Here is a 57,671-nt window from a genome sequence, read left to right as displayed (position 1 = left end):
TGCAGTCAGCCAGGGCATCCCGCCCTTCGTTGTCGCGGCTTCGGCCGGTCAGGACTTGCAGGTGATCGACGTGGCGGTCAGCTACTCTGAGAATGACAACTGTGTCGTTTCGGCTGACCTGGAAATCGACAAGACCACCGCATCAGAGCTGGCGGGAAAGAAGGTGGCCGTGCCACTGGGGACGGCGGCGCATTACGGGTTTTTGCGGCAGATGGATCACTTTGGCATCGATCTGGCCAGCCTTGATATCGTCGACATGGCCCCGCCCGAAGGCGCCGCCGCCCTGGCGCAGGGCGCTGTGGATTTTGCCTGCGGCTATGGTGGCGGGCTGACCCGGATGAAAGAACATGGGAACGTGCTGCTTACCGGCGCAGAGAAAGAAGAACTGGGCATACTGGTCTTCGACGTGACCTCTGGCCCGGCGGAATTCCTCGCCGAAAACCCGGACCTCGTGGCGAATTTTCTTGCCGTCACCGCCGAGGCGAACAGCCGGTGGACGTCGGGGGAGGGCGGGGACGCGATGCTTGAAGTGATGGCGAAAGAGGCGGGCATGGACTTCGAGGCCGCGCGCGGTGCCATCGACACCATGTCCTTTCCCGATCTGGAAGAGCAACTCTCAGAGAAATGGCTGGGTGGTGGCATCCAGACCTTCATGAAGGGCGTGGCCGATGTCTTTGTCGAGGCCAACAGCATCGATGGCGCGCTGGACAGCTACGAAGATGCCGTCAACGCCGAACCCATGACAATCGCCCACGGCGGCTGACAAAGCGGGCGGGCCCGCCGCGGTGCCCGCCCCACCATTCCTTTCCGATACGGAAAAGTGCCGCGCCTGCCGGGATATCAACAGGGTGAATATGGCGTCCTGTCACCGAACGGCGCACCACCGTCAGGCAGTGACTGCAGGCACGAACTGTCACGCGCCGCATGTCGAGACGAATTGCAAAACTATGATCTGCAGATCATTGGCCAGCCACTGTTTCGGCGCCTGCGCCATGCCCGTTTGCAGCCTTTACCGGAATGTTCAGAACGTGCAATAATTGGGCAGTAAAGCGCTCTTGGACCGGGCGTCAAGTTTCGCGCAGGGATCGTGGTGTTGTCGAGTGCTCGGGTTAAACCATTCAAACTTGGTGCATTCGAAGTCTGCCCTGTTAGTGACCGGCTGAGCAAAGGTTCCAAAAGCCTGAAAATCGAACCCCAGATCATGAACGTTCTTATGCTGTTGGTCGACAGTCAGGGTAGTCTGGTTCAGCGCGAAGAATTCATGGCAAAGATCTGGCAGGAAACAGACGTTTCCGACGAGGTGCTGACACGGGCGATTTCTGTCCTGCGGCGGCATTTCCGGTCAGAGGACGCGGAAACCGAATATATCCAGACTGTCCCGAAACGGGGGTATGTCCTGCACCCGGATTTGGAGTGTATGGGGCATAGCGACCGGCCGCAGGATGGCTCAGGTGGTATCCACGCGCCTCGGAACAGCGAGGCGACAGCGCTTTACCTGCAAGGCCGCTCTTTGCTGAAACAGCCGTTCATTGCTGGCGCATTGGACAATGCAATCGACTACTTTCGGGAAGCCCTTTCCATCGAGGGCGCGTCGGCGGATTTATTCGCGGCCCTCGCCGAGGGCTACTATCAAAAGCTCACATTCTCTCAGGCCGGTGACAAACATGCGCTGATGGAGCTTGCGGTTCAGAATGCCGAGCGTGCACTGGTGCTGAACCCGGATATGGCGTTTCCGTTAAGCGCCTTGGCGATGAACCGGTTCTTGTCCAGCGACATTGTCGGCGCTCTTGATCTGGCGTTCCGGGCATTTGATCTTGCCCCGGCAGAGCCGGAAATTGCGATGCGGTTGGGTTACCTGCTGGCCATTATCGGGAAGACAAGACAGGCGATCCCCTATTTCGAACTGGCAATCTCGCGGGATCCCACGCGCGGCCGGTATTTTCAGTGTCTGGCGCAGGCAAAGCTGTGCAATGATGAGCTTGACGAGGCAGAGCGGCTTGCGAAAAAGGCGATCGATCTGCACCACCTGTTTGCCTACGATACCTACGCAGCCGTGGCCTATGCGAAGGGTGAGGACGATCTCGCGGCACAGCGATTTACGCAGGGATGCCTTGCGATGCACAGCATGTTCGGCGCGCAGTTCGGGCCCCCGGAAATTTGGGAGAAATACGCGGGTCAGGTCTTTAGCCGAGACCCCGACATCCGCAAACTTGTGGCTCAGTGGTTGGTCATAAGCGATGGCAATGACATTGGATATGTGTCCATTCCGGTGATGACTGTCCTCATGCGGACGGGGTCGGCACAGGCCATCTTTGATGCCTGTGGCAACGGCCCCCCGATCGGATCACACGGGGCGTTGCTGCGGATGTGGGGCAGCGTAGACACCTGCCGCATGATCTACACCCATCCGAAATTTCCTGACTTCGCCAGAAGGATCGGCATGGCCGCCGCGTGGGCAAAATACGGTGCGCCGGATCGGCCCGTTTATCCGGGCCCGTCCCAGGCCGCCGGCAACCACCACGAAATCTAAAAAAATCTTTAGAAAATGTGAATCCCTCAGGTTTCCATCAGGACTTGGGTTTTTCGGCTGCCTAAAATCGGGCGCAGCATGATTGCGGCACTCACCGAGCGGCATGCGTTTTCACAGGCGTTTGGTTTCACACAATGATCATCGCCGCCACGTCCAATGCGATGTGGTCTTGTCCCACGCGCAAGAAGCGCAAGCCGCCGCAGATCTGGGCGCTGCCTGACGACCCGGCAGAATATTTGCCGAAAAATTTGATTTGAAAGGACCCTTGGTATGGTGACCACCCCCCTCGAATGGCTGAGCGATTTTCAGGTCAATAACGGCATCACCAACACATCGTTCAATTACGAAAGCGATATCATCCAGCTGAGCAACGGCAATGTGCTGATCACATGGACATCGTTTGACGACACCGGGGCCGGGTCACCGAACAGCAGCGACATCATCGGTCAGATCTTTGACCCGCTCGGCAACGAGGTCGGGGCAGAATTCCTGGTGAACGCATTCCTGAATGTGTACAGCGAAAGGAGCGCCTCCATTGCCGCGGTCGACGGGGGCGGATTCGTAGTCACTTATGTAGACTACTATGCACCGGCCGGGGTCGAATACGATATCGTCGTAGAATACCACGACAACACCGGCGCGGCGGTCCGCGGCAGCATCGTATATGACGGGGCGAGCAGCGAGATTCATGCCGACCCGCAGGTCGCCTCGCTTTCGGCAACCAGTTCGATGATCGTCTGGCTGGACCGCACCAACTACGATGTCTTGGCGGCGGTCTACGATCCCAGCACCGGTACGAAGGGCCCGACGCTTACTCTGTTTGATGGTGGTGTTGGGGCAGGCCAGGGGATCGACGGCGTCGAAATTGCAGCCCTGCGGGTGTCAAACCGGTATGCCGTGACATTTGTCGACCACGACACTGGCAGCAACAACCAGACCTATCTGAGGATCTACAATTCGTCCGGCAATGCGGTGACCGGCGAGATTCTGATCGACGACACCAGCCCGTTGTCGCGAGACACCCATGTGACAGAGCTGAGCAATGGCAATCTGGTTGTCAGCTGGACATCTGCCGACCCGAATTTCAGCTCCGGTATCCGCGCGCAGATCTACACCTCAAGTGGCGTAGCCGTCACCGAGGCCTTCTCACCTGCGACGAGCCTTGCGGGCGCGCAGGAAAAGACCGCGATTGCTGCCACCGGCGATAACGGCTTTGTCGTGTTCTGGGCGGATGACGAGACGTTTGATGTTCACGGCCAGCGCTATTCCAACGACGGTACGCGGATCGGTGTTGAGTTTGACGTGGTGGACTGGAACCTTTCCACGCTTGACCACCTTTCTGCTGTGGCGCTGGCAGATGGCCGGGTGCAACTGACCTGGACCGGGGAATTCTCGGCTGGCGACGATGTCTTTACCGCCATCTGGGATCCCCGCGACAGTGACGAGACCAATGACCCGGCGGTTGCCCACGGCTATCAGATCGGCACGCCCGAGGCGAACACCATCGCCACCACGGCCGACACTGTCCACGTGGATGGCTCTGGCGGAAATGATCGCATCATTGTCAGCCCGGCCGATGCGGGTCGCGCCGATGTTCTGGATGGCGGTGCGGGCATCGATACGCTTGTTATCGACGCTTTGAACGGGACCTGGAATTTCCAAACCGCTGCCGTGCAGAATTTTGAAGTGCTGGAGTTCGCGAGTACTGCAGGTGCCTTGGGCACTCGGTGGGCTTTCTTCCTTGATACCCAATTCACCCAGTTCACCACCGTGAATTTTGACGCTGCACCCGGGACGAGTGAGTTCCTTGCCGTCCTTATGTCGTCGTCCACCGTGTTCAGCTTGAACGGCGTCGCGATCACCGGTCAAGAAAGCGACGACGGCGTCGTAGTTTCTGGTGATGCTTCTGATGAGTGGATTTACGGGTCTTCGGCACGCGATGCCCTATTGGGTGGGGCGGGCGATGACACGCTGATTGGCGATGACGGAGATGACACACTTTATGGAGGCACGGGCGCCGATTGGCTGATCGGATCGGACGGTAACGACCTGCTTGTTCTTAACGACGGCAGCTACACTTCTGGTGTCACAGTCGATCTGTCGATGAATGTCATCTCTGGTCCGGACAACATCCGCGATATTGAAAACGTGACCGGGACGTATTTTGTCGCGTCAGGAGACCACCTGACCGGAACAGACGGGGCAAATCTGATCGCAGGCCATTTCGGTGACGACACGCTGATTGGGTTGGCGGGCGATGACACGCTTGAAGGCGGCGCGCAAAACGATCTGCTTTATGGCGGCCACGACAATGACCTTCTAGGCGGCGAAGATGGCGATGACACGCTGTCCGGTCAGGGCGGTAACGACCGGCTGGAAGGGGGTATTGGCAGCGACGCGATCTATGGCGGCGCCGCTAGTGACACGCTGATTGGCGGGGCGGGCGATGACACGCTGTCCGGCGGCGGTGGGATTGATCTGGTCGATTATTCCGGCTCTTCGGATGCGGTTGAGGTGCGCCTGTCCCTGACATCGGCGCAGCGCGTTTCGGCCAGCCAGGGCACCGACACGATCTTCGGGATCGAGGGTGTCGTGGGGTCCGACCATGACGACAGTCTGTTCGGCAGCAATGGCGCGAACCTCATCATCACGGGTGACGGCGAAGACCGCGTCTTCGGGGGTGGCGGCGACGACACGATGGATGGCGGCGCAGGCGACAATGACTTTCTGAACTACTATTTCTCGGCGGATGCCGTGGCGTTTGATCTGTCGAACCAGGGCGCAGGCCAAGTCGTCAGCGCAAGCCAGGGCACCGATCTGGCGAGCAATTTCGAGAATGTTCTTGGGTCCGGTAAGGGCGACGATACCCTGAGAGGCGACAGCGCTGGCAATGTCATCCAAGGCTATGGCGGGGCCGATAGCATCGACGGCGCTGGCGGCGACGATTTCCTGAACGGCGGCGGCTTTGACGACACGCTGCTGGGCGGAGACGGCAACGACACCGTGCTGGGCGATTATGGCGACGATCTGCTTGGCGGCGGGAACGATGATGACAACCTTGCGGGCGGGGCTGGCGACGACTCTGTCTACGGCGGGGCGGGCAGCGACCGCATCAACGGCGGCACCGGCGCGGATTTGCTGGTCGGCGGGGCGCAGGGCGATGTGTTCACCTATACCAAGACAAATCAATCCACTACGGCATCCCGTGATATCATCCGCGACTTTGTCAGCGGCGTTGATATGGTGGACCTGTCGGGCATTGATGCGGACCGCACGACCGGCGGCAACCAGATCTTCACCTTTATCGGGAATGCGGCGTTCAGTGGCGTGGCAGGCCAGCTGAACTGGCTGACCAACGGAACGAAAACCTGGCTGCAAGCCGACACCAACGGGGATGCAGTCGCTGATTTCAGCGTTCAGCTCAACAATCTGTCTGCCCTGAGCTCGGCTGATCTGATCCTTAACAATGCGCCGATTGCGCAGGCGGTTTCCGCTGTTGCGCAAGAAGACGGCCCCGCGGTGCTGATCGCCCCGGAGGTGACTGACCCCGACAGGAACGACACCGTCAGCCTGAGCATCGACACGACCAACACACTGGGCGCTGTGACCATCACCGAAGACGGTATGTTCAGCTATGATCCCACCGGCGCGTTTGATTTTCTGGCGATTGGCGAGATCGCATCAGATACGTTCAGCTATACCGTCGACGATGGCAGAGGCGGCACCGCGACCGAAGTCGTCACGCTCACCATCACGGGCCAGAATGACGCGCCGGTTGCGCGGCGCGACATCGCGTCGGCAGTGGTCAGTGCCGCGTCGGTCGACCCGGCATCAAACGTAACAATATTTGGCGACGTTTCCGTAAACGATACGGATGCCGACGACGGGGCCGTGCTCACATATTCTCTGGACGCGCCGGTCAGCGGTTTGTCGATGAATTCGGACGGCAAGTTTCTTTTCAATAGGGCTGATCCTGCCTATGCGCGTCTCGCCAAGGATGAGGCCATATTTATCGAGGCGCGTTATAGCGTCACCGATGAGCTCGGGGCATCGTCGCAATCAGAACTCAACATTGCGATCATCGGATCAAACGACGCCCCGGAGGCATCGTTCGGCAGTTTCGCGGCGCAGGCGATTTCGTCGGATGTTGCCGCGCAGCCGGGTCCGGGAGAGGTCGGGACGGTTGCCTATTCGGATGTTGATGACCGGGCAAGCGCCACTTTTTCGCTTGACGAAAGCGTCGCCGGTCTTTCCATCGACAGCCTGACCGGCAAGCTCTTTTTCGACGGAGGCGACCCTGCCTACACGTCTCTCGGGGCGGGCGAAACCCTATCCAGGCGTGTCAGCTACACGATCACTGATCAGCATGGCGCAACAGGCACAAGCGAGATTGAGATCCTTGTATCCGGCGCAAACGAGGCCCCGATTGCCGTGGATGACACCTTTGATGTAACCGCGGGTGACGCCGGTTTTGTCGAGTTCTATCCGGGGATCGTGTTCGGCTCTGTCTCTGCCAATGACAGCGATGCGGATGCAAATGACGCACTGAAATTCACTCTGGTCAATCCGGTCGATGGGTTGAGACTTGGCAGCAACGGAAATTACGCCTTCGATGCCCGCCACCCGGCCTACGAGGGGCTACAGCAAGGCGAAATCCAGCAGATCGTCATTCCCTACACGATGACGGATAACAATGGCGGTGTTGCAACTGCGGACCTGACGCTGACGGTGACCGGCACCAACGCGGCGCCGGTTGCGAGCGCTGTCAGCGATATTGTCGTGCGCCATCCTGATGCCGCAAATCCCGGTCAGTTCGTTGTGCATGAGCGCAGCGTCGCACCCTACGTCACGGATATCGACGAGGGGGACGTTCTGACATATGCGCTGACCTCGCCGGTCACCGGCCTGACGATGGACAGCGACGGCACCTATGCGTTTGACCTGAACGATCCGGCCTTTGCAGGATACGCCGAAGGCCAGGAGATCGACATTCAGGCCAGCTATACCGTTACCGATGAATTTGGTGCACAGGATACTGCGGACCTGAGCATTCGCGCCAATGTAACCAACACCAGTCCGGTCGTGAATTTGAGCCTTGATGAACGCATTTTTCAAATCAAGGAAGGTCAGGTCTATCATGGTCAACTCGTTGCGTATGACGCCGAAACCCCCGCGTCCGAACTGAGGTTCGAATTCGATTATTACGGTGGGTACAAGGGCACGTTTGACCTGAGAGAGGATGGCTCTTTCACCTGGACACCGTACCCCTACGATCCTGGGGCCAATCCCTTTGACCCCGACGAGGCGCTGGATCCTTACGCGAACCGACAGATCTTTACCTACCGGGTTTATGACGAGCAGGGCCTGGGTCTTGACCCCGAAGACTATTACAATGGCGTGTTTGATGCAGCCGTTGCCCTGAACCGTGGTCCCAACGGCGTGCAGGATACCTCTATCACTGTCTCGCAGGGCAGTTCCGCCGAAGTGTTGAGAGTGGTCTTGACCGGCAGCCTTGTGGACAGCGACGGGTCGGAAGACCACCATGTTGATACAAGCATGACGGCGGGCAAACTTGTTCTGGTCAGCAGGACCGACATTACCGACGACGTCACGGGCGAAAACAATTTCGAGTATGTCTTCGATTGGCATATTGATGACACCGTCGACCTTACGCAGCTCAATCATATCGCTATCGTGACAACCGAAGCGGTCGGCGCGGGGGATGACCCGAACGATCCGTCAGACCGACAGAACACAACATCCCTGGCCTTTGATCCCGGCGTGGAGATCGAAACGCAGTCCAATTCGTTCCAGCATATGTTTGAGGCCGTCGATCAGAATATGTGGGGGGCGGGCGATGCCATGTCGCTTGAAATCGGGACGTTCTTTGGCCTCGATAGCGGCGCGTTCGATAAGACCTTCGGGTTTGGGAGCGGCGCCTTCAGGATGGATGTTGACGGGCAGTTCATGTTCGGGCTTGCGCCGAAACTTACCCTGACGGCCGGCGAAGTGGACGCCTCGGTTACCAAGGACATCGATACGCAGGCGCACTACAACAAGACATTCGATCAATTCACCTTCCGCGCGACGACACAGACAAAATCCAGCGCCTTTGAAACGGTCAGTGCCACTGCAAACTTCGCCCTTGGGTATGAAGCCATCGCGCGCCTGGATATGTCTGCCGAGGTCGATGTCACCGTGGACCTTCTGGTCGACGAGGTTGGTTTCAACGAAGAGTTCGACCTGGTCAATTTCGACATCAGCAGTTCGGGCAATCTGTTCACGCTGAACACGGCCGACATCCCCGCGGGAGAGTTCCCTCTGCCCGGTATCATTGGTGATTTTGCATCCATCACGCTGAATATTCCCGACATCAGCGCCAGCGTGTCCGAAGACTTTTCTGCCCGCGAAACCAAGGTGGTCAAGTCCGGCAGCCTTGAGGATGATATCGCGACGCTTGAGATCGATCTCGATGAAATGGCATACACGATGTACAGTGAATTGGGCGGGACACTACCGGTCAATCCCCTCAACCCGCTGGACGAGGAATACGGACCGTTTTCCGCCAGCTTTGACATCCTCGATATTGTCGCCTCAACGACTCTGGGCGTTACGCAGGAATTCGACCTCAGCCATTCGGGCACGTCGGGTTGGTTGGTCATGGAAGACGGGACGTTCTTTGGGGTTGACGTCTTTGAATATGGAAATCCGAATTCAGGCAGTTCTCTGACAATTGAAAACGCAAGCGCCTATGATGAAGACGGAAATGGGGAGATTGATTTCCAGTTTGTAGCTTCGGCAGATGCGAGATTGCGCAACCAGACAGATCTTGGGCTGAGCGTCGGTATCGAAGCAAGCGTTCTGGCCGGAGAGCTGGGCATATCCCTTCCCGTCATCGGCGATCTGGGTGTCGAATTTGGTCCGTTGCTCGAACTGGGGGCCGAAGCGCCGATCGCCGATCTTTACGGTTTCGACGAGACCTTTGATCTGGCCTTTGCGGACACCATTTTCAACCTCACGGTCTGAGACGAAGACAGTCCGCGGCGACGCGCTGCCTTTAAAACATGCGACGGTCGGATTGCGCTGTTCAGGTCTTGGCCCTCAACTGACCGTCGGTGCCAGGCCCAAGGGGGGCGTCTGTTGGAGTTGGTATGTGAGGGGATCGACAGGGAAGAAGGCTGGCGGGGGCTTCCTCGCAGCCCTTCGACAGGATCAAACCATGAAGCCAAAGGCTCTGACCTGCGCGCCGGATGCGATCCACGCCCGCACCTGCGGTTGAACAGGCACGTTGGCGGCAAGGATCATTCTCGCCCTTGGAGGTTCCTACAGTCGCCGCATGGGCCACTCTGGTCTCCAGCAATAACCGCAAATTCGGGCATCGGGGTTGCTCTCGTCCGTCGGTCGGACCGGGTGGTAGGTGGGGTCAATCGACGGTCAGGCGGCAGAGGACGGTGTTGCTTTGCTCAAGGTCCGGTCCCCAGATGAATTCCGCGTTGTCAGACCAATCGATATCGTTGTACCCCATTTTCGGAGCGACCTGCGCGGCTGTGTAGACTTCTGCTTGCGGCCAGTCCGAGGCGTCGAAATCTGCCGTGTCCCAGCCATCCGGTTCCTCCGAAATGTCAAAGGTGCAGGCGCCCGTGCCCGCAACAGGGTTGGCGACACCCTCGCAAGCCTTGTCGAGCGGCGCCGTATGGATCACAAGGCACTGCCAATCCGCATTGCTGACGGCGACGGTTGCCCCTGCCGCATCTTTGATCTGAAGGATGACGCCGCCGTCGCCCATCTGCTGACGCGCGGTGCCGATATATTCAAGCCCGGTGTCGTTTTCGATGAAATCGCGCGCGACAAGACCGATGGTGAAAGGGCGCTCTGCCTCGAATGTGAAGCTCTCGGCGTTGAAGGAGCGCTCGGTCGTGATTGGCACGCTGTCCTCTGCGACCTGCACGCCGTTCACGCGCAGCTCGAACCAATTATCGGCCCAGACATCGGCAGAGAAGGGCTGGGCGTGCCCAATCGAAGGAAGTGCGGCGAGCACGAGAGTGGCTAGCATGCGTGTCATCGGGTGTCCTTTCCGTGAACTTGGTGGCGGACCAGTCAATGATCCGTCTGAGGGGTGTTATCGCACGCAACGCACAAGATTGTCGGAGCGGTTGTAGTCGCAGGCGTTGATCGAACAGGTGGTGTCCTCCGTCGCTCCCTGTCCGATGACTGTCTTGATCGAGGAGCGCTGCGCCCCCGCGCCGTGCCAGTCGGTATATTCGGTCTGGTCGCCCGATTTGCTAAGCGCCTTGCCGAAGGCAATGACATTGGCATAGTTTTTCCAGTCGCCAAAGGTGGTGCTTGTCCAGAAGTCCAGCGTCTCGGCATCTTCGGTTATCGTGAAGAAGCCCTCATCTATCGCGGGAAAACCGGTGCGGTCATAGTCTACGATGCTTTGTAATTCCTTGGAATTTGGCAAGGTCCAGTCGTCGTAGCCTGCAAGCTCCAGCGCCTCGCAATAGGCCAGTGCATCGGCCCATTCCCTGCGCGTGCCGTCATCGGATTTTTGCCACATCAGCCCCGTCGCACCGTCCGTGACCGTGCCGTCGCCATTGCCGACAAAGGCGTTTGCCCCGTAGACGCCTTCCTCGCCGCTGACGCAGCGCACATAGTTGCCTGGCGTCTGTCCATCCTGCCCGGTCAATCCGCCTGACGCGGCAGCACCGGTGTAGAAATCAAGGCCGGTGCCATAGGCCTTTATGTGACCATCCGCGAAGTTGAAGCCGAACGCGGCCTGATTGCGGCCGTTCTGGACCGGGCCTTTGACATAGAGGGTAGAGCTCCAGTACTGGCCCGCGAAGGCCATACGCCCCTTTGGGTATTCGAAGTCGAAGACGGAGGTGTCGATGTAAGGGGTCGGCTCACCCTCTTCGGGTGTAAGCAATTCGCCCCGGTTGTCGGCCAGCGAATAAAGCTCCTTGATCGAGGGCACCCGCCAGTCCGTTCGCCCGGCCAGATCCAACGCGCTGCAATAGGCCAAGGCATCTGTGTATTGAAGGCGGTCATCCTGCGGCGTTTTCTGCCAGACGAGCCCGGTATTGGTGTCCAGAACGGTTCCGTCGCCATTATCGGCATAAGAGGCCGGTAGGCGAGAATACTGCGCATCCTGACCATAAAGCGCCTCACCCGCAGCAGGGCAGTCGATGGCACCGCCCATCAGATCAAAGCATGCGTCCTGCATCGTATCGACAACGGGATAAGTCAGATCCTGAGCGTTGCTCGCGGTAGCGCCCAGCACAAGAAGCAAAGCAGCGCGGGGGAGTGGCGTCATGTGATGGTCCTTTCATAGGTGAAGTGCATGGAAACAGGGGGCCTTCAGGGGCTCGGACGACGTACCGAGGCATCGCATACGCCGTTGTGGTCTCCGAGGGTGCGGCGCTTCTGCGCGGTCAGACAGCCAGGAATTGCGGTCAAACCCAGTTGGCCGACATGGAAGTGATAGCTGCCGTTTTCATCGGTGTCAGCTATCGCGCTTGCAGGAAGGATTGCCGGGTCGAGGCAGATCAGTGCGGGTTTTTCGACCATGGTTAATTTCCTTTAGCGATCATGCTTATACCGGCACGCGCAATGTCGTCGCCGCAGTGCCGGCTGCGCTTGTGATGCGGGTCACATCCGATCGGGCGCAGCCGGCACCGGCATTTGCCCGGGGCGAAAAGGCATCGCGACGAGGCGCTGGCACATCGGGTTCTTTGGACGTGTGGCGGAATGCAAAACATGGCGAGCTTGAATTGAGTCGGTTCGCATAAAAATAGTTAGTATGCTATCCGTTTTGGGCAAACAAGTGCAGACACACGGCGTCTGACGATGACCGATACGCCCTTGATCGCCGACACTTACCGCGCTTAAGCCGCGTGCTCCCTCTGACGACGTTTCTGGGCATTGCGCTCACCTGCCTGACTACAGCCATATCAAGGCGAATCTCCGGTCAGACAAACAGCGCGCTCGACGCAGATTTCCGCAGTAGGGGCGGCGAGAACTTATTTCCTTGAACTTGTGGACCATCGGAATGGGCGTTTGGCCGCTTCCAAGAACCGGACAGGTTCGGGTTAACGCTGCATGCCATGATATGATGCATTGCCGACGTCGGGTTGGCGATGTGGTGGGCTCGGTGGATCGGAGGATCGATCATGTACACACCAAATTTGCCTGCCATCCGCGCGCTTCGCCCCGCGTGGAACAAAGGACGCATCGTCGGCCAGAAACGGCCATTGAAGCCAAAACACGTGTGGGCGATCAGGGTGCGGCTTGAACTGGCCCAGAAGCATCGCGATCTCGCGCTCTTCGACCTTGCCATCGACAGCAAGCTGCGCGGTTGCGATCTGGTCAAGATGAAAGTCGTCGATGTCATGACGTCCGGCGAGATCAAGGAACGGGCCTCGGTGCTGCAAAGCAAGACCTGCAAACCAGTGCGTTTCGAAATCTCTGAAGGTGCGCGAGGATCTTTGAAGACGTGGATTCAACACCCGCTCATGGTCGGTTCTGAGTATCTTTGGCCAGGGCGTTTCCACGAACGGCTTCACATCTCGACGCGCCAATATGCACGGATCGTGCGGGGTTGGGTGACGTCGATCGGGCTGGAGGCCAGCGCTTATGGAACGCATTCAATGCGACGAACCAAGGTGACGCAGATCTACAAGAAGACCGGCAATCTGCGCGCGGTTCAGCTCCTGCTCGGACATACCAAATTGGACAGCACAGTCAGATATCTTGGCGTCGAGCTGGAGGATGCTCTTGCGATCTCAGAAGCAATAGAGATCTAGGAGCATGGGCCGTCTTTGCCGGCGGCCCGCAGCCACTCGCGACGCAGCTGCGGCTTTGCTGCTGGTTTTCAAAAACGTTTCTTTTTGTCAGGCCAAGCGGCTCTACGGGCCGATTGATCTGAGCCTTTTGCCGGGTTCATCATCCACGAGTGCAAGCCTTTTCCGTTCCTCACCACTGGCTTCTGGCGGTTCAATACGACCGGCCGCTGTCGTTGCGAATTCCCTTTCTCCGCTCCATTTGCGGTACCGGTCGTCATACCCGGCCAGCAGGTGGCGAGGCGTCGCTACGCTACACCGCTTAACGGCCGCCGAGCCGCAGATGAGGTCAGCAGGGAGCGATACCCGACGCGTTCGGCGGCGCGTAAGAAGAGTTTCACATGAAGACATGCCCGGGTCTTCAGGCTATGGCTTGTTCCATGCAAACCCAACGCACAGACCTCCTTTTCCAACCACTCGAACTGCCCTGCGGCACGATTTTGAAGAACCGCATTGCCAAGTCTGCGATGTCGGACTCGCTTGGCGATGGTCGCGGCAATCCGACGGATGCGCAGATCCGGCTGTATGAGCGCTGGGCCGAGGGCGGGCTGGCCGCCTCGATCATCGGAGAGGTGCAGGGCAACCCGAATTTCGCAGAGAAACCGGGGAACCTCGTTCTTGGACCAGCGTCCGACATCGACCGGCTTCGCGCCCTCGCCAGCAGTGGGTCCGTCAACGGGGCGCATCTTTGGCTTCAACTCGGCCACGCGGGTGCAATGGCCTACCCTCCGATCAGCAACCCGAAAGGGCCGAGTGCGCTTGACATCCCCGGCCTGACCTGCGCGGCGTTAACGCCGGAGGAAGTGAGCGCATTGCCATCCGAATTTGCACGAACCGCGCGGCAGGCGAAGGATCTTGGCTTTGGCGGCGTTCAGGTTCATGCGGCCCACGGTTTTCTGCTGAGCCAGTTCCTCTCCCCCTTGTTCAACAGGCGTGATGATGGATATGGCGGCTCCATCACGAACCGCATGCGGTTGCTGCTTGAAGTCGTGGAAGCGGTCCGCGCCGCGGTCGGGCCGCGCTTCCCGGTTGCGATCAAGCTGAATGCGACCGACCAGCTGGAGGGCGGCTTTGCAGAGGTCGATGCCCTCGCCGTGATCGCGGCTTTGGCCGGGTCCGGGATTGACCTGATCGACATCAGCGGCGGGACCTACTTTCCGGGGGCCCGGTCGGCCTCTGATAGCGCGGGCGGAGGGCCGTATTTCCTTGATTTTGCCGAGAAGGCCCGCCCTTTGACCCGCATACCCCTGATGGTTACGGGTGGCTTCAAGACGTTGACGCACGCGACCGAAGCCCTTGAACGGGGCGTCGATATGGTGGGCCTTGCCCGCGCGCTCGTCCTTGATCCGACGCTGCCGAACCGATGGCGGTCAGGCAGTGCTGGCGACCCCGTTTTTCCAAAGTTCACCGACCCGCCGGAAGGTGGGATCACGGCGTGGTACACGATGCGCCTGACGGCGATGGGCGAGGATCGCGAGGCTTCGGATGTCGGAGATTTGCACGCCGAAATGAAGGCTTATGAACAGCGCGACACCGCTCGAATTGATATATGGAACGCACAGTTCAGGGCGTGACCTGCAACTGGCGACAAGGCGAGGCTGGTTAATCTCCGGCTTCCCGGTGGCGGCGCCAAGCGACGAATTGCGGGGCAGGGCAGGCGCAGAGGTCAGATCTGAGCCCGGCACCGGTCGTTGCCTTCCAAAGCCGGAGGCCACGCTTTCACAAGCGATTTGATCTTGGTTTTATCCAAGGGTACGGATCGTCGATATATCTACAGGTTTCCGGTGGCTTGAAGGAGAATGTGAATGGACAATCTGTTGACCGGAGAGTGCCTGTGCGGCGCTGTGAAGTTTCAGATTTCAGGAGCGTTCGAGAGCTTCTTTCTGTGTCACTGCTCGCGTTGCCGAAAAGACAGTGGCTCGGCTCATTCGGCGAACCTGTTTTTGTCCGCTGCGAAGATCAGATGGCTGACGGGCGAAGAACGCGTGAAGAGATTTCAGTTGCCCGGGTCGCGACACGTGAAGTGTTTCTGCGCGCGTTGCGGTTCGGCATTGCCATTTCATCAGGCGACGGATGGCATGTTTGTCGTACCGGCTGGGTCGCTCGACAGCCCTGTCCCTATGCGACCTGTTGCGCATATCTGCGGTGCGAGCCGCGCGAATTGGGATACCGACCTCGCCTCTCTTGAATGGTTCGACGGCTTGCCCGGTTGACCGACAGCGACGTGCGCGCTTCTTACGGCGCGGTCATTCGGGAAGGGAGCTACCATCTGCATCTTCCGCACGCTCACGGTCAAATGCCAATGCGCGGTGCGATGCCCGAAGCGCCGCACCCACGACCGGCGCCGCGACGGGCCAAGCCTGCGATGGTTGTCTGGGTAGGGCCGGTTGCCCCGACGGCCGAAGCCGGGCAGTTCACAGCCGACGAAGGTCAACCAATGGCCGCCGCTTACTCTGACAAATCCAGTTCTTCGTTGATGGCGTCCAGCGTGGCGATGCGCTGGCTTACGGCGTCGGGATTCTGGCCCAGGTAGGACAGGGCCAGCAGCCGCAGCATGGAGATCATCGAAGAGCAATTGCAGCCTTCCGAGACCGACATACTGGTGGACAAGATCTTTACCCCCGGCGGCACCCATGTGGTAGAACGCCCTGCGAAACGTCCAACCGGTGTGATATGGCTGCTGCTCGAACCGAAACAGATCACTGAAACACCGCCCCTGCAAGAGCTTCAGCGCCTGCAGGGCCTCGCCTGAAATTCTCAAAAAGGAGTACACTCATGCTCAATCGCCGCACCTTTCCAGGCACTGCCGCCATGGGCCTTGCCACCGCCAAGTGACATCCTTTTCCGGCTCTGGCATGACCGGGGTGATTACCCCGGTCATGTACTTGCCACGCTTCAGGCCTCGATCGCGGGGTTCCTGATCGGCAATGTGGTGGCCGTTGCGGCGGGAGTGTTGTTTGCCCTGTCGCCGCCGATGCTGCGCCTGTTTCGCGGGATCAACATCGCGGCCTTTGCGCTGCCGCCCATCGCTATCGCACCGATCCTTGCCTTGACGATGTCGGGCATGGCGCCACGCATCACGCTGGCCGCCCTGGGTGTCTACTTCGTTACCATGACCGCCACCGTGATCGGCATTGCGCAGGCGGACAGCCGCGCCGAGGACGTGATCCGCGCCTATGGCGGCTCGCGCTGGAAGGTCTTGCGACTGGTGCAGTTTCGCGGTGCGGTGCCGTCGATTCTGGCCGGGCTGCGTGTTGCTGCGCCAAACGCCGTTCTGGGCGCGATTCTGGCAGAGTTCGGCGGCGGCGGACGGTGGGGGTTGGGCACCTACCTTCTGGGTTCGCTTGGACGTGGAGAGCCGGACCGCCTCTGGGGGATCGGGCTGGTCGCGACGCTGATCGCCGGGCTCAGCTATGCGGGCTTTGCCCTTTTGTCACGCAAGGTGCTGGGGGCGACCAAGGCGGTGACGCTCAACACCGCCGTGCCCACGGGCAAGCCCGAGAGCGGTACCATGTTCGCACGCATTGTAATGGCGCTGGCAACCGTGGCCTTGCCGTTCCTGCTTTGGTGGGCGCTTATCAAGCTCAGCGGCGCGCCGTCAATGATCGCCAAGACGCCGGGGGACGTGTTCGCCTATCTCTTTCTCGCGCCCTCGGCGGACTTAGCTCAGACCAAGTTGCTGGCGGCACTGGCGCAAACCCTGCCGATTACCTTTGCCGGTATGATCGCTGGTCTGAGTTTCGCCTTTGTGTTGGCCATCCTGTCGAAACTGTCGCCCCGCTTCACCCAGGCCCTTATGCCGGTGGCGCTGATTACACAGACCATGCCGCTGGTTGCGTTGACGCCGCTTTTGGTGCTGATCCTCGGGCGTGGCACGTCGCTGACGCTCTGGATCACGATCTCTGTCACCTTCTTTCCGGCCTTCGTCACCCTCGCGCAGGGCATCGCTTTGGTGCCGCGCAGCGCCGAGGACCTGCCGCGCGCCTATGGCGCCACCCGGTGGACTACGATGCGTATGGTGGTGATTCCGGCTTCGCTGCCTTACCTTTTCGCAGCCACTCGCCTGACGGTGCCGCGTGCATTGCTGGGGGTGATGATCGCTGAATGGCTTGCGACGGGGCGCGGCGTCGGCAACCTTTTAGCGTATCTTGCCTTGAGCAGCGCGTTGACCGTTTCGGCCGGGTCGGTTTCCGTACCCGTCCTCCATGCTGCCAGCGTACGGTTCGACCTTGGCTTCGAGGGAATACTTGGTCGTCGTCGCTTTCTTGGTGCTCCACCCTACTAAAGAGTTGGAGCTTCGGGAAAACACGGCGCGGTGCAATTCTGCCTGAACCCGGTTCACCAGATGTATGGGAAGAATGCGGGCTTTGTAATGTGCGCATTAGAGGCTCCCACAAGAAGATGTTATGTTCGGATGTTGTGATACAGTGACGTAGGAACACCCTGATCGGCTTTGTTTTACAAGACCGGCACCACAGTTTCATTTCGAAGCGGGATCCCAGTGTTGAACAGCCGGGCAATCATGAACTCGAAATCATAGCTGGCTGTCACGGTCAGGTAGACGACACCGTCGCTTGTGGCTTCGGAGTAGGTGACTGTCAGGCGATCTGGATCCGCATTGAATATCCGCGCGGCCATGTCTTGCTTAAGCGTCGCGGCAGTTGATCCGGTATCGAGAAGAATGAACCTGGCTGCCGCCGCAGTAGCGTTTGAAAGCGACGCCTGATAGAAGGATAGCCGCGCAAATTCCAGCGTACCAAGCAGGCAGAGGATAAAGGGGAGCGCCAATAGCGCGAATTCCAACGCCGACGCGCCGCGCCTGTCGCTCAGCACCGAGGCCAGTGGAGGCGGCATTTGCATTAGCGTATCCGCACGCGGCTGTCGGCACCGATGCTTATCGGCGGTAGGAGCATGCCGTCGAATGTGGCCGTACTGGTCAGGCGGTAGAATATGGCCGTCGGAGCCGAACCGGAACAGGTGGTCGAACAGGGAACGGCGCTGGCACTGTCATCGGGGCAGGCGCAATAGCGCAGGACATCGAGCGACAGGGCGCTGCGATCGTTCGAATGGGATTGGCTGTCATCCGCGATTCCGATGGCGGCTCGGACCACTCCGGCACCGGGATCGGTCATCGCGATCCGGGTTCCAACGCGCAGCAAGTTGTCGAGCGAAATGCGTTCGTTTATTGCGCGGCCCAGGTCGACCGTGCTGAGCAGTCCTGCAGCTATAATTGGTGCTATCACGCTGAACTCGATTGCCGAGGCGCCACGACGATCCCGCGCCAGACGACGCAGCAGCCAGCGCTGGGCAAGTCGGCCCTTCAATGGAGCCTCCGGAAGAGCCTATTCATCATCGACGGTCTTGCCGTGACGCCCCGCCCGTCGGTTTGCCCGTTCAGGGCTGACGCGATCATTGCAACGCGACGACCGGGCAAGCTTCCGGGTGCCTTCTGCATCATCAGATGTCCTTCGTTTTCTGCAGCGCTGAAAAGCGCGGCATCAAAGGGAACCTCAACGGATATCGTCAAGCCAAGGCTCTTGGCAAACTGCTGCGGCGGGACCTGTTGGTTACGGGGGATGCCCGTCTGGGACAGGACGACCCGAGGAGGTGGGTCGTTCGGACGGACCTTGCGCAGGAGTGCGACGATGCGGCCGCAATTGCGCAGTGATACAAGGTCCGGCGTTGCTACAAGCACGATCTGATCCGCAAGCTCCATGAAGCCTGCGACATAGTTCGTCCAGCCCGAAGGCAGGTCCAGAACGACATGGGAGGCCATTCCCCGCGACACATCTATGAGGCGTCGAATATCCGATGTTTCGTAATTGTAGATATCTGTCAGGTCTGCGGGAGAGGCGAGGAGTGCGAAACCACCATCCTTGCGCAGGACCATTCGATCAAGCGCCGCGCGATCCAGACGACCGCCTTCTTTCAGAGCGCTTTTCACAGTCGCTACGGCCTCAAGATCCAACCGCAACGCCGCGGTTCCGCCAGCGAGGTCGAAATCGATGAGCAAGGTCGGGCTGTGACAGGTTGAGGCGAGCGCCAAGGCCGTGTTCTGCGCCAGGGTCGAACTGCCGCAGCCACCGCGTGCGCCAAAGAAGGCCGTGACGTTGGCGCGCTTTTCGACCACGTCTGTCTCAAATAAAGCAGCGAGGGTTTCGATCAGATCAAGCGGCGTCACCGGGGTGACGAGATATTCGCTGATCCCGGCGCGCCGCATATCGCGATACAACCGGACGTCATTGCAAGCACCAAGCACCACGACGAGCGTTTCCGGCGGGCAGGCCTCTGCCAGGCTATCAAGCTCTGCCATAAGCGTTGCCTCGTCATCGCCGACCTCGACCAGTAACACTGTCGGGGCGAATTGCTCTGCATATTTGCGGATCGCGGCGTCTATACCGCCGCGGCTGCAGGTTACCGAAGCGCGCGACATTCGCCGATCGGCCGCAACCGCGGTTATGACATCGTGCATCGCGTCCGTCAGTGTGAAGGCACCAATGGTGATTTGCGGCACGAAGGACGCTGGGCTTGGGGCGCTGATCGCGGCCGCCGCAGTCTTGTCGATTTCTTCGAATTTGGCCATGGATGCCGGTTCCTTGTCGTAGACCGTGCTTTCTTCGTTACGTCAGTTCTTCAAAGTGATCGTCCGGGTTTCGCCCCCATCGATCAGCCGGATGGTGCTGGCGAGTTTTTCGGGGCGCTGAGGCTCATCTTCGAGGGTGACGGTGACAGGTTCTTCCAGTCGACTCGGCCCTTCAATGATGGCGTCTGCGCCAATCGCGGTCTCCCCGAAGTCCGATACCGCACGCAGGGATAGTGAAAGCGCACCGGAAGACGCTGCGGCGGTGATGATTTCGGCTTGTTCAGGGGTCAATTCGACGGTGGCGGTTTCGCCAAAGGCCGTCACGTCGCTGCCGGTTTCGACCATCTCACCGGTATCCGTGTTTTTCGCGGCACTGCGGGCAGACACCTGACCAATGGCAAGCACCCGCACGTTCGTGAGTATCGTGCGGCTCAACCCCGTTGCTTTGCCGTCGCCATCAACGTCGCGCACGACGGTGTGAAGGATATCGACCTTGTCATCTGGTAGGATAAAGCCGCCGGCGATCTTGTCGACGGTGATCCGCAGGCCGACCGCACGCATGCCCGGGCGAAGAACCAGCGACATGAGGCCTGCGCCACCATCCACAAGACTCGTCAGGCGCAGAGCGTCCCCCTTCATCAGGTCCGCCCGCGCGACACGACCCAGAAGGTCCTCTGCCGCGTCTGGCATGGCATCGCGACGGATCGCCAAGTCTGGCAGGGCTTCGAGCGGCAGTTCCTGCCAGCGCAGATCTCCCGCTGCCAAGACCGACCCGCGCGGCAAGTTCTGATCAAGCACCAACACGTCCGCCTTTGGAACCTCGACCTGGACCTCGACGACTTGCGGTTGCTGGCTGAGATAGCTCGCCGACAGCCAGGCGGCGAGGCCACCGGCACCAAGCGCAAAAAGGAGGATAACGACTCGCAACATCCCGCCAATCTCGGCCGATTGTGCTAAGAAGGTCTTAAAATTCCATTTTGAATCAAAGCCATACTTCTACGAACATATATATTCCTGCGGCCGCTATCGAAACGGCGTAAGGCACGCATAGCTCGGCAGAAAGAAGACGCTTCTGCGCGACGCCGATCCTGACAAATCCGCGTTCGGATGCGTGTTTCAGGGCCAATGTCGCGACTGCCAAGAACCCTCCCCAAATCAGTGCAAGGCACACGAACAGAATTGCCTCAACCGGAGGGAACCAGGGGATCAGCGCGCAAATCAGCTTTATGTCGCCACCGCCGATCCAACCGCGCGCGAATAGGATCGTTCCGACGAGCAGAAAACCCGCCGAAAGGACCAACGACACGGCAAGCGCCGCGATTGGCAGCCCGCCATCTGCCACCAGCAATGGCACCCCTGCAAGAAGACCCAGAACGGCGCGGTTGGGAATGTAACGCCAAAGCAGATCCGACACTGCAACAAACACACAGCCCGCGAAAAAGACGGTGGCGGCCAGCGCGAATAGCGGCGAAGACATGAGCATGGAGAAGACCTCAGGGTGGACAGGCGGCCGACATGCAAAGACGACCACCCGACTGCCTAACATCGGTATCCTAACATGCGGCTAATTCGCCACAGAATTCACCCGCATTGATTGAAATCGCTATACAGGGGTCCCGCCTTGTGCGAATTATTGAGGAAAACCCCACTCGGACTCCGGTGGCAAGAAGAGCAGGCGACACATTGACGAAGTTTGGCAACGGCAGACGAGGTCGGCCCGTCCTGACGGGGGCACTTATCACGATGATGCTGGCTGGCGTCGGGTGCAGCATGATGGACGCCGACCAGCCGCGCAGGGATCTGCCGGCCTCCGTGCCGGACGTCGCCTCGGGCGGAGAGATCGCTGCGGCGCGGACAGCCTTCGAGACCGGAAATTTCGGCTTCTCGGCGCGCTATTTCCAGCAGGCCCTTGAGACTGATCCGGGCAACATGGAAGCCTGTTTGGGGCTGGCCGCATCCTATGACTGGCTGTACCGGTTCGATCTGGCCGATCAAGCCTATGGTGCCTGCCGCAAGATCGATGACAAGAACTTCCTTTATTACAACAATGTCGGCTTTTCGCAGCTGCTGAGGGGAGAGTTGGGCAAGGCCTCTGTCAATTTCTCGCAGGCCGACGCGCTAAGCCCGGGACATCCGGTGGTCCAGACAAACCTGAAGATAGTGCGCGATGCGTCAGATGGTTAAAGCGTATCGCCGCCTTCCGCGATTGGCATTTGCCCTCATGACATTGGCGTCCGTTTGCCTCTTGGCGCAGCCCCAAGGTGCAACAGCGCAAGGGCGCGGGTCTACGTCGCTTTCGGTTGCCAATCTCTACGCAGAGAAGGTTCAGCTTCCGGTCGGCCAATCGCAGGTCTTCACGACCGATAGCGACGTGGAAAACCTTGTTGTGGGCGATCCGGAGATTGCCGACGTGGTCCTGACGTCGCCCCGCTCTTTCTACGTTCTGGGCCGGGGGTTAGGGCACACCAACCTGCAGGTCTTTGCCGGCGGCGATTACCCCACGGGCCTGATCGATCTGGAAGTGACGGTCGATACCGGCGATCTGGCTGCAACGCTGCGGACGGCTGCACCGGGTGCGGATATTCGCGTGCAATCGGTAAACGGACGGTTGCGTCTGCACGGGACGGTGCCGGACGCGGTGACACTAAGCCGCGTGATGGAGATTGCCGAGCAGTATGGCGCAGGCCAGGTCGTGAACGCGCTGCGGGTTTCCAGCCCCCAGCAGGTCTTTCTTGAGGTGCGCATCATCGAGGCATCCCGCGATGCCGGGCGCGATCTTGGCGTCAATCTCAACGTCCGGGGGTCCAGCGGCTCGACACTCAGCACCGGTCGGGGGCAGCTCGGCAATGGCTTGCCCTTTGGCAGCCTGCTGGCCTCGCTTTTGGACAGCGGAACCGATGTCGATCTGCTGATCCAGGCGCTTGAACAGAAAGGGCTTGCCCGCAATCTGGCGGAACCGACCCTTGCGGCGCTTTCCGGCGAAACGGCCAGCTTTCTTGCCGGTGGCGAAGTTCCGATCCCGGTGGCCGAAAGCGACGGCCAGGTTACGATCGAATACAAGGAATTCGGTGTCCGGCTCAGCTTTACACCGATTGTTCTGGGCAATGGCCTGATCAATCTGACGCTGGAACCGGAGGTCAGCCAGATCGACCTGACCAACACCTATAATACCGGACTGATAGAGCTGCCCTCCTTCTCGACCCGCCGCGCCAGTACGACTGTCGAGCTGGGCGACGGGCAGAGCTTTGCCATCGCAGGGCTGCTGCAACGCAATAACATCCGCCGCCAAGAGCAGGTGCCATGGCTCGGCGATGTGCCTGTTCTGGGCGCGCTGTTCCGCTCCGCCTCTTTCCAGAAGGAGGAGACAGATCTGGTGATCATCGTCACACCACGCCTGACCCGGCCGGTTGCCAACCGCAAGCAGCTGGCAACGCCGCTGGATCGCGCGATCCTGACCGACGAGCGTACTTATTTCCTGTATGGCAAGGCCGAGATGACCCGAGGCGAGTTGCAGCGCAAGCTGCGGCGCAAGGGAATTAATGGTCCGTTTGGCCATGTCATTAGTCAGGACGTCTACGTGCCGGAGCCGGGTCATGTCGGGAAATAGGCGCGCGGCTCTTCTTTCCTGCCTTCTGCTGGCAGGCTGCGTGGACCCGATGACGGCCTCTGACGGTGTCTCGCCCGTCGCGGGGATCGCGCCGCGTCACAACGTAGAGGTGCAAACCGTCAATCCCGGCGCGGGGTATCGACAAACGGCCAACCCCGGTGGCGAGGGGCAACGGATTTCCGGCGTCATCGACCGCTATCAGACAGGCGCGCCCGCCGAGCCGCAGGCGCCATTGACGCAGACCGAGGGCGAAGAGGGCTGATCCCTATTCGACTATCGCGACCTTTTCATTCACCATCACATCGCGCGTCCCTGCGGCCTGACAGTCCACGACGAGCTCTGAATTTCCGGTAAAGGTGATGGTGTTGACCACAAGCTGCGTGCAACCGCCCGCCCCACCGAAATTGCCCGAATACTCGACCGTTGCAGCCGGTGAATAAACAGCGCCATTTAAGATGGAGCTCGAATTGCCATTGATTTTATGTGACACGGACGTGTCACCGCGGCTGCTGTAAATGATGACGCCCGCGAAAGGGCCTGTCGTGGGGGCGGAGAGGTCAAGCGTGGCGCTGCCGTTGATCACCGCGCGCGCGCCATTGGTGAGGTAGAAGGTCACGTCAGTACCTTGTGCCACGGTGGTTGCGCGCAATTCAAAATCACCGCCATCAACGATATAAAGCCCCGGATCAAGGTCGACGTCACCAAGCAGCTTCAACCCTCCGCAAAACCGCATGGATTTCAGCCCGCTGGGATGGTTCTCAACCGGGGTCAGCTGCGTTGACTTGTTGTTCTTGCCGACGGTGGTGGATGGCTGACAGGTGCCGGTGACCGTCGGTTCGGCCATGCCTGCATATGGGTCGCGGACGACTGGCGCCTGCTGATGCGGCGTTGCGCAGTCTGTCAGGGTAAGGTTGCCGGTGGCGCTGACCCCGCCGACCGTATGAACGCAGCCGGTTGTGACCACGGCTGCACCTCCCGACATCAGGAAGGCATCGCTTGCATTGGAATTCGACGCAATGTCGCAACCGGTGAACCGGACCTCGGCAGAGCCGGTCACCGTGACCGCGCCTGCGCTGGTGGGCGACAGGGCGAGCAAACAGGCCCGCGATCCGGCGGTTATTGCGGCGACGGCGCGCCCTGCCATGCGCAGCGGTGTGGTGGTGATCGCCTTGGAGAAGTAACGCTCTTGCAGGCGGGGGAGGATAACCTCGACGGCTGTGGGGTCGCCTGTATAGGCGCCCGCCAGGGGGGGCGAATTCAGCACGAGCGCGCCCAATGCCGCGTCATGGCCGGACGCCGCAGCGACGTCACGGGCGCTGGCGATCTGTGTGGCCACGCTTGCGCCAGATCGCAGCGCGACACCCCCCGCATGCGCAGCAATATCGGCGGCATTCTGAAGCTTGCGCTGTTCGGAATACCAATACCCCGCCTCCGCCCCCAAGGCGAAACCGCCAACAAGAAGGGGGAGCGTCAATGCGCCGATGATGGCGATGTTGCCCTTTTCGTCACGCAACAACCTGCCAACCGGCAGATGACACCCAAGCGAGGACCATGAAAACGCTCGCCGCCACATGTCAGAAGATCTCCATGATGGCGGGCGAGATGATCACGGCGAACAGCACGGGCAGGAAAAACAAGATCATCGGCACTGTCAGCTTTGGCGGTAACGACGCTGCTTTCTTTTCGGCTGCGGCCATCCGCTGGTCGCGGCTTTCCTGTGCCAGGACGCGCAGCGCCCGGCCAAGCGGTGTGCCGTGTTTCTCGGCCTGGATCAAGCTGGTCACAACGCCACGGACCGATTCCAGATCTGTGCGCCGCGCGAGCCCTTCATAGGCGTTTCTTCGATCCTGAAGATAGGTGAGCTCGGCAGTCGTGACGCTCAGCTCTTCCGCCAAAACGGGGCTGGAAGCGCCGATTTCTTCCGCGACCTTGCGAAACGCCCCTTCGATCGGCATCCCGGATTCCACGCAGATCAGCATCAGATCAAGCGAGTCTGGCCAGTTTCGCCTGATCTCTGACTGCCGCTTCGAAATGGTGTTGGTGACGTAAAGAGCGGGGCCGCCATAGCCAATCGCCGCCGCAGCGACGCCGATCAGAAGGTGAACTGGCAGAGGGTAAGGCAGCTTAAGAACGACGGTGCTGTAGAACAGGGCAATAACGGCGAAGGCAACCATCATGATGATCCGAAGGGCCAGGAACTGGATGACGGCACGGCGCCCCCGGAACCCTGCGCGTTGCAGCCGCGCCGCGATGCCTGCGTCTTCGAGTTTTGCCGACAGGTTGAGCGCGTCGACGATCACCTGGTAGGTCCGTTTGGGCGCGTTGCGGCGCAGCTTCTGTGTTTCGGATTGGCCCCGTTGTTCATTGCGCGCACGTTGGGCCAATTGCCCGCGTTCTTCGGCGACGGAGGCAAGCCGTCGGCCGAAATTATCGCGGCGCAGGTAGGGCAAGGCCGTTGCCAGAACTCCGGCGATGCCCGACAGGGCCGCTATGACGGGGATCATCCGTTCGGGGTTTTCGATCATGTCAGCGAATAAATGGAGCATGTCAGAAATCGAAGGCGATCATCTTGCGCATGACCAGAATGCCGGTCCCCATCCAGAGGCCCGAGGCGGCAAGGATCATGTTGCCGGTGGTTTCAGTGTAGAGAACCGAGATGTAGTCGGGGCTGGTGACCGTCATGATCCCCGCGACAAGGATCGGCAACGCGCCGATAATCGCGCCAGAGGCTTTGGCCTCGGAACTCATCGCCCTGATCTTGCCACGCATCTTGTTGCGCTCGCGCAGAACGTTCGACAGGTTGTCGAGCGATTCTGCCAGACTGCCCCCGGTGCGCGACTGGATGGTGATGACGATGGCAAGGAAATTGGCCTCTGTCAGCGGCACGCGTTCAGCGAAGCGCTGGATCGCAGTGCCCATCGGCAGGCCTACGTTGAGGTCGTTCAGGATTTTCTGGAACTCGGATCGCAACGGATCGCGCGTTTCGTTCGCGATGATATGCAGGCAGTCGCGGAGCGGCAATCCGGATTTCACGCCGCGCACCACGATGTCGATCGCTGTCGGGAATTCCGCACTTGCCGCCTTGATGCGCCGGGTCTTGCGGATCGAGAGCATAAGGCTGGGCAGGCCAACGCCAAACCCCGCCGCAAATCCCACCGGAACCACCAGCCCGTCGTTGAGCAGGATACCGATGGCGGCGCCCATCAGGCCGAGCAAGGTTGATAACAGATAATAACGTGGCTTCGACCAGTTGAGCCCCGCCTCGCGGAGCCGTCGGATCAGCACCCGGCGGTTGCGTGCACGGCGCACCTCTTCTACCTCGCGGAGCGTCTCCTTTATGGATCGGTGCTCTGCCGACCGCCCATCGCCAGCGGCGCCGGTATCGATGACGATTTCGCGCGAGATTGCATCGATCCGCCGCGCAAGCGCCCTGTGCACCGAGAAGAGCGGCAGGGTCACTGCGAAAAGCCCACCTGCCACAGAACTGGCGGCAAGGCCGGCAACGATCAAAAGAAAGAGATCCACGTTCGGGGCCATCTCAGCTATCCAACCCCCTTCGCTTGATCCGTCGGTCGGAATCGTCCAGCGCCTTGGTCAACCGTTCCTGTTCGTTGTAATAGAGCGCCCGGTCCCAGAATCCCGGTCTGCCTGCTCCGTTAGAACGGTGTCGGCCAGCAACCTTGCCATCCGCATCTTCGCCCGTAATTTCGTAGATAAAGAGATCCTGCGTGGTGATCACATCTCCCTCCATCCCCAGGACCTCGGTGATATGGGTGATGACCCTGCGGCCGTCGCGCAAACGGCTGGCCTGCACGATCACGTCGATTGACGAGACGATCATCTCGCGGATCGTGCGCGGCGGCAGGTTCACCCCGCCCGCTGCGATCATCGACTCCATCCGGCTGAGCGCCTCGCGCGGAGAATTCGCGTGCAGCGTGCCCATGGAGCCATCGTGACCGGTGTTCATCGCCTGCAACAGGTCGAACGCCTCGCCGCCGCGCACCTCGCCCACGATGATCCTTTCGGGCCGCATCCTCAGACAGTTTTTGACAAGATCGCGCATGGTGACCTCGCCCTTGCCCTCGATATTTGCCGGCCGCGTTTCCAGCCGCACCACATGCGGCTGCTGCAATTGCAGTTCTGCCGCATCTTCGCAGGTCACGATGCGTTCATCTGCGTCTATCGAACGCGTCAGGCAGTTGAGCAGCGTGGTTTTTCCCGACCCCGTGCCGCCGGAGATCAGCGTGTTGCAGCGCACGCGACCGATAACCCGAAGGATCTCTGCCCCTTCTTCAGTGATTGACCCGAAACCGACGAGATTTTCCAAGGTCAGCTTGTCTTTGCGGAATTTCCGGATGGTCAGCGTAGGACCGTCTACGGCCAAGGGCGGCGCGATCACATTGACCCGGCTGCCGTCCTGAAGGCGCGCATCACAGATCGGCGAGCTTTCATCGACCCGACGTCCGATTTGGCTGACGATCCGCTGGCAGACGTTCAGCAGATGTTCATTGCTTTGAAACCGGATGTCAGTCTTCCGGGTCTTCCCGTCGACCTCGATGAAGATGTCTTCGGCGCCGTTGACCATGATGTCAGAGATATCGTCGCGGCGCAGCAATGGCTCGAGCGGCCCGTATCCCAGCACGTCATCGACAATGCTGGCAACGAGTGCTTCCTGCTCAGCCGTCGACAGCGGCAAGCGCTTTTCCTGAATGATCTCGCCGACCACGGCGCCGATCTCTTTGGCGGCCTTCTCGGCGCTGGTATGAGCGATGCGCGACAGTTCGACCGCGTCGACTAGCGCGACGAAAACCTCGGATTTCACCGCATAGAATTCGCTTTGATCAGTGGCGGCCGTTGCCGGAGGGGCAGCGTTATCCCGCGATTGTCCAGCGGGTTTTGGCGGGGCAGTCGGGGGGAGGGCATCCGGCGTGTGATCGTTCTGCCGTATCCTGTTGATCGGGAGAGCCCGTCCGAATGACACGTCTGCCTCCTGTAGTGCATTGCGTGGCTGGGTTCGTGTCAAAAGATTTCCGGACACGAATGGCGTGGTTGGAAATGCAGATCCGGGGCGCTTTGGACGACCCGGATCATGTTGTGCCCACGGTGACTTAGGTCGGCGTCAGCGCTGTAGTGAGCTTGCCGAAGGTTGCGGTAAGCTGCGGGCCGAGAAGCGTCATGGCTGCCACGACGACAAGGGCAACGCCGGCTGCGATCAGGCCATATTCGATGGCGGTCGCGCCGTTCCGGTCGGCGAGCATACGGCGATTGTCGGCCAGAAGGGACTGGATTTTCGTTGTCAGGGAAAGCATTTCATTACCTTTCGAATGTTTGATGACCTCTTCACCCTAGCCACAGCGTTCGAAACGCGTCACTTTAAGAATATAAAGCAATTTAAGGGACTTCTCTCTCGGGTAGGACGTTTTGAATGTGTTGAATTCAGCGAAGCGCAGGAAAAATATCGTGAAAAGAGCGGTGTTAACCGCTTGTGAACTAAGAGAGCATTTAGTCACTCACCATGCGCACAATCCCGAAAGCTGCCATCATGAGACCCTGTATAGAGGTCCGGAATCTTTTCTACCGCGCTGCCATGGCAGCACTGATTCTGGGTTCGATGATTTCACCCTTGCACGCGCAGGAAGCGTCTCGCAGCGGATCTGTGCGGCCTCTTTTGCTGAAGCTCACGGCGGGGGAGGCGCAGGTTGAGGCGGTTGCGGCGCCATTCGACACCGTCATCGTCGGTGATCCGGCGATCGTGTCGACATCTGTCATCAATGCAACCAGCCTTGTGCTGACGGCCCGTGCTGCCGGGCGGACCAACATCATCCTTTTGGACGCAAACGGGACGATCCAGACGCAATGGGACATTCTGGTCAGCGAAGAAACCCAGCATCGCGCGGGTATCTACCGTGGTACTATGCGCAGCATTGTGTCGTGCAACCCGACTTGCCGACAGATCCGCGAATTGGACGGTCTTAACCCCTGAGAACTTTCCATCAACAAAGGCATGATGGAGACGGTTGGGGGGGCGCGCGGCCGGGCTGTATCCCGAGCAGTCTTCGGCTGACTTATTACGCCAGCATGGCAAGGTTTTGGCGGAACGCGGGACCACCGGTTCATTACAAAAAAATATGGGATTTGGCTATCCGGCTATGGCGATTTGCATGATCGGATGACCCGACAAAGTCTGTTAACCCGTATCGTTCTACTAACGGGAAATCGTTACGCCTTGGAATCGTAAGCCTCTCAATTTTTTGGAAAAAAAATCGCTGAGTATCAAAATTCAGCAACCCGAAAGCCTTGCGCGCAGCCGTCCCTCCGATCTGGGTCAGTGGAAATCGACGCTTTGGGCGGAGCATTCTGTTCGCATGTGTCCGAAGATGTACGGGCGACACCCACGCCGTCTAATTCTTTGGCATACCCTTTGGACGCATGAGCCGTTTTTGCGCGGCGATCCGGAAGGGCGCGTTGGGGGCGCCATACCCTGCATATCCTTCCTTGCGCTGCACAATTTCGAAGAACATGCCACCGGCAAAGGGTTGCGAGTAAAGCTGAAAAAAGGCGCCGTTCGTGTCTTCGTCATAGGGCTCATCCTTTGAGGGTGCTACCCTCCGGTTCATGATCAGCACGAGCGCTCTATCCAGCTCGACTTCAAATTTGCCGCGCCGACACAGGTTGTTGGAGCCACTGGCAGACAGGCATTGCGTCGCGGTGGCGCCCATGGCGAGGATCAGTTTGGGCCGCAGCTGCGGGATCTCGGCATCAGCATTTGACCCAAACCGGGTAGACGTCGACACAATAGAACCCGGAGTTCAGCCCCGGCATGTGGTGGCGCTAATCACCGAACAGCATGTTGTCGGTCCTACAGGCGGCAGCCATTTTTTTTTAGAAATCTCGTGAAAGCCGTACAATTTGTAGGTCACGAATTTGTTGCAGATCCCGCATGGCCCGCATCTTCGACCGGACGACGTTGAACTTGCCCTGCGCGTCGTTTCCAATCGCCGAGCCATGCGATGGCCCAAAGCGCAAGAATTCCAGCCGGAACGAAAAGCCACGGCACAACCGCCACGTCATCGAAAAATACAAGCGTCGCCTGACCGGCGAGTGACAGCAGAGCACCAGCAGAAAACACGAGCAGACCCTGTCGGCCCATGAGGCGTAGCGGCTCGACCCAGGGATGTGCGCTGATGCGAGTGACGATTGGCAGGCAGGACAGGACGTAAATGAGCGACAAGGCATGGAGTAAGCGGAGCATCGGCAAGTATGTCTTGTCGTGTGACGTGATGTGGAAGGGCACACCGAGTGACCCAAGCTGCGCCATCTTGTGGTTCAGCGCCGGACCAAAATCGGGGACATACCGCCACGCCAGAACGATGACGAGCCATGTTACCGACACTGCAAACAAGACCCGGCTTCTGGGGACGAACCGCTTGCCGTCGCGCAATGAAATCCCCGTCAAAAGTCCAAATGTAAAGATCAGCTGCCAGGCCACAGGATTGAAGAACCAACCGCCCGAATTGGGATAGGCAGGAAAAGTCATGCGAAAAAGCCCTGCGCAGAACCAGATTATCACCGCCAAAGATAACAGCACGTATGGCCTGTGTTGACCCAAGAGGATTGCGAAAGGTGCGACAAGCAGCAGGACACTGTAGCTGGGCAGGATGTTGACATACCCGATTTGGTGCCCGAGCGTGACGATACCAATGATCGCGGGGCCGGTGTTTTCGAAGACCTGACGCAGGTTGTTCTTGGTCAGGAGCTCGGTCAAACCGAAAGCCTCGGCGCCAATGGCAAAAATTGCAATTCCAGCCAATGTCAGGAAGATATGCGAGAGGTAGAGCACCCATGCGCGCTTCCACACCGGGGCGATCCCTTGCCAAAGGCCGGCTTCGCGCCAGCGCGCGATACCGGATGAATAGGCCAACCCCGCCGCGATGCCGGACATCATGAAAAAGCTCTCGGCAGCGTCGGAAAAGCCCAGATTGCGCAGGGTGAGGTTCTCGTACCAGTTGCCCGGCACGTGATCGATGAAGATCATGACCAAAAGCAACCCCCGGAACGCGTCAATCCGGGGGTCACGTGGTCTTTGAAGAGGGCGGCTCAACGCGTCAACCTGGGACATGGGACGCCTCAGTCGGCAGGACGTCATCGGCAGAAGGGGCATCGATATGGCTGCGCCAGCGCGCGTGAACGTCACGAAACGCCGCAACAATTGGCGGTTCGTCCCGGTCTTCGGGAACCGTGAAGTAACCCAGTCCGGACGGGTGCGATGTCCAATAGATCAGCAGCGGCGCGGCAACCATTGGCAGCGTCACTGGAAGCAACCAAAATAGCAGATCTGGCGCAAATTTCCACGTTGCCACAAGGGCGAACATCCCTGCCGCTACAATCCAAAGCGAGGATCGCGTGGCCTCGGTCAGCGTCAGGCTTCCTTCGCCTCGGGCATTGGCGGGCCAGCCGCCATCGTGCCGCAACAGCACCTGACATACGGCGCGCGTCTGATATGCAAGCATGATTGGCGCCAGGGCCGACGTCAGAAGAATCTCGAGCACAACTGATGCGGTTACCCGGTCCGCTCCGCCAAATCCACGTGCCCGGCCCGTCATCGCCGCATTTGCAAGGATCCCGAATTTCGGCAAGATCAACAGTCCTATGATACCAAGCGCCAATGCCAGGATTTCCCGGCTACGATCCGACGGAAAAGCCGGAAATAGCTGGAAGGTTTCGGGAAAGTAGTCGGGTTCGGGCGCAAGCACTGCACCGCTTACCGTGCTGACAAGGAAGATGGCCCAGAAAACCGAGGCGAGATAGGCGAAAATGCCCTGGACAAAGACAAAGCGGCTCCAATTCGCCAGCCCCGGCGCGAATAGAAGCCGCATGTGCTGAAGGTTGCCCTGACACCAGCGCCTGTCGCGCTTAGCGTAGGACAGGACATTTTCCGGGCACTCTTCAAAGGACCCGGTGATGCTGCTATCGGCCAAAACCTTCCAGCCGTTGCGGGCGAGCAGCGCCGCTTCGACGTAGTCATGTGACAGGACGTGACCGCCGAAAGGCGGCTTTCCAGAAAGCTCCGGCAACCCGCAGGATTGCGCGAATGCCATAACGCGGATGATGGCGTTGTGACCCCAATACGGCCCCGTGGCACCCTGCATCCGCTCCAGTCCGCGGGTGAAGACCGGCCCGTAGAAAGAGGCGGCGAACTGCATCGCGCGGCCAAAGAAGCTGCGCGCGCCAATGATCCGTGGCAGGGTTTGAAGCAGCCCGAGTTTCGGGTCCGCATCCATGCGCCGGATCAACTCGGCCAAGGCTTCTCCTGACATCAGGCTGTCGGCATCAAGCGTCACGGCATAATCGTAAGCGCCGCCGGATTTGACGATAAAATCCTCTACATTTCCAGCTTTGCGCCCGCGATTGTTCTCACGATGACGATAATAGATGTGGTCGGCACCTGCGGTTTCGGCAATCAGCATCCGAAACGCCGCGTGTTCGGCTGCCTGCTTCTTGTCAGACTGCGTGTCGGACAAAATGACGATGTCCAACCCCAGACCCGCTCCGCGTATGGACCGATCCATTGCAGCGATCCTCGCGAAGGTCGCAACAGGATCTTCGTTGCAAATCGGGACCAATACGACAGTCGACGGTGTCGAGCTTGCCACCGGCGTGGGGGAATTTGCGAGCGGGGGTCGGGGTCTTGACCAAAGCCCGGTCAGGCCCAGTGCTGCACCCCATGCCAGCCAACCCGTGGTCAGCAAGATGAGAGCTGCGCGAAAGGCATCCCAAATCTGAAAACCGTCCTGATGATCGGCTTCAGCCACCAGCAAGCACGCCCCCAGAGCACAGCTCGCGGCGAACGCAATCGCAACGGACCGCGCCCGGACCGTGGCGGCATCGGGAGAAAGATCAGATTTAGCGCTCACATCTGGTCTCGTACTAGGTCAGATTTGTTGACCCGCCAAAGAAGAGGCGGAGCGGGTTGAAGTTCCAGGCCTGGCCAGAGCGGCGTTCCAACTGCTGGAGTGGCATGACAAGCGGAGCCTCCGGCGGTCCCCAAGTGTCGGGATCACTCGACATGGCGGTGTTCGCGGTTCCGTTCAGTTCTGTCGTTCCGGTCATCAGACTTTCCATTGATAAAGCCACGTCTCGGACAGGTTGCGCCCGAATCCGTTGATCGCGGCCTGCAATTCCATTGTTGTCGCGGGATCTTCCGGCACGGCTTCGATGACAAGCCGCCACAAATCCGTCCCATCCACTGGCGACAAAATCGTTTCGACGAGGTCGCCGCGCAGAACGGTAACCTTGGGTGCAACGTCTGCATCGTCAGGAAGGTTCCCAATCAAACCGCCCTCAAAATCCACAACGAATTTGATCCGGTCGGTTGTTCCTTCGACGCCAGACACGCCGCCCTTGCCTATACGGGTGCGCACGATCCGGGCGCGGCTTGAAGATCTGTCGCCGCTTGGCGCCATGCCCCAATGCAGACGATATGACACTTCGAGGCTTTCACCCTTCGCGGGTGCTGCGTCCGGAACCCAATAGGCGACGATATTGTCGTTCCCTTCCAGATCGGTCGGGATTTCCATCAAGCGGACGGCGCCCTTCCCCCAGTCTCCGACAGGCTCGACCATCAAGGACGGGCGGCGTTCGTAATGCGCCTGGGCGTCGAGATATTCATCGAACTCGCGCTGTCGCTGTATCAGCCCGAAGGAAACAGGGTTCTCTGCGGAAAGATAAGTGTGCTCCAGGCGGGTTGGATTGGTCAGGGGACGCAGGAACGTGTCACCGTTTCGAGTATTGAGAACAAGGTGGTCGCTGTCGTGAACCGCGGGCCGGAAATCGTTGAATTCACCCGGATCAGCCCCCCCGAACAGGAACATCGAGGTCAGCGGGGCGATGCCGAGCTGCTGCACGGTCTTGCGCATGAACAGCCTTGCCGTCACCTCCATCACCGTCGTCTCGCCCGGTGTTATGACGAATTTATACGCCCCCGTCACCGAAGCCGAGCGGAGCGCGGCATATAGAATGACCGTCTCGGACTCGGCATGCGGACGTTCAAGCCAGAAATCGGTGAAGCGGGGAAATTCCTCACCTCCGGGCATGCCGGAGTTGATGGCCAAACCGCGTGCGGACAGCCCGTATCGGTTGTCACGCCCAAGCGCGCGAAAATAGCTCGCCCCCAGAAAGGCTGCAAGTTCGTCGTAGTGGTCAGCACGGTTGAGCGGCGTCATAAGCCGAAACCCCGCTACGCCGGGCATCTCGAAATTTTCGGGGATCTGAGTCTTAACATCGGAATAGTCGAAATCCGCTGTCGAAAACCGCATCGGTGTCGCCATGCCATCTGCCACCTCGTTGAGGTGCACAGGCTCGTTGAACAGCCACCCGAGATGAAAGGCGTTCAGGCGAAACCGGGCGTTTTCCAACTCGGCCCAGCGGGTCCGGGACGCATCGAAACGCACGCGTTGATAATCGTCGTAGTCAAACTCCGTGAGGAAACCTTCGACGGCTTCTGCGGGCTTTGGCTGCTGGTCTGCGGCCATGCGCATCATCTCGGTCAAAAGCTCAAAATCGAACGCTGTCTTTTCAGGCTCTGCCGTTGTCGGGAACGTAGCCGCTTCTTGCGCAAGCCCTGCATGCGGGTGCGACAAGGCTCCCAACGCAACGGTTGAAAACAGCCCCGAAATGACGCCGCGGCGCGAGAGCAAACTTTGGAACGCGTTGTTATTATAAGGCACCAGAACACTCCGAACTTCCTGACGAAACGTTACTATATCAATGCTGCGGCGCAGAATATACAAGGAGTGGTAACGGAGTCCGACACGAATATCCGCATCAAAGGCCCAAATCGGCAAAGCTTCGCTCAAGCCAAGGGGTGAACCTCAATAGCACGCGGGATTGCGGCGAGATTCCAGCCCAAAGATTGTGCGCCCGTCGGTGGAAAATCGCCTGTTTCGGATGGGGCAATCGTCATCCAAAGTACCAGACCGATCAAAAAGAGACCGAATTGGCAACATCTGTTATCCAGTGCCCAAGGCGGCAGCACGGCTTCCGGTGCTGCAACGGGGTTGTGTGGAGCGTGACTGGGTCGGGACGGTCCCATGCCAAGTCGTTATAAAGAGACGCTCGTACGCCGGATGCGGTCAAACCACCACCGTACATGGCTTCAAGGGCTGTTTGCTCTTATAGTCCATCCAGCACCCCAGCCATCACTGCGGCAGTCTCCTTCCAACTGGGCAGGACGAGTCCGCGTGCGCGGGCCCTTGCACCAAGTTCCTCGCACATGGTGGCAGATGTAAGAAGGCACCTGAGGTGCTGTGCAAATGCCTTCGGGCTATCGGGCGGGGCGAGAAGCGCGGCGTTTCCGACCGTTCCCGGCACCGCGCCCACGGCGCATGAGACGATGGGCAGCCCGTGTATCAAGGCCTCGGCCAGCGCCATGCCATAGCCTTCGTGGCGCGTGGCGAGGGCAAAGATGCGCGCCGTCCGATAGGCTGCGGACAGCGCGTCGTCGCTTAGTTCTCCGACCAGTTCAACACGGTCCTGAAGCCCGTGGTCGACGATCAGCGCGGCCAATTCGGTCGCAATAGCCGGATCATGTGTCTTGCCAACGATGCGAGTGTGCCAATCGAGATCGGCAATCAGGGCCAGTGCGCGGATCAGCACATCGTGGCCCTTGCGCCGGGCGAGAAGACCGACTGACAGAATGTTCGGCCCTGTATCCTCAAGCGGCAGATCGCGCGGGCCGTCATGCCCGGGAAGTGCGACTGTAATATGCGCCGGGTCCGCGCCGAGGCCGATATAGGCGTCGCGTGTATGGGGGCTGGTCACGACCACATGCGCTGCGTGGAACAGGTTCGCGGCTTCCTGCGCCAGAAGCATGTCTGAAACCTCGGGCGTAAACCCATGTTCCAGCCCCATCGGATGGTGCAGCATCGCGACCACCGGATTGGGAAGGCGAGCGAGGTCTTTGCTACGCATCGCGGCGAAGGCGAGCCCGTCGAGAATTAGCGGCAGGTCTGGCGGCAATGCGGCCAGCGCGGCTTCCGTCACGCGGCGAGCCTGGGTGCCAGGGTCGGCAGCCGCGGCCTTGGCTGGCAGCTGAATGTGGCGGACATCACGCCCGCTGGCTTGCAACTCTTCAAGCAGGCGCCGCTCGTAGATATAACCACCCGTCTTCTGATGGTGATCGCCGGGGATTGCGAGGGCGCAGGGTCTCATGCGGCTAGCTGCTCGGCACTGGTGCGTTTCAGGACCGCGCGTTCCACCACCGCGACTGCTTCGTGGGCGAAGATGGCGGCAAGACCGATAAGTGCGATCGCACTCCAGAGCATACCATAGTCCGAAGTCGAAGCGGTGGTCGCCATCAACGCGCCGAGCCCCCGGCCCGTGGCAAGCCATTCGGCGGTGGTGACAGCAAGGATCGCCGCCGGAATCGCCATCCGGGCCGAGGCGAAGAAGGCAGGCAGCATCGCTGGAAGCTGCGCGTGGAACAGACGGCGCATTGGGCCTGCGTTGTAGCTTGCGAACATGTCGAGGATCCGGCGTGGAGTGCGCGCAAGCCCGTGAAGACACGCGACGAGGGTGGGAAAGAAGATCATCACGGCGACAACGGCGACAGTGCCGGTCGTGCCGCGCCCGAGTGCCCAGACGATCAACGGCGCGGTGGCGACGATTGGGATGGAGCGAAGAGCCACGGCGATGGGCATGGAAACCGCAGAAATCCGTGGCGCGAGCGTGAGAAGTGCGGCCAGCCCGGCGCCGAGCCCGAGACCGGCGATATAGCCGGGAAGGGCCGACGTCATGGTTTGCAAGAAGGCAGACGCCAGAATGGCGCGATGCTTTGCTGAGGCGGGGTCGGCAAACAGATAGGTCCAGACATCACCGGGCCGCTTGGCGAAGAATGGCGACAGGTCGAAGAGATCCATAAGGCCCTGCCACAACGCCAGCGCGATGGTCAGCGCCAGGATCGGCGCGCCGATCTGCCAGATGCTCGGGCGGCGGTCGACCGGCGGTGCCAGCAGGACCGAGGGCGGGGAAAGGTCGAGCCATCGCCCGACCGCGCCTACCGCATGGAAGGCGAGAACAGAGACCCCTGCGGCAATTACCGCGATGCTCCAGGTGGCCGACAGGTCGAGTGCTCGCATCGCACGGATCGTCAGCACCCCGAGCCCAGGTTCAGCCCCGGTGAATTCTCCGACCATGGCCCCAAGAAGGGCGGCAGGCGCGGCGATCTGAAGGCCTGCAGCGAGGTAGGGGATCGATGCTGGCAGACGCACCTGACCAAGCACCATCAGCCGTCCGTGGCCGTAGCTTCGCACAAGGTCAAACCAGTCGCGCGGAGCGGCGCGGAGGCCAACAAGAGCGGGAAGGAAGGTGGTATAGAACACCGCCAGCGCCGCAAGTGTCACTTGCGGCCCGTTGCCGGGGCCATATAGCACACGCAGGATTGGCCCGGTCGCGACCAGCGGCAGGCAGAACACCAAAAGCCCCAACGTGGCCAGAACCCGCTCCGTCCGTGGCATCAAAACGGCGGCCAGCGCCAGCGCGAATCCGGCGAGGTTGCCCCAGAAAAACCCCTGCGCCGCCGCAAGGAATGTCGTGCAAAGAGCGCGCCACAAGAGCGGGGCATTGTCTGCGACATAGGCGGCGATATCGCTTGGCGCGGCGAGGACGAAACGATCAGCCGTGGCGCGCGCGACACCTTCCCAGATGGCCAGAAGCGCAAATATCGTGAGTATCTGCACAATTGTTTCGGGGCGCAGAAATGGCCTCCGCATCGGGGCGGTATGAGAGGGTCGCTTCATTCTGCGGCAAGGTCTTCGGTCAATGGCAGGTCGCGGAGTGCTGCGGAAACCACTTCACAGGCTTCACGGTAAGCCGGGGACCGCAGCACGCCGGCGTCGCGGGGATGCGGCAGGGTCACGTCGATGTCGGCGGCGATACGGGCCGGACGCGGTGACATCACCAATATGCGATCTGCCAGCCGCACCGCTTCGGCCACAGAATGGGTGACAAGAAGTACGGTCGCACCCCGTGCTTCCCATAGCGGCGCAAGCTCCAGGTTCAGACGTTCGCGGGTCAGTTCGTCGACCGCGCCAAACGGTTCGTCCAGCAGCAGGAGTTCCGGCCCCCCGGCCAGTGCGCGGGCAATAGCGGCGCGTTGGCGCATCCCGCCCGACAATTCCGCAGGACGGCGGCGTTCAAAGCCTGAAAGACCCACCAGCCGGATCAGATCAGCATCTGCACCGGCGTCACGCGACCGTCGCGACAGTTTGCGCCCAAGCGCGACATTGCGCTCTACCGTCCGCCACGGCAACAGGGCGGCATCCTGAAACGCGATGGCAAGGCCCGCACGGCGTCGCACATCATCGGGGCTTTCCGCGCCGATGGCGATGCTGCCCGATGTCGGCACTTCCAGCCCCGCGATCAGCCGTAGCAAGGTGGACTTGCCGCATCCGGAAGGGCCGACAAAGGCGGTGACCGCGCCTCCCTGCAAGACAATGTCGAGGGGCGCCACAGCCTCAACCGCAGACGGGCTGCTGCCAAAGATCTTCGACACGCCGTGAAGTCGGATATCAGGGCTCCGGGTCATCCCGGACCGTCCAGTCTAGCCACGGATCTCGTCCAGTATCGAGCGGTCCCACAAAGCCGGATCCACGGGTGTGTCAAGCAAGGCAAGCGTCTCGACATTCGCGGCCACCGTGTCATCTGTGAACCAGCCAAAACCGTGTTCGTCGGTCAGATCCGAGAACATCAACGGCACCTGCCGGACGGCCTGAAGCTTCTGGGTCTCCGGGTCAAGGCCTTCGTTGGGGAACGTTCCTACGGTCAGCTCCGCCGCCGCCTCAGGATCTTTCTGGTACGCCTCCCAGCCGCGCACCTCGCCCCGCATGAGCGAGACCAGTTCTGCGCGTCGATTGGCGAGGCTGTCCTCGGTGGCGATATAGGTCTGCGAATGGACCGAGTAGCCGTGATCGGCAAGTAGCATCGTCACGTTTTCGACGCCCTGGATCTCCATCGCGACCGGCAAATCGGTTTCCCAGCACAGCAGACAATCGACCTGCCCCTGAACCAATGGCGCTGCGTCATATTGCGTCGGCACGATCTCGATCTCTGACGGATTGATCCCGTTGATCGCACACAGGGCGTTCAGCACAGGGGTATTCGCCAGAGCCATGCCGATGCGTTTGCCGATAAGATCGACGGGAGCGTTGACCGGGTTGCCCGGCAGCGAGGCGATGGCAAAGGGATTCTTCTGCATGGCGACGGCAATAATTCTGAACGCTGCCCCCTGATTGACCGCGGCGGCGGTGTAATCTGCAGCGGATATACCGACGAGCGCGGAGCCAGCAACGACCGGAGGTTCCACCGGGGCGTTGGGCCCACCGGGTTGGAGCGACACGTCTAGCCCCTCTTCCGACCAGTACCCGCGATCGAGCGCGATGTAGCTGCCAGCGAACTGGACAGAATGCAGCCACGAAAGCTGCAACGTGACGGCCGATTGCGCCAAGGCAGCCGGTCCGTGGAGAGTTGCTGCGGCCGCAGACGCCGCTGTACCTGCAAGAAATCGGCGCCGGGTTGGGGTGATGAATGACATGCGCAAAACCTCCGGTTGCGTCAAAGCTAGGCTAAATGCGAGTGCAGTCAACGCACGCTGGTCGCGCGCGCTTGCGGCGCAGGAAAAACAGCGCGCCGGGCAGGGTCGAGGCAAGGACGGCTATCCCGAATGCAATACTGGCGGCAAAGCCGGCCGCAGCGTCAGCACCTGCCAGCGGAAACAGGACCGCAGCGGCTCCCTCACGCCAGCCCCACCCGGCGACAGAAGCGGGAAGCAGCATTGCTGTCAGGACCAGCGGTGCCACCAATGCCGTGGCAAAGATCGGCAGCGCGGTGCCGGTGGCCCGCGCTGCAAGCGCGAACGCCGTGACGGTCAGCGCCGCGATGGTGACCGAAAGCGTCAGTTGCATCCGCCAGCGGCGGGCCAGCGCGATGCGCACCGCATTACCCCAGCTCCCCGTCGTGCGGCGGCTTATCCCCAGCGCGACGAGCGCGAAGGCCAGAAATACAGTGATAGCCAAGGCCATCCAGACCGGCGCGATCGCAATTGCGTCTACAGGGGGCAGAGTGCCCGGCCGCACTGCCGCGCCGATGGTGGCCAGACCGAGGATTGCCGCCATGCCGATCTGGCCCGAGGCGCGTTCGAGGACCACCGCCTGTGCGGCGGGCGTCAGCGGCCCGCCATTGCGCGAACGGACCGCCCGTGCAGCATCGCCGAGCACGCCGCCGGGCAACGTCTGGTTCACGAATTGCGCGAGGTAGTATTCGCGTACTGCACCACCCACGGTGAGTGGCAGGCCAAGCGCGATTGCGGTCAGGCGCCAGCGAAGCGCGGACAGGATGATGACAAGGTTCAGCATGGCCACTGCCGCACCCATCCAAGGCAGAGACAGGTCCGCAAACCGGTCCCAGAGCCCGCGTCCGCCCGCAAAGGCAAGACAAAGCGCGATCAGTGCCAGCGGAAGGAGGATGCGAATAAAGCTCAAAGCTGTCCCTCCGGAACACTGGTGGCGTCGAGAAAACGGTCGCGGAAGCGGTTCATGGGCCAGGTCGGCAGGTCGGCGTCAGGCTCAAGCCCCTTGGTCCAGCCCCAGTTGTCGAAAAGGGTAATCGTTTCAGGAGGGCCAATCAGGTGCATCGGGACATCCATGCCGCCTTTTTGCGAAATGGTCGCGGCCGCTTGGTGATCGCCCAGCACGATGACCAGCGGTTGTTGCATCCGCGGCAGCGCCGCCCAGTCCAGAACAGTTTGGATCGCGTAGTCAAGTGACAACCCATAGTGACGGCGAATGGTTTCTCGGTTTGACCAAACTTCGCGCGGGGTCGGGCCAGCGCCCGCCATATCGGCGAAAATGCGGCCGTCTGCGACCATGTCCCAAGGCACGAGCTCGGCCACCGGTGTCCATGGTGCGTGACTTGAAATCAGAGCAATCTCGGTCATCAGCGGTTTGCTGCGCGGGGCGAGCCTCTCGAATGCCGCCAGCGTGTACTGGTCGGGCATCGTCACCCAGTTAAAGGGCGGTCCTGCATAGCCAAGATCGGCGGCCTCAAGGATGTGGCCAAAACCGAATTGCGGGCCTTCTGGCCAGGGCAGGACGATGGCGGGCGCGACGGCGAGCGTGTCATAGCCCGCCCTTGTCGCAATGTCGTAGAGCGTAAGGCGCGGGCTGCTCAGAAGCGCACCGTAGCGGCGCTGGTCTTCGATTTCGAGGCCAGAGGCAATGGTGGCGTGGGCGAGCCAGCTTTGTCCGCCCTGCACCGGCGAGGCGAGCCACCCCGACCGCATGTCCAGACCCGCCCGTTCCAGCTTTGCCATGCCCGCCATCAATGTCGCGCGGTGCCGTGCCTCGTAGCCCGGATTATCAAAGGCGGCACGCCCGTAGCTTTCGATAAAGATGATCACGACGTCACGCCCGTGAAGCTGCGCCAGCGCCCCGGTCCGGTCCCGCCAGGGATCGTGCGCGGCGGCGGCCTTGAACTCCGTCAACGCGGCGCGGGAACGGCGGAAACTGAGAACTTCCTCGATGGCAAGGCGGGAGGCGCGGCTGCTTCCAGGAGGATCCCAACCATCCCAGTCGTTAAGCGCGGTGGCCGTCTCTGCAACAGGCAGGACGGCAAGAGCGAGGGCGAGGCTGCCCGCACCGATCCGGGCAGAGCGCGACAAGGCGGCTCCGGCCCGGGCCCAGCGGCCGATCGCGTGGTAAACGAGCCAGCCGAAAAGCATGAGCGCGACGACAATTGCCACAGTGAGCGCTACCGCAGCTGCAATGCCGAACCCGCCTGCAACAAGCCGCATTGCAGCGGACACAAGGTTCATGTCGACGACCGGATCGAAGCGCCGCCCAAAGACCTCGAGCGCGGCAATATCGGCAATCCTCAGGGCGGTCAGCACCATCAATGCGCAGGCGATAAAGGCCGCTGGCCACTGTGCACGCCGACCCAATGCGAGGGCGCCGAGAAGCAATACCGGAAGCTCCAGCGCCAGGGTCGCAAAGATGTGCAGCCGGAACCCATCAGGCCGGTCCGGCAATACCAATACGAGGTGCATAAATATGGCGGCCAGCCCAAGGCAGGTGGCCAGGCGCAGCCGGGTCCTCACCGTTGTCTCGCCAGCCAGATCACATCGATGGCGAAGGACCATGTCAGCAAGGCCAGCATCACGAACGCGGCAGGACCCGACCAAGCAGGCGGCGTCACCGGTGCGATCAAAGCCACCAACGTGGCGATCTGCATAACGCAGACCACCTTGCGCCGGAACCGCGCAGGCAGCGGCGCGTCGAGCCAGGGTAACGCCAGTGCGGCGAGCACGAATAGATAGCGCAGACCGCCAAGCAAGATTACCCAAGGGCCCACCACGCCGATCCGCCAGACTGCAATGGACAGCAGAAGCGCGAATACAGAGTCAACCTCCATGTCAAAGCGCGCGCCCCAGGTTCCGGCGAGGCCATTCGCGCGCGCAAGTGGACCGTCAATGCCGTCAAGTGCCAGTGTTACGACCGCGAGCGTCAGGATGGCCCAGCCCGGCTCGCCGGTCGCAAGTCCCGGCTGAACGATCGGCAGGAGAAGCAGCGTCGCCAGTGCCAGTCGCAAGAGTGTCAGGACATTTGCCGGACCGAACCGCGGAGCAGTCCAGCTCTGGTGCAGGAACCCGATTGTTACCGCCGCGGCCGCTGCAAATGCCAGAAACGGGGTCAGCATCCAGTCGGTCGCTATCAGCCGCGAGACAATGAGCACGCCCGCTGCGAATGCGGCCGCAGCCACAAGAGCCGTAAGGATCGGGGGCCGGCCTGCCGGTTGCCTGTTCGAAGAAGTGTTCACTCTCGTTGTCGAGCTATGCATGTATGATAGAGTGATGGGCAGCGTGTTTCTGTCAAGCGTTTGCCCTGTTTATCGACGCCACAATTTGCCCTAAGGTCATCCGGAAGCATTGGCAGCGGGTGGGGGAAGACAGAATGACCGAAATTGCGTCGCTCGCCCGATATTCAAGGCTCCAGCGCATCCTGCATTGGCTGACTGTGCTCGCTGTGCTGACGACGATACCAGCGGGTCTCGTTATGGTGCAGGAGGGGCTGCCGCGTCCGTTACAGGACTGGCTGTACCTGTATCACAAGAACATCGGCCCGCTGATCCTGATGCTCGTTCTGGCGCGTCTTGCGGCACGTGCGGCCTGGCCTCCGCCACCCTTGCCGGTTTCCGTTCCGCCGATGCAGGCAAGGATTGCCGATACCGTGCACTGGCTGCTGTATCTATTCCTCTTGGTCATGGTTATCTCAGGGTTTTTGCGGGTGCAGGCTGGTGGGTTCCCAATGGAGATCTGGGATCCGCTTGTCGGCGGATTCGTGGCCCGAGACAAGGCTGTCGAAGCGGTCGCGAAGACCATCCACCATTGGGGTCGCGTGCCTCTTATGTTGTTGATCCTCGCTCACATCGGCGCGGCAGCCCTGCACGGTCTCGTCAAGCGCGACGGGGTTTTCAGCCGTATGTGGCCCCCGGCATGACCGTGAGCCTGAGCGTGCGGCCCCAGCAGATGTTGATCGCTGAGACAGCTTTGCATCAGACAACGATCCTCCGAAATGCAAAGAAATTGTGCAGCAACTATTGAGCCGGGATAGGCTGTCGGCCGCCACCCAGAGGGTCCTTGTCGTGCTGCTTGTACCCAGCACAAGATGGAACGAAAATGTGCCTGTATGCCGCTTAGAGTTGCGGAGGATTTGAACCGTGTCGGCTTTACCGAAGATGTTTTAGTATCCACTCATTGGTTCAAACCCTCCGACTTCCAGTCGGACCCGCTTCAGCGCGAAGAATCGAGTTATGATCTTACCCTCCCGAAAATGAGCCGCAGCCGGGTCGGAGGCTCATTTTCGGGAGGGTAAGATCATGCGATATGACACTGGCAAACACTGCGTGTTTTATCACCGCTATCACATCGTCTGGTCGACGAAATACCGCTACAAGGCGCTGACCGGAGCGCTGCGCCTGCGGGTGCGCGACATCTGCCGCCAGGTCTGTCGCGAGAACGAGGTCGACATCTTGCGCGGGGTGCTGTCGTGTGACCATGTCCACATGTTCGTATCGGTGCCTCCGAAGATTGCCATCTCTGACCTGGTGCGCAAGATGAAGGGCCGTTCGTCCCACAAGGTGCAACGGGAGTTTCCGGTCATCCGAAAGCGTTATTGGGGCTGCAGGTTCTGGGGCAGGGGCTACTTCTCAACCACCAACGGTGCCATCACCGAAGACATCGTACTTCAGTACCTGGAAAATCACATCGCCGATCCTACCGGCGCCAGCCGGTAGTCGTTCACTTAGGATCAGGACTTCGGTGACGGGTCGGTTTCAGACGAGGCCTTTTTCGCAAAAAGACTGATCCCGCCGAAGCAGGAGAGCGTCATTTTTGGCGTCAGTGCCTGATCTGTTGGTTGTCACTGAGAACTGACCCACACTCAATTATGCATCGTGGTCTATGACGCGGTCTCCTTCCTTGCTTTCTTTGCAGCCTTAGAGCTGGCTTTGAAGCGGTAGCTGTCGTTGCCAGTTTCCAAGATGTGGCAGCGGTGCATGAGCCGATCGAGGAGCGCTGTGGTCATCTTTGCATCGCCGAAGACCTGCGCCCATTCTGCGAAGCTGAGATTAGTTGTGATGATGACACTGGTGCGTTCATAGAGTTTGCTGAGCAGATGGAAGAGTAACGCACCGCCAGACGCACTGAACGGTAAGTATCCAAGCTCGTGCAGGATGACCAAGTCGACTTTGGTCAGCATCTCGGTCAGCTTCCCTGCCTTCCCGATCGCCTTTTCTTGCTCCAGTGCATTGACGAGCTCCACTGTTGAGAAGAAGCGAACCTTGCGTCTGGGTGTTCGATTGCCTGGACGCCGATTGCAGCAGCTGTGTGGCTTTTGTCCGTTCCGGGACCACCCCTCTTGTCTTATGATTTTGGCAGCTCCTGTTGCATGATGGGAGCCATCACGCTGATCGCGCAAATTGGCGTGATAGCGGGGGATGGATCGTACCCCTCTGGGTCATGACGGACCGATGCCGAGTATGGTCACCCCCGCGTTGTCTTCAAACCTGAACGGATACTTGGGCTTCGGGCCCGCATGACAAGACAAGGTGGGGGATATTCCATGCAGAATGTAATCGGGATCGACGTGTCGAAAGCAACGCTGGACGCCTATTGCTCAGGAAGAACCGAGCACCGGCGGTTCGGGGATGATGCCGCCGGACTTGCTGCTCTCTTCCTGTGGGTCTTCGACGACGGCAGGCGAGGCGGTTCGCGGCAGCAACCGGGCGCGTAGCAAAGACCGACAGGATTGATGCCGAGATGTTGGCCAGAATGGGAAGCGCTCTGCAACTCCAGCCTACAGAGACTCAGTCCGAAGCCTTTGGCGACCTTCGCGAATTGCTCGTGTTCCGCCGCGGCCTGATCAAGGACCGCACCGCAGCCAAAACACGGCTCAAGACCGCAAGGTATGCCATGCTGCGGCGTTTGCTCACCCAGCGTTTGGGTCAGATCGAGCGGCAGCTGGCCCGGGTAGACGCCGCCATGAAGGTGATCGTCGCCTCTGATCCCAAGCCGGCCCACCGTTTAGAGATCCTGATCAGCATTCCTGGCATTGCTCGCAGACATGCCTGAGCTCGGTGCGCTCACCGGCAAGCAAGCCGCAGCTCTTGCCGGATTGGCACCAATCTCACGCCAATCAGGGCAATGGCAGGGTCATGAACGGATACAGGGCGGTAGGCGATCTGTCCGGCAGGCACTGTTCATGCCGACGCTTTGCGCTATCCGGTACAACCGTACCGTTCAGGCCAAATTCGAAGACTTGGTTCGAACGGGCAAGCCGCGCAAAGTCGCGGTGACAGCCGTCATGAGGAAGCTCGTCGTCCTGGCAAAGGCATTGATTAAAGACGGCCGAAAATGGGCCCAAGAACCCGCTTGATCATAACGGATACTCGGCAGCCTCGATCGGATGCGCCTGCCGGGTAACAGATGAAACGCGCGCCCGGTGCTCGACCCCGGGCGGCAGAAGGCGAAGACCGGAAACTTCTGAGCCTTGGCGAGAGACGACCGTCCCTGGGGTGGCGCGGCGCCACTTGGAGTAGCCTTCAGCTACGCGCCCGGGCGCGGCGGTCGGAACGCCGAGCAGATCCTGCGTGGCTTCAAGGGCATCCTGTAGGTCGATGGCTATGGCGACTACAATCGCCTTCTCAAGCCGGGACATGATATCACCCTGGCCTACTTTTGGGCGCATGCCAGGCGCAAACTTGTGGAGATCACCCGGACCGGCCGCGCGCCGATTGCCGAGGATGGCGTGAAGCGTATCGGCGATCTCTATCGTATCGAAGCCGACATCCGGGGCCTTGATCCCGCTGCGCGCCTCACGGCAAGGCAGGAGCGTTAGGCGCCGATCATCGGCGACTTCAAGGCATGCCTCACTAAGCACTGCGCCCGTGTCGCGAGGAAATCTACACTCGGCGAAGCTCTGACCTACATCGCAAAATACTGGAACGGCCTCCGCCTGTTCCTGACCCATGGTTGGATCGAACTCGACACGGATGTTACTGAACAGCCCCTTTTTCAGTTTTCTTGCTGTTTTGGTGGCTTTTCTCGCCAAGCTTCAACCATCTTTGCATAGGAGGCCTCGGCGTTGGCAACCAGTTCCATCTCGCGGTGCCTGAGTTCCTTGATCCAGTAATCACGCCCTGGACCAGCTTTGCCGTGAGCTTTCGGTGCTTCAGCGCGTAGTTCCAGCCTGCGCATCTTCATTGCGACAAACGCAGGTCTTGCCCATTGATAAGGGGCGTCTTTGGTCAAAAGATGCCAGATAAGATTTGCGATCTTGCGTGCTGTCGCCACAGCCGCGACATTGGCCCCCTTGCGATCTTTTATCCGCAAGAAGAAAGCCCGCAATGCACCTGGGACCGAAGATGCTCCCCATGCAGCCTCAATCAGCATTGTTCGAGCCGTCGCGTTTCCCTGCTTGGAGATCCGCCCATGGATGGCACCCCGATCACCAGATTGGCGGACCCGCGGTGTCAGCCCAAAATAGCTGGCGAGTTTCTCGGGTGTTTGGAAGCGACTGATTTCTCCGATGGAAGCGATTACGGCAGTTGCAATCACAGAGCTGATGCCGGCGATCATCATGAGTTTACGGGCGCGCGTGTCATCGAGCGATATCCCGATCAGATCCTTCTCCAGTTCTTCAAGCTTGCGGCTTAACCAATCCAGCTCATCAAGATGGCGACCCAACAGGTCGCGTTCCGACTTTGGAAGTGGGACTTTTCCCAGCCATTTGCGACCACCTTTGCCAAACAGGTGCCCTGCATATTTAGGAACCAGGTTGGCATGAAGGATGGCTTGAACACGGCTCTTCACCCGCCGGATCGAACGAACCGTTGCATCGCGTTCCGAAACCAGGCGTCGCAGATGCAAAGTCTCATCATCTGCAGCCCAAACCTCAGGCAGGAATCCTGCGGCGTGAAGTTGGGCAAGGATCTTCGCATCGACTTTGTCGGTCTTCACCCGCGCATGAGCAATTGCCTTAAACTGAAGTGGATTGGCAATCACCACCCGGTTGACGAAAGGTGTCAACAATCTGACGATTACCGAGGTGTTTCCCGTCGCTTCTAGGATCACCTCGTCTTCCGACCTCAGACTTCGCCCGAAAGCCACCACCGCGTCGTGCTCCATGTCGACCCTGAAGCTTTCGGTCATTTTATCCATCATCGTAGATCGCGACCTGCGCAAAACTTCGATGTACATCCATTCCAATTGATCGCATTGCCTGCGTCTCCTCTGCTGTTGCCATAAGGAGTGCACGGGCTCGTACGACATCTACGGATACGCGCTCGCGGCGCAGACGGGCTGGTCGCAGGGGCGGCCAGATAACAACACGAGCTCACAGCTCATTGTCTAGTCGGCCTGCCCGCTTCTTCGCACTCCGACGCCCCGATCCCGCAGAACCTGTTTAACATGACATATGGAAACAGGTGCCGAAATCGAAGCGCCAAAGTCAGCATGTCCGATAACAACACCGTCGTACGCACCATCCGGCCCATCGCGTTGAACCGGAAGAACGCTTTCTCTGCCGGTCACGACGCCGGGGGCCGAGAACTGGGCCGTAATTGCATCTTTGATCGAGACAGTTAAACTGAACGCCGACGATCCCCACGCTTGGCTGGATAGAACCCTGACGGCCATCGCTGGAGGGCACTTGCAGAGCTGCTTCGCAATCCTCATGCCCTGGAACTACGACGCCAAAGTGTGACCGGAACACCGGTTACCCATGATTGATGCAGCCAATCAGAAGGCATATCGCACGGCATCAAGCTTGCGGGTAGAAAAGGGGTGGGCGGACGTCTGAACCGGCGCACCAAGGGCGGGATGAACCCAGAGTTGCAAGCCGTCCCAAGTGCCACGGGTCGCCCTGTAAGGTTCTTCATGACCGCCGGTCAGATCTGTAACTACACGGGCGCCGGTGCATTCTTGAGCTGCTTACCAGCTGCCGATTGGATGATAGCTGACCGAGGTTGCGATGCCGACTGGTTCCGAGATGCCTTAAAAGACAAAAGGATACGCCCCTGCACCCCTAGCAGGAAGTCACGCGATAGGCTGTCCAATATGACGAGCGCAAATACAAACGCCGTAGCCGCCTCTCTCCTGACATTGCTGCGCAACGCGCGTGCTTCGTCCTTGCCGAACATAATCTCGATCCGGTTTCGCCGATTGTAGCGGCGCTTGTCGTATTTGACTGGTGTCTTCCGCTTCTTTCGACCGGGAATGCAGGCGCGTATCTCCTTGTCCTGTAAAACTTCTCGGAACCAGTCGGTGTCATAGCCACGATCGCCGAGCAGCCATTTCACGTTTGGCAGGCCACTGAGAAGTGCCCATGCGCCGATGTAATCGCTGACCTGACCGGCAGTGACTAACAGGTCGATCGGTCGTCTATGGCTATCGCAGATGGCGTGCAGTTTCGAGTTTATACCACCTTTGGTTCGTCCGATCAGGCGACCACGCCGTCCATTATAGCGGCCATGCTGATCGCCGTTCGATGTGCCTTCAGAAATGTCGCCTCCATTGCCCGGCAGTTGATTGCGGAGCAATCAATGAAAAGAGATCATCACGGTCTTCTGCTCGTCGTGTTCGGACGCCAGACCAGCCGTCGTATCGACCATAATAATAACATCCATGGTGGGTCCCGCCTTGTTCCGGAACCTTACACTACCACGACGACCACCATGTTTTGCCCACTCCCATCGCGGGCGCTGACGACCAAATTAGGCGCTCTGCCGCAAGCTTCCATGACCACGATGCGTGGCGATGACATTGCCAAGTTGCGGGCGCATGGGTTCGCGTCGGGATAAAGCAGCAAGTGATCAACAGGGTGGGTTCAGGATTGCAGGAACGTCACCCCGATATCATCAATGATTGCTGCCGAAAGCGTTCCTGTCGCATATGCGCCTGTGTCAACGGATATGCGACCGTCTTTCGCGGTCGGTTGATCGACGATTATGTGCCCTAGCACGACCCATTTTCCGTCCTGTCTTGGCACTTTCAGAAATTCCGGGTGAACTCAAATGCATGTCTCTTTTGTCTGCATGTCCAGAGGGAGAGCGGGATCGGCACCCGCGTGGATGAAATAAACATTGCCAAACTGCAAATGCACAGGCAGCTTCCGCAGCCAGTTGAGCATGTCGCGGCCAAGCGCGTTCTTAAATTGCAATGCCGCGTTCTCCTGCGCATCGCTCGCAGACAATTCCGTCAACCCGGACAGACCGAAGCTGGCGGGAGTTTGCAATCCTCCGTTTCATAGCCACAAAGGCCAGTTGCGCGAGGGGTCATCAAGAAAGCGCAACGCCATGTCTTCGTGACTTCCCATAAGGGCGAAGACCTGTTGGGGACGATCTTGGTGCAGTGAAAAGACGCGTTCAAGTATGTCTCGGCTATTCGCGCCGCGATCGATCATGTCACCCAGAAAAAAACCGCTCACACTCATCTTGTTTCAGGATTTCTTCAAGCTGTTCGGCACATCCGTGAACGTCACCAATCGCGAGTATGCGCAGGCCGTGTTCGGGACGGGGGAATGCGCCGGTCTTGCGCGAATTTGGAGAGGCAATCAAATACGCGAAAAGTCGTTTTGATAGGGCAGGGAAATTACGCTCCTACCGAGTGCAAAGATCGACACAACTCAAGATCTATTGCAGTTGACTGTTGTACTGATGGTGAAAGTAACCACTACGGACTGAAAGTCGGCATGCCGCGCTATGGACCGGAAATGACTTCGAGGAGATCATTGGGCCTGAGAGGTGTCTCGCCAGTCGCATCAATGCTTTCCAGCCCATCCGGGCTCCGACGAAGTATCCGGAAACGGGGTTCGTGTTGCTCAAGGGCCCCGGCGCGGGCTGCGCCAATATGGTTGACGGATACCCTAGAAAGCGCGTTTTCCATTTCCCGCGTTGTCTGCGCGATCGCAAGTTCTTCGCGCACCTGAGTCAGCTCCGACAATGCCCTTTGGCTGCGATCTGTCGTTGCAAACCGCCGATCGCGGTCTATTTCAGCCAATCTCGACCGCCCCCGGTAGATCGATTGCTCAAGATCGACCACTGTAACCTCAATGCTGGCTTGGGTGGATTGGATAGCAAGCAGCCGATCGGTCCGAACCAGCCCGCGTTCTGCCAGCTGGTCCAGATCAGCTGCGGCTGCAGCTACCAGCTCCAGACGCTCTTGTTGGGTTGCCAGTTTACGTTCGTTGGCGGCAAGTTCGGTTTGAAGGAGGTCTTCCAGCTCGTTGAGAGCGGCCAGGTCTTCCAGATACCGTTGGCGGGCCAGTTCAAACGCCTGTTTTTCAAGCTCCAGGATTTTGTCTGTGTTTGGGTGGCCGTCTTCCCTGAGACTGTCTGGAAAGGCGACGGTCTCTGCGCCTGATTGTTCTGCCTCAAGCCGAGCGGCACGCACTTGCAGCCGCAAGATGTCGTCTTGCAGCAAAAGATTGCTGAACTTGCCTTCGAACAGGTCGCGCTCGGCTGCGTAGGTTTGCTCATCTGCAGAGTTGAGGCCCCCTGCAAGAGCGACAGCTTGCAGGGCTAGTGATCCGGGTGGCAACGGATAGGCTCCGGGCAGTGCGACATGTCCTGAAACATAGACAGGGGCATATTGTTGAATAGATACGGCGACTCCCGGCATCTCAATCAATCCGAATGCACGCCCGAGTTCTTGGGCCAGCTGGTCCGAAAGCTCGCCCACGGGCAACCCCTCTGCCGCAATGGGACCGATGAAGGCGATATTGATCTTACCACTGGAATCGATCTGGTAGGTGCCGGAAACCTTTTCCAGAGGCGGCACCGTGTCGGCCTGCGCCAGCCGGTCCACGACGGTGATCCTCAGAATATCGTTGCGCGACAGGGCATATTCCGGCGCGGCCTGCGCCACGACGTTGGAAGACGCAACAAGCCAGAGTGCCGCCGTCACAGCGACGACGCGGATCACCGACAAGGGTTCAAGAAACCGTCTCAAGCGCAAATCCTTTCTACTTCGAGGGGGCATCCGAACGTTGCGCGTGTTCGATCTGTTTGTGGATGGAACGACCATGTCAGTTGTTGAAATATGACGCAGCACGGCCAGTCGTTGGGCCATAGGAGTTGTCATACCCGTATCGACGCATTCCCCTTGCATCGAGCATCGACATGACCAAACCGGAGACAGGGTAGCCGAGGCTTTCGAACTTCTTGATCCCATCCTGAACCTGCTGCTGCGACGTGCTGTTCCAGCGCACGACGAACAGAATGACATCGGCAACCTTGGCCAGAATACGCGCATCCGTTACCAATAGGACGGGCGGCGTATCGATAACGATGGTATCATATTGCTTCAGCGCCTCGTCGATGAAGGCGGGAAACCACTGTTTGGCAAAGTAGTCCGGGATATTCGCAAGTCCCGTGCCACCGTGTACGAAATCTAGGTTTGGCGCGGCCGCTGGAATGACGGCCTGCCGCCAGCCAAGATCATCCCTCAATGCTTCGGTCAGCGAGTGTTCCGGTTGGCTCACTCCCAGATAGCTGGCAAGCCCTCCGCGACGTGTGTCCGCATCCACCAACAATATCTTGCTTCCCAGCTCGGACATCTGGTGCGCCAAGGCAAGGCAGGTGGCGGATTTTCCCTCACCGCTAAGAGCGGATGAAACAAGGATAACGCGGGGCCGAGCGTCGGATTTGGACATAAACACCGAAGTCCGCAGGTTTCTGAAAGCCTCGGCGATCGCAGAGGTCGGATGCTCGCGTATGTAGGTGAAAAACCTCGATCGCTTTCGCGCCCGAATTCTGGGCACTTCTCCGAAAACGGCCTTGCCGGTGACAGCTTCCATCTGACTGGACGAGTGAAAGCCACCTGCGACAGCCATGGCTCTGCTGATACAGAACGCGGCGCCGATCAGGAAACCTGCCAATCCTGTTGCCGCAATGACCAGTGAGACGCGCGGCAGGGCGGCATTCGTCGGCGCGACGGCTTGCGACAATACGCGGCTGTCCGCTTGTTGGATGCCCTGTTGGGCCGAGGTTTCTTTCATTCGATTGAGAAAATACTCATATAGAAGTCTGCTGGCCTGAGCTTCGCGAACAAGCTGGTCCAGTACGATGAGATCAGCGGATTGTGCATCCACGCGCTGTTGCAAGGCTTTCGCGGTGCTGTCGAGTGTCGCAATCTGTTGCGCTGTTTGCTGCAGATCCCGCGCTGATTGGTCACGAAGGCGTTGAGCGATCATGTCAAAAGCGGTCTTTTGTTCGGCGGTTAGTTGTTCGTCGGATTCACTCAGAATGCGCAGCAACGCTGCATTCTGTGTCAGCTCTGCCACTTCACGATCCGAGGCGCCGGACAGACGCGCATCGTAAGCGCGCTTGTTTTCCAGCTCCGCGCGCGCAGCCTCAAGGCGTGCCCGAACTTCTTTTTGCTGCCGGTCCAACAATGCCAACGCGTCGGCGTTAATCAGATCGGTTTCGGTGCGGAATGCCCTGACGGCGGTTTCGCTTTTCTCAAGCTCGATTTGCAGTTCACCAACTCTTTCGGTCAACCAATCGGTGGCCTGAAGTGCAGCGTCATTTTTGACCTGCAGCTGATCCGAAATGTAGGCATCGGCAAATGTATTGGCGATCAATGCTGCCTTTTCTGCGGATTTGCTAAGAACCGATACGTGAAACACTAGGCTGTTACTGACGTTCTGCACCGACTGCCGCTGGAGCAACTCATCGACCACGGTGGCCTTTGCTTGCGCCTCGGTTGCTTGGGGCGCGTCGATTGCGTTCGGATTGGGGACGACGCTGCGGGCCATTGCGAGCAGTTTGTCCTTAACAGACTCAGGTCTGAGCGTGACATTGAATTCCGGATCATCAATCAGCTTCAGCGCTTCGACAACCTTTGTGGCCAATCCTCGGCTGCGCAACACCTCGACTTCGGTGGTCACTGTAGAGCTGTCGGGAGAAAGGCCGCTTATGACACCCTGCAAGTCGACAACTTGTTCCTGGCGGGTCTCAAGCACCAACGTCGCCGTTGATTTGTAGACCGGCGTGGCAACATAGAAAATGTAGGCAGCGCCCAGAACCAGCGCGATCAACGTACTTGCAAGCAGGACAAAGCGACCCCGCCAGAGAATACCGGTCAGTTCTGCAAGTTGTCTGGTGCCGTCTTCCGAGATGGATTGCTGTCGTAAGGGCGTGTTGTGCAAATTCATTAACCTTTTACTCTCACTTAATCAGCACCCGGTCCTGTAAGACGTGACAATATCCCTGCAAACTCTCAGCCGACGCAGCGGCGAACGAGGGTCCGGATTAGAAAAGCGCTTGCCGAATACAAAAACTATGTGCCCAGATAGTCAAGTTTGCGCCACCCTGTCCACACCTATGAAGCCAAGGCCGTAATTTGAAACCACGTTTATACCCGCATTGTTCAAGCAACTGGCTGTTTTCTCTGTATTGGCCGTCAAACCAAGCTGATCTAGGCCGGGACGGGTACCGTGTGTCGTACTCGCGCGATCGTCTTTCTGCTGTCCCAGCCTGACGTCACTGCTTCGTTTGCGTCGACCACAGCAACGCCATTACACGACAGCCGCTGCAATCGGTGGGCGAAAACCGTTTGAAATTGGGACAGCGTCAGGCAAATATGGCCTCAAACGGCAGGCGACTTGGGGAAGGTCGGTTGTGACCGCTAGGCGCTTGTCTTAGACAGGATTGCCGAAGTAGGGCAGGAATGCAGGACAAGAGGCAGCTAAGTGCGACGTAACGGCGTATTATCGACAAGATGAAAAATTGCGTGTCCGGTCGGGCGACATGAAAACCGATTGAAAATACTGATTCAGAGCAGGAAGTTTTTAAAGAGTACCATGACTTGACGCAGGAACGGTTACAGTTGGACGGCGAGGCGCGTCATGGCAATCCATCGTCGACGAGGTTTGCCCTGATCGAAGCAGTTCGCGGAATTGCAGCCGTTCTGGTGGTATTTTCGCATACCGCTGATAAATCCGGATGGTTCTACACATATGTTTTTGACCCCGGCAAACTTGGTGTTGTGGTATTCTTTTTCATTTCCGGATATTTGGTTATTCCAAGCGCCGCACGCGATGGATCGGCTTACAATTTTTTATGCAAACGGTTCTTTCGACTCTACCCGATGTACTGGCTCTCTCTAGTGCTTGCCTATCTGGTATGGTCAGATCGATTAGATGCAACTGATTGGGTCGCAAATATCACGATGGCCCAACAACTTTTCGGGTTTGATAATGCGATCGACGTTTACTGGACTTTGACGATAGAATTCGTCCTCTATACCGTTATAACTGCATTCCTTGTCGTCAACCCGTCCATCATACTGAATAGATTCAAAGGCGTCCTTCTAGTTCTCGGCTTACTTTGTGTTGCCTCCGCAATGCTGCGTTGGGGAACTCAATCGCGTATACCTGTTGCGGTTCCTCTCGGGCTGTTTTGCATGTTCACGGGTGCGCAGATGAGATACGAAATTGATGCGGGGTTAAGTGTTGGAAAGACGGCAATCGTATTTTCAGTTGTCGCCATCATCTCGTGCGCCTTCGCCTATTCCTTTTCGACGACATTCAGTGAGACACCCAGCCGATACATCATCAGCTACCTGCTCGGCGGTGCCGTTTTCGTACTGGTTACCCACGCTCCATATCTCGATTTCGGTACACCCCTCAAGGCACTTGGGAGTGTTAGTTTCGGAGTCTACCTTCTCCACAAACTCGTCATCGACTGGCTGGAGCCTTACTATACTGACGGACTTGCCCTGTTCTTGATCACACTTATCATTTCGGTGATCGTCTCTGCGCCGCTCTATTATTGGTATGAAAGACCGTTAGCCGGTTACGGACATAAGCTGGTCAAGAGATGATCAGTTCAGAACCGGCAATGGCAGGCAACGCCAGCAACCAAGAATTGCTGGAAGCGGGGGTCGTTTTCATCGGAAACCTGCTGATATGCATAGCCTTCTTTCACCCCGAAATACAGGGATATGGCGATGCCATCCGGGGATGGAACCAATTCAACGGCTTGCTGTTCGATGGCCAACAAATATTCAAAGATTCCAATCAGGTGATTCTGCGAATCCTTATGGCGATGACGACGGTATGCATCGTCATGGGATTGGTTTTTGCTGGTCTTATTGAGCGGGGAACCCTTGTGACCTATTTGGCGTTGCCGTTCTCCGCCTACCTCGCAACAAAGATAAAGGTCGAGTTTATTTTCTTCCCCTTCGCATTGATCTCGACAAATCTCGGGTGGAAGAAGGAAACGCTGGTGATTTCAATACTTTTGGCGTTGTCATATGCAACGTCCGAAAATAACGGCTACATTATCATCGTCTTTCGTATTGGTGTCATATTTTTTCAGACGTTCAGGCCGCATGTATATATGGTGTTTCTGGCGGCTGGAGCGATAGTATTCCTCGATGCGAACTTCAAATATGTGACAACCCTGTTTCCGAATTTTGCAGTTTACTCTTGGACACGCGATATCGTTAATCCAGAGTTCAGTCATCTTGAAACAGTGATCGTGTTCCTGTCTTCAATGGTGATGTCGATTCAGCCGCAAATGGATTTCATGTTTGGATTGACCTATGCGGTTTTCCTGCTTTTTGCGACTTACGGGTGGTCAGTTTTTCGGCCAAATTCTTATGTAAAAGCCTTCAATCAGGCTGAAGTCAGGTCGGGCTTTCTGACGATCCTTCTCTTTACCTCTCTCACGCACGCGTTTCAGAATGCGAGATACTTCTTTTTCTATTTGCCGATACTCGCTCGGACGGCTAACGTCCGGGCTCGCCGGTTGTTGGTCTTGGCATCTTGGCCAATGACATTTGGCCTTGTGATTTACTATCGGTTTGTCCTTGAAATGTGACGCAACAGTTCTGGAACGTCTGACGAGCGGGATCGGCTGCACCGAGATTATGGCTTTATGGTCTCGCAAGGAGTGAGATGAGTTGTTTTCAGCCAATCGAGCGGCTTGGGCACCACCAATTTGGCGGTTTGCCGTAATTTGAACAGATTCGCCCTTATGCCATCAGTCATATTCCACCATGGACAGATCTTCAGGCGTTAAAACCGGGAAAGACAGGCTGCTTTGGCATCAACAGAGTCCTCCTGACCCATCTGTATTCCGGATCTGGTATCCTGCCCCGTTACGGGTCCTGGCCAAGACGCGTGACGGGGTGGTGCGCGACGTCTGACCCTGTTGGCATGGCCACGCTTCCTGGCGTGTCGGCACCGCCTCTCCTTCATTGCCTCGAACAGTTGCCTGCGGCCGTTTCAGGACCGCGTACCAGAAGGAGGAGAACATGGAGAGTTTATCACATGGCCGGATCATCGGGATAGATGTGAACCGTGACTGGCTGGACGTTCATTGCCTTCCTGATGGCCAGCGCCTTCGATTGACTAACAACGATGGCGATCATGCCATCGTGGCGAAGCTTGCTCGCGAGCGAGAGGCTATCGTGTGCTTCGAAGCGACTGGTGGGCTGGAGTGGAAGCTATGGTCGGTGCTCGCTGGTGTCGGCGTCGAGACCCGACAGGTTGCTCCTGC

48 protein-coding genes and 8 pseudogenes (1 of these 56 running past the window's edge) are annotated in these 57,671 nt (G+C 59.1%); 24 read left to right on the top strand and 32 right to left on the bottom strand.

All coding sequences use genetic code 11. The features are described from left to right. From EDD52_RS12250 to EDD52_RS12240, 4 genes are all read left to right on the top strand, one after another. Window positions 1-763, top strand: partial view of a taurine ABC transporter substrate-binding protein gene (locus tag EDD52_RS12250; protein ID WP_132245338.1) — the 3' portion only. It extends 239 nt beyond the left edge of the window; 763 of the gene's 1,002 nt are visible here — the last part of the coding sequence; the start codon falls outside the window, past its left edge; its stop codon occupies window positions 761-763. A 324-nt stretch (window positions 764-1,087) separates the two neighbouring features. After that, window positions 1,088-2,530, top strand: a complete 1,443-nt coding sequence (locus EDD52_RS12245) for a winged helix-turn-helix domain-containing protein (RefSeq protein ID WP_341539841.1) — start codon at window positions 1,088-1,090, stop codon at window positions 2,528-2,530. A 134-nt stretch (window positions 2,531-2,664) separates the two neighbouring features. Next, window positions 2,665-2,787 (top strand): hypothetical protein, encoded by a 123-nt coding sequence (locus EDD52_RS24275; protein WP_279389265.1) that lies wholly within the window; start codon window positions 2,665-2,667, stop codon window positions 2,785-2,787. Window positions 2,788-2,800: 13 nt separating this feature from the next. Further along, entirely contained in the window at window positions 2,801-9,556 is a 6,756-nt protein-coding gene (locus EDD52_RS12240; protein WP_132245335.1) for an Ig-like domain-containing protein, read from the top strand. A gap of 397 nt (window positions 9,557-9,953) precedes the next feature. Here EDD52_RS12240 and EDD52_RS12235 read toward each other — a convergent pair whose 3' ends face one another. From EDD52_RS12235 to EDD52_RS12225, 3 genes are read right to left on the bottom strand one after another with little or no spacing between them, the layout of a single operon-like run. Next, window positions 9,954-10,592 carry a PEBP family protein gene (locus tag EDD52_RS12235; RefSeq protein WP_132245333.1) on the bottom strand — a complete coding sequence of 213 codons (639 nt, stop codon included), beginning with the start codon at window positions 10,590-10,592 and terminating at the stop codon, window positions 9,954-9,956. A 57-nt stretch (window positions 10,593-10,649) separates the two neighbouring features. Continuing rightward, a complete protein-coding gene (locus tag EDD52_RS12230; RefSeq protein ID WP_132245331.1) occupies window positions 10,650-11,843 on the bottom strand; it encodes an Lcl C-terminal domain-containing protein in 1,194 nt (397 codons plus the stop codon). A gap of 44 nt (window positions 11,844-11,887) precedes the next feature. Next, window positions 11,888-12,097: a hypothetical protein gene (locus EDD52_RS12225; protein ID WP_132245329.1), complete on the bottom strand. Its 210-nt coding sequence runs from the start codon at window positions 12,095-12,097 to the stop codon at window positions 11,888-11,890. A gap of 602 nt (window positions 12,098-12,699) precedes the next feature. On the opposite strand from EDD52_RS12225, the gene EDD52_RS12220 reads away from it, so the two are divergent. The 5 genes from EDD52_RS12220 to EDD52_RS12195 all read left to right on the top strand — a co-directional run bounded on the left by EDD52_RS12220 (window position 12,700) and on the right by EDD52_RS12195 (window position 17,653). After that, window positions 12,700-13,332 (top strand): tyrosine-type recombinase/integrase, encoded by a 633-nt coding sequence (locus EDD52_RS12220; RefSeq protein WP_132245552.1) that lies wholly within the window; start codon window positions 12,700-12,702, stop codon window positions 13,330-13,332. 416 nt (window positions 13,333-13,748) lie between these two features. Next, entirely contained in the window at window positions 13,749-14,942 is a 1,194-nt protein-coding gene (locus EDD52_RS12215) for an NADH:flavin oxidoreductase/NADH oxidase family protein (protein ID WP_132245327.1), read from the top strand. A 231-nt stretch (window positions 14,943-15,173) separates the two neighbouring features. Then, window positions 15,174-15,581: a GFA family protein gene (locus EDD52_RS24375; RefSeq protein WP_132245324.1), complete on the top strand. Its 408-nt coding sequence runs from the start codon at window positions 15,174-15,176 to the stop codon at window positions 15,579-15,581. Window positions 15,582-15,922: 341 nt separating this feature from the next. Continuing rightward, window positions 15,923-16,120: a hypothetical protein gene (locus EDD52_RS12200; RefSeq protein ID WP_207906017.1), complete on the top strand. Its 198-nt coding sequence runs from the start codon at window positions 15,923-15,925 to the stop codon at window positions 16,118-16,120. 66 nt (window positions 16,121-16,186) lie between these two features. Further along, complete coding sequence (locus EDD52_RS12195; RefSeq protein ID WP_243651924.1) at window positions 16,187-17,653, top strand: ABC transporter permease; 1,467 nt, start codon at window positions 16,187-16,189, stop codon at window positions 17,651-17,653. A 173-nt stretch (window positions 17,654-17,826) separates the two neighbouring features. Here EDD52_RS12195 and EDD52_RS12190 read toward each other — a convergent pair whose 3' ends face one another. Genes EDD52_RS12190 through EDD52_RS12170 form a run of 5 tightly spaced genes read right to left on the bottom strand, consistent with a single transcriptional unit; the run spans window position 17,827 to window position 21,434 of the window. After that, window positions 17,827-18,228 carry a TadE/TadG family type IV pilus assembly protein gene (locus EDD52_RS12190; protein ID WP_132245322.1) on the bottom strand — a complete coding sequence of 134 codons (402 nt, stop codon included), beginning with the start codon at window positions 18,226-18,228 and terminating at the stop codon, window positions 17,827-17,829. Then, window positions 18,228-18,692 (bottom strand): TadE/TadG family type IV pilus assembly protein, encoded by a 465-nt coding sequence (locus EDD52_RS12185; protein WP_132245320.1) that lies wholly within the window; start codon window positions 18,690-18,692, stop codon window positions 18,228-18,230. The genes EDD52_RS12190 and EDD52_RS12185 overlap by 1 nt, the downstream gene beginning before the upstream one ends. Next, window positions 18,689-19,951 (bottom strand): CpaE/TadZ family protein, encoded by a 1,263-nt coding sequence (locus EDD52_RS12180; RefSeq protein ID WP_132245318.1) that lies wholly within the window; start codon window positions 19,949-19,951, stop codon window positions 18,689-18,691. Before EDD52_RS12180 ends, EDD52_RS12185 begins: the two co-directional genes overlap by 4 nt. Before the next feature lie 42 nt (window positions 19,952-19,993). Further along, window positions 19,994-20,881: a Flp pilus assembly protein CpaB gene (cpaB, locus tag EDD52_RS12175; protein ID WP_132245316.1), complete on the bottom strand. Its 888-nt coding sequence runs from the start codon at window positions 20,879-20,881 to the stop codon at window positions 19,994-19,996. 52 nt (window positions 20,882-20,933) lie between these two features. Next, window positions 20,934-21,434, bottom strand: coding sequence for an A24 family peptidase (locus EDD52_RS12170; RefSeq protein ID WP_165907531.1), 501 nt, complete (start codon window positions 21,432-21,434; stop codon window positions 20,934-20,936). 200 nt (window positions 21,435-21,634) lie between these two features. Between EDD52_RS12170 and EDD52_RS12165 the strand changes: the two genes are divergently transcribed. The 3 genes from EDD52_RS12165 to EDD52_RS12155 are packed head-to-tail and all read left to right on the top strand — an operon-like array spanning window position 21,635 to window position 23,820. Further along, window positions 21,635-22,135, top strand: coding sequence for a tetratricopeptide repeat protein (locus EDD52_RS12165; protein ID WP_132245312.1), 501 nt, complete (start codon window positions 21,635-21,637; stop codon window positions 22,133-22,135). A gap of 37 nt (window positions 22,136-22,172) precedes the next feature. Continuing rightward, on the top strand, window positions 22,173-23,558 hold the full coding sequence (locus EDD52_RS12160) for a type II and III secretion system protein family protein (protein WP_165907530.1): 1,386 nt from the start codon (window positions 22,173-22,175) through the stop codon (window positions 23,556-23,558). Continuing rightward, window positions 23,545-23,820, top strand: coding sequence for a hypothetical protein (locus tag EDD52_RS12155; protein ID WP_132245308.1), 276 nt, complete (start codon window positions 23,545-23,547; stop codon window positions 23,818-23,820). The genes EDD52_RS12160 and EDD52_RS12155 overlap by 14 nt, the downstream gene beginning before the upstream one ends. Window positions 23,821-23,823: 3 nt before the next feature. On the opposite strand, the gene EDD52_RS12150 is transcribed toward EDD52_RS12155, so the two are convergent. The 5 genes from EDD52_RS12150 to EDD52_RS12130 form a co-directional block, all read right to left on the bottom strand. After that, window positions 23,824-25,071 (bottom strand): pilus assembly protein TadG-related protein, encoded by a 1,248-nt coding sequence (locus EDD52_RS12150; protein ID WP_165907529.1) that lies wholly within the window; start codon window positions 25,069-25,071, stop codon window positions 23,824-23,826. 61 nt (window positions 25,072-25,132) lie between these two features. Then, window positions 25,133-26,104, bottom strand: coding sequence for a type II secretion system F family protein (locus EDD52_RS12145; protein ID WP_132245304.1), 972 nt, complete (start codon window positions 26,102-26,104; stop codon window positions 25,133-25,135). 1 nt (window position 26,105) lies between these two features. Further along, window positions 26,106-27,095: a type II secretion system F family protein gene (locus EDD52_RS12140; RefSeq protein ID WP_132245302.1), complete on the bottom strand. Its 990-nt coding sequence runs from the start codon at window positions 27,093-27,095 to the stop codon at window positions 26,106-26,108. 1 nt (window position 27,096) lies between these two features. Then, window positions 27,097-28,539, bottom strand: a complete 1,443-nt coding sequence (locus tag EDD52_RS12135; protein ID WP_132245300.1) for a TadA family conjugal transfer-associated ATPase — start codon at window positions 28,537-28,539, stop codon at window positions 27,097-27,099. Window positions 28,540-28,666: 127 nt separating this feature from the next. Beyond that, a complete protein-coding gene (locus tag EDD52_RS12130; RefSeq protein ID WP_207906016.1) occupies window positions 28,667-28,867 on the bottom strand; it encodes a Flp family type IVb pilin in 201 nt (66 codons plus the stop codon). A 278-nt stretch (window positions 28,868-29,145) separates the two neighbouring features. On the opposite strand from EDD52_RS12130, the gene EDD52_RS12125 reads away from it, so the two are divergent. Continuing rightward, on the top strand, window positions 29,146-29,541 hold the full coding sequence (locus tag EDD52_RS12125) for a pilus assembly protein N-terminal domain-containing protein (protein ID WP_165907528.1): 396 nt from the start codon (window positions 29,146-29,148) through the stop codon (window positions 29,539-29,541). A gap of 418 nt (window positions 29,542-29,959) precedes the next feature. Here the strand turns inward: EDD52_RS12125 and EDD52_RS12120 are convergent. The 12 genes and pseudogenes from EDD52_RS12120 to EDD52_RS12065 form a co-directional block, all read right to left on the bottom strand. After that, window positions 29,960-30,139: pseudogene (locus EDD52_RS12120) on the bottom strand (hypothetical protein); the annotation flags it as partial. A 335-nt stretch (window positions 30,140-30,474) separates the two neighbouring features. Continuing rightward, on the bottom strand, window positions 30,475-31,677 hold the full coding sequence (locus EDD52_RS12115; protein WP_132245296.1) for an OpgC family protein: 1,203 nt from the start codon (window positions 31,675-31,677) through the stop codon (window positions 30,475-30,477). Further along, entirely contained in the window at window positions 31,664-33,472 is a 1,809-nt protein-coding gene (gene mdoH / locus EDD52_RS12110; protein ID WP_132245294.1) for a glucans biosynthesis glucosyltransferase MdoH, read from the bottom strand. Before mdoH ends, EDD52_RS12115 begins: the two co-directional genes overlap by 14 nt. Window positions 33,473-33,485: 13 nt before the next feature. After that, a complete protein-coding gene (locus tag EDD52_RS12105) occupies window positions 33,486-33,668 on the bottom strand; it encodes a hypothetical protein (RefSeq protein ID WP_132245292.1) in 183 nt (60 codons plus the stop codon). After that, window positions 33,668-35,284 carry an OpgD/OpgG family glucan biosynthesis protein gene (locus tag EDD52_RS12100; protein WP_243651923.1) on the bottom strand — a complete coding sequence of 539 codons (1,617 nt, stop codon included), beginning with the start codon at window positions 35,282-35,284 and terminating at the stop codon, window positions 33,668-33,670. The genes EDD52_RS12105 and EDD52_RS12100 overlap by 1 nt, the downstream gene beginning before the upstream one ends. 445 nt (window positions 35,285-35,729) lie before the next feature. Then, the gene (locus tag EDD52_RS12095; protein ID WP_132245290.1) at window positions 35,730-36,767 is read right to left on the bottom strand and encodes a glycosyltransferase family 4 protein; all 1,038 of its coding nucleotides are present in this window, start codon (window positions 36,765-36,767) and stop codon (window positions 35,730-35,732) included. Continuing rightward, window positions 36,764-38,326 (bottom strand): ABC transporter permease, encoded by a 1,563-nt coding sequence (locus EDD52_RS12090; protein ID WP_132245546.1) that lies wholly within the window; start codon window positions 38,324-38,326, stop codon window positions 36,764-36,766. The genes EDD52_RS12095 and EDD52_RS12090 overlap by 4 nt, the downstream gene beginning before the upstream one ends. A gap of 23 nt (window positions 38,327-38,349) precedes the next feature. Beyond that, window positions 38,350-39,141, bottom strand: coding sequence for an ABC transporter ATP-binding protein (locus tag EDD52_RS12085; RefSeq protein WP_132245288.1), 792 nt, complete (start codon window positions 39,139-39,141; stop codon window positions 38,350-38,352). Between the two features lie 15 nt (window positions 39,142-39,156). Further along, complete coding sequence (locus tag EDD52_RS12080) at window positions 39,157-40,146, bottom strand: ABC transporter substrate-binding protein (RefSeq protein WP_132245286.1); 990 nt, start codon at window positions 40,144-40,146, stop codon at window positions 39,157-39,159. A 31-nt stretch (window positions 40,147-40,177) separates the two neighbouring features. Next, window positions 40,178-41,092 carry a lysylphosphatidylglycerol synthase transmembrane domain-containing protein gene (locus tag EDD52_RS12075; RefSeq protein ID WP_132245284.1) on the bottom strand — a complete coding sequence of 305 codons (915 nt, stop codon included), beginning with the start codon at window positions 41,090-41,092 and terminating at the stop codon, window positions 40,178-40,180. After that, window positions 41,089-42,705: a sulfatase-like hydrolase/transferase gene (locus EDD52_RS12070; protein ID WP_243651921.1), complete on the bottom strand. Its 1,617-nt coding sequence runs from the start codon at window positions 42,703-42,705 to the stop codon at window positions 41,089-41,091. The genes EDD52_RS12075 and EDD52_RS12070 overlap by 4 nt, the downstream gene beginning before the upstream one ends. Beyond that, window positions 42,702-43,340 carry a CDP-alcohol phosphatidyltransferase family protein gene (locus EDD52_RS12065; RefSeq protein ID WP_243651920.1) on the bottom strand — a complete coding sequence of 213 codons (639 nt, stop codon included), beginning with the start codon at window positions 43,338-43,340 and terminating at the stop codon, window positions 42,702-42,704. Before EDD52_RS12065 ends, EDD52_RS12070 begins: the two co-directional genes overlap by 4 nt. 218 nt (window positions 43,341-43,558) lie before the next feature. Between EDD52_RS12065 and EDD52_RS12060 the strand changes: the two genes are divergently transcribed. Together EDD52_RS12060 and tnpA are read left to right on the top strand one after the other, a co-directional pair. Continuing rightward, entirely contained in the window at window positions 43,559-44,104 is a 546-nt protein-coding gene (locus tag EDD52_RS12060; RefSeq protein WP_132245282.1) for a cytochrome b, read from the top strand. Window positions 44,105-44,483: 379 nt separating this feature from the next. After that, window positions 44,484-44,900, top strand: coding sequence for an IS200/IS605 family transposase (gene tnpA / locus EDD52_RS12055; protein WP_132245280.1), 417 nt, complete (start codon window positions 44,484-44,486; stop codon window positions 44,898-44,900). 164 nt (window positions 44,901-45,064) lie between these two features. On the opposite strand, the pseudogene EDD52_RS12050 reads toward tnpA, so the two are convergent. Further along, window positions 45,065-45,519: pseudogene (locus EDD52_RS12050) on the bottom strand (ATP-binding protein); the annotation flags it as partial. Window positions 45,520-45,727: 208 nt separating this feature from the next. On the opposite strand from EDD52_RS12050, the gene EDD52_RS23990 reads away from it, so the two are divergent. The 4 genes and pseudogenes from EDD52_RS23990 to EDD52_RS23975 form a co-directional block, all read left to right on the top strand. Then, window positions 45,728-45,898, top strand: coding sequence for a hypothetical protein (locus EDD52_RS23990; protein WP_243651929.1), 171 nt, complete (start codon window positions 45,728-45,730; stop codon window positions 45,896-45,898). Next, window positions 45,844-46,236: an IS110 family transposase gene (locus tag EDD52_RS23985; RefSeq protein WP_243651919.1), complete on the top strand. Its 393-nt coding sequence runs from the start codon at window positions 45,844-45,846 to the stop codon at window positions 46,234-46,236. Before EDD52_RS23990 ends, EDD52_RS23985 begins: the two co-directional genes overlap by 55 nt. Then, window positions 46,229-46,540: a transposase gene (locus EDD52_RS23980; RefSeq protein WP_243651918.1), complete on the top strand. Its 312-nt coding sequence runs from the start codon at window positions 46,229-46,231 to the stop codon at window positions 46,538-46,540. Before EDD52_RS23985 ends, EDD52_RS23980 begins: the two co-directional genes overlap by 8 nt. A 63-nt stretch (window positions 46,541-46,603) precedes the next feature. Further along, window positions 46,604-47,176: pseudogene (locus EDD52_RS23975) on the top strand (IS66 family transposase); the annotation flags it as partial. A 2-nt stretch (window positions 47,177-47,178) separates the two neighbouring features. Here EDD52_RS23975 and EDD52_RS12035 read toward each other — a convergent pair. After that, a pseudogene (locus EDD52_RS12035) lies at window positions 47,179-48,367 on the bottom strand (IS110 family RNA-guided transposase). A gap of 257 nt (window positions 48,368-48,624) precedes the next feature. Between EDD52_RS12035 and EDD52_RS12030 the strand changes: the two are divergent. Both EDD52_RS12030 and EDD52_RS23970 read left to right on the top strand, forming a co-directional pair. Beyond that, a pseudogene (locus EDD52_RS12030) lies at window positions 48,625-48,868 on the top strand (transposase domain-containing protein); the annotation flags it as partial. Between the two features lie 3 nt (window positions 48,869-48,871). Continuing rightward, window positions 48,872-49,256 (top strand): annotated as a pseudogene (locus EDD52_RS23970) (transposase family protein); the annotation flags it as partial. 36 nt (window positions 49,257-49,292) lie between these two features. Here the strand turns inward: EDD52_RS23970 and EDD52_RS12025 are convergent. From EDD52_RS12025 to EDD52_RS12010, 5 genes and pseudogenes are all read right to left on the bottom strand, one after another. After that, window positions 49,293-49,678: pseudogene (locus tag EDD52_RS12025) on the bottom strand (transposase); the annotation flags it as partial. A 495-nt stretch (window positions 49,679-50,173) separates the two neighbouring features. After that, window positions 50,174-50,323, bottom strand: coding sequence for a hypothetical protein (locus EDD52_RS23695; RefSeq protein ID WP_165907527.1), 150 nt, complete (start codon window positions 50,321-50,323; stop codon window positions 50,174-50,176). Between the two features lie 84 nt (window positions 50,324-50,407). Then, the gene (locus EDD52_RS24370) at window positions 50,408-50,596 is read right to left on the bottom strand and encodes a metallophosphoesterase (protein ID WP_132245276.1); all 189 of its coding nucleotides are present in this window, start codon (window positions 50,594-50,596) and stop codon (window positions 50,408-50,410) included. Between the two features lie 266 nt (window positions 50,597-50,862). Continuing rightward, window positions 50,863-52,029 carry a polysaccharide biosynthesis/export family protein gene (locus EDD52_RS12015; protein WP_165907526.1) on the bottom strand — a complete coding sequence of 389 codons (1,167 nt, stop codon included), beginning with the start codon at window positions 52,027-52,029 and terminating at the stop codon, window positions 50,863-50,865. Window positions 52,030-52,189: 160 nt separating this feature from the next. Beyond that, complete coding sequence (locus EDD52_RS12010; protein ID WP_132245272.1) at window positions 52,190-54,319, bottom strand: polysaccharide biosynthesis tyrosine autokinase; 2,130 nt, start codon at window positions 54,317-54,319, stop codon at window positions 52,190-52,192. 653 nt (window positions 54,320-54,972) lie between these two features. Between EDD52_RS12010 and EDD52_RS12005 the strand changes: the two genes are divergently transcribed. The 3 genes and pseudogenes from EDD52_RS12005 to EDD52_RS11995 form a co-directional block, all read left to right on the top strand. After that, window positions 54,973-55,989 (top strand): acyltransferase family protein, encoded by a 1,017-nt coding sequence (locus tag EDD52_RS12005; RefSeq protein WP_165907525.1) that lies wholly within the window; start codon window positions 54,973-54,975, stop codon window positions 55,987-55,989. Next, a complete protein-coding gene (locus EDD52_RS12000) occupies window positions 55,986-56,990 on the top strand; it encodes a hypothetical protein (protein WP_132245268.1) in 1,005 nt (334 codons plus the stop codon). Before EDD52_RS12005 ends, EDD52_RS12000 begins: the two co-directional genes overlap by 4 nt. 436 nt (window positions 56,991-57,426) lie before the next feature. Further along, window positions 57,427-57,671, top strand: a pseudogene (locus tag EDD52_RS11995) (hypothetical protein); the annotation flags it as partial.

The organism is Primorskyibacter sedentarius (genome assembly GCF_004342065.1).
GTDB classification, from domain to species: domain Bacteria; phylum Pseudomonadota; class Alphaproteobacteria; order Rhodobacterales; family Rhodobacteraceae; genus Primorskyibacter; species Primorskyibacter sedentarius.
The sequence above is the reverse complement of the archived record's forward strand: the minus strand, read 5'-3'. Positions and strand labels throughout refer to the sequence as shown.

Coding starts and splice junctions, on each gene's coding strand:
- EDD52_RS24275 (WP_279389265.1), top strand. CDS start 2,665: ATGATCATCGCCGCCACGTCCAATGCGATGTGGTCTTGTCCCACGCGC.
- EDD52_RS12240 (WP_132245335.1), top strand. CDS start 2,801: ATGGTGACCACCCCCCTCGAATGGCTGAGCGATTTTCAGGTCAATAAC.
- EDD52_RS12235 (WP_132245333.1), bottom strand. CDS start 10,592: ATGACACGCATGCTAGCCACTCTCGTGCTCGCCGCACTTCCTTCGATT.
- EDD52_RS12230 (WP_132245331.1), bottom strand. CDS start 11,843: ATGACGCCACTCCCCCGCGCTGCTTTGCTTCTTGTGCTGGGCGCTACC.
- EDD52_RS12225 (WP_132245329.1), bottom strand. CDS start 12,097: ATGGTCGAAAAACCCGCACTGATCTGCCTCGACCCGGCAATCCTTCCT.
- EDD52_RS12220 (WP_132245552.1), top strand. CDS start 12,700: ATGTACACACCAAATTTGCCTGCCATCCGCGCGCTTCGCCCCGCGTGG.
- EDD52_RS12215 (WP_132245327.1), top strand. CDS start 13,749: ATGCAAACCCAACGCACAGACCTCCTTTTCCAACCACTCGAACTGCCC.
- EDD52_RS24375 (WP_132245324.1), top strand. CDS start 15,174: ATGGACAATCTGTTGACCGGAGAGTGCCTGTGCGGCGCTGTGAAGTTT.
- EDD52_RS12200 (WP_207906017.1), top strand. CDS start 15,923: ATGGAGATCATCGAAGAGCAATTGCAGCCTTCCGAGACCGACATACTG.
- EDD52_RS12190 (WP_132245322.1), bottom strand. CDS start 18,228: ATGCAAATGCCGCCTCCACTGGCCTCGGTGCTGAGCGACAGGCGCGGC.
- EDD52_RS12180 (WP_132245318.1), bottom strand. CDS start 19,951: ATGGCCAAATTCGAAGAAATCGACAAGACTGCGGCGGCCGCGATCAGC.
- cpaB (WP_132245316.1), bottom strand. CDS start 20,881: ATGTTGCGAGTCGTTATCCTCCTTTTTGCGCTTGGTGCCGGTGGCCTC.
- EDD52_RS12170 (WP_165907531.1), bottom strand. CDS start 21,434: ATGCTCATGTCTTCGCCGCTATTCGCGCTGGCCGCCACCGTCTTTTTC.
- EDD52_RS12160 (WP_165907530.1), top strand. CDS start 22,173: ATGACATTGGCGTCCGTTTGCCTCTTGGCGCAGCCCCAAGGTGCAACA.
- EDD52_RS12155 (WP_132245308.1), top strand. CDS start 23,545: ATGTCGGGAAATAGGCGCGCGGCTCTTCTTTCCTGCCTTCTGCTGGCA.
- EDD52_RS12145 (WP_132245304.1), bottom strand. CDS start 26,104: ATGCTCCATTTATTCGCTGACATGATCGAAAACCCCGAACGGATGATC.
- EDD52_RS12140 (WP_132245302.1), bottom strand. CDS start 27,095: ATGGCCCCGAACGTGGATCTCTTTCTTTTGATCGTTGCCGGCCTTGCC.
- EDD52_RS12130 (WP_207906016.1), bottom strand. CDS start 28,867: ATGCTTTCCCTGACAACGAAAATCCAGTCCCTTCTGGCCGACAATCGC.
- EDD52_RS12125 (WP_165907528.1), top strand. CDS start 29,146: ATGGCAGCACTGATTCTGGGTTCGATGATTTCACCCTTGCACGCGCAG.
- EDD52_RS12115 (WP_132245296.1), bottom strand. CDS start 31,677: ATGTCCCAGGTTGACGCGTTGAGCCGCCCTCTTCAAAGACCACGTGAC.
- EDD52_RS12105 (WP_132245292.1), bottom strand. CDS start 33,668: ATGACCGGAACGACAGAACTGAACGGAACCGCGAACACCGCCATGTCG.
- EDD52_RS12095 (WP_132245290.1), bottom strand. CDS start 36,767: ATGAGACCCTGCGCCCTCGCAATCCCCGGCGATCACCATCAGAAGACG.
- EDD52_RS12090 (WP_132245546.1), bottom strand. CDS start 38,326: ATGCGGAGGCCATTTCTGCGCCCCGAAACAATTGTGCAGATACTCACG.
- EDD52_RS12085 (WP_132245288.1), bottom strand. CDS start 39,141: ATGACCCGGAGCCCTGATATCCGACTTCACGGCGTGTCGAAGATCTTT.
- EDD52_RS12080 (WP_132245286.1), bottom strand. CDS start 40,146: ATGTCATTCATCACCCCAACCCGGCGCCGATTTCTTGCAGGTACAGCG.
- EDD52_RS12060 (WP_132245282.1), top strand. CDS start 43,559: ATGACCGAAATTGCGTCGCTCGCCCGATATTCAAGGCTCCAGCGCATC.
- tnpA (WP_132245280.1), top strand. CDS start 44,484: ATGCGATATGACACTGGCAAACACTGCGTGTTTTATCACCGCTATCAC.
- EDD52_RS23990 (WP_243651929.1), top strand. CDS start 45,728: ATGCAGAATGTAATCGGGATCGACGTGTCGAAAGCAACGCTGGACGCC.
- EDD52_RS23980 (WP_243651918.1), top strand. CDS start 46,229: ATGCCTGAGCTCGGTGCGCTCACCGGCAAGCAAGCCGCAGCTCTTGCC.
- EDD52_RS24370 (WP_132245276.1), bottom strand. CDS start 50,596: ATGAGTGTGAGCGGTTTTTTTCTGGGTGACATGATCGATCGCGGCGCG.
- EDD52_RS12010 (WP_132245272.1), bottom strand. CDS start 54,319: ATGAATTTGCACAACACGCCCTTACGACAGCAATCCATCTCGGAAGAC.
- EDD52_RS12000 (WP_132245268.1), top strand. CDS start 55,986: ATGATCAGTTCAGAACCGGCAATGGCAGGCAACGCCAGCAACCAAGAA.